This is a genomic window from Tessaracoccus oleiagri, from assembly GCF_900103275.1.
GTDB lineage: Bacteria > Actinomycetota > Actinomycetes > Propionibacteriales > Propionibacteriaceae > Arachnia > Arachnia oleiagri.
In genome coordinates, this window is sequence record NZ_FNGP01000003.1 from 1 (window position 1) to 57671 (window position 57671).

General features: G+C 68.2%; 46 protein-coding genes and 1 pseudogene (1 of these 47 running past the window's edge). 24 read left to right on the plus strand and 23 right to left on the minus strand.

Annotation, left to right across the window (positions count from 1 at the left end):
- Positions 1-189: 189 nt before the first annotated feature.
- From BLR46_RS07970 to BLR46_RS07985, 4 genes are all read right to left on the minus strand, one after another.
- A complete protein-coding gene (locus BLR46_RS07970) occupies positions 190-1368 on the minus strand; it encodes a glycosyltransferase family 4 protein (protein WP_143008247.1) in 1179 nt (392 codons plus the stop codon).
- The gene (locus BLR46_RS07975; RefSeq protein ID WP_093250851.1) at positions 1365-2315 is read right to left on the minus strand and encodes an NAD-dependent epimerase/dehydratase family protein; all 951 of its coding nucleotides are present in this window, start codon (positions 2313-2315) and stop codon (positions 1365-1367) included. The genes BLR46_RS07970 and BLR46_RS07975 overlap by 4 nt, the downstream gene beginning before the upstream one ends.
- A 1-nt stretch (position 2316) precedes the next feature.
- Positions 2317-3084: an MraY family glycosyltransferase gene (locus BLR46_RS07980; protein WP_176761708.1), complete on the minus strand. Its 768-nt coding sequence runs from the start codon at positions 3082-3084 to the stop codon at positions 2317-2319.
- Positions 3085-3311: 227 nt separating this feature from the next.
- Entirely contained in the window at positions 3312-5078 is a 1767-nt protein-coding gene (locus tag BLR46_RS07985) for a polysaccharide biosynthesis protein (RefSeq protein ID WP_218118400.1), read from the minus strand.
- Between the two features lie 404 nt (positions 5079-5482).
- Between BLR46_RS07985 and BLR46_RS07990 the strand changes: the two genes are divergently transcribed.
- From BLR46_RS07990 to BLR46_RS08005, 4 genes are read left to right on the plus strand one after another with little or no spacing between them, the layout of a single operon-like run.
- The gene (locus tag BLR46_RS07990; RefSeq protein ID WP_093250857.1) at positions 5483-6670 is read left to right on the plus strand and encodes a DegT/DnrJ/EryC1/StrS family aminotransferase; all 1188 of its coding nucleotides are present in this window, start codon (positions 5483-5485) and stop codon (positions 6668-6670) included.
- Positions 6667-7290: a sugar transferase gene (locus tag BLR46_RS07995; protein ID WP_218118401.1), complete on the plus strand. Its 624-nt coding sequence runs from the start codon at positions 6667-6669 to the stop codon at positions 7288-7290. Before BLR46_RS07990 ends, BLR46_RS07995 begins: the two co-directional genes overlap by 4 nt.
- Positions 7287-9668, plus strand: a complete 2382-nt coding sequence (locus BLR46_RS08000) for an ATP-grasp domain-containing protein (RefSeq protein WP_093250858.1) — start codon at positions 7287-7289, stop codon at positions 9666-9668. The genes BLR46_RS07995 and BLR46_RS08000 overlap by 4 nt, the downstream gene beginning before the upstream one ends.
- Positions 9669-9673: 5 nt before the next feature.
- Positions 9674-10951: a glycosyltransferase gene (locus tag BLR46_RS08005; protein ID WP_143008248.1), complete on the plus strand. Its 1278-nt coding sequence runs from the start codon at positions 9674-9676 to the stop codon at positions 10949-10951.
- Here BLR46_RS08005 and BLR46_RS08010 read toward each other — a convergent pair.
- Both BLR46_RS08010 and BLR46_RS08015 read right to left on the minus strand, forming a co-directional pair.
- A complete protein-coding gene (locus BLR46_RS08010; protein ID WP_176761709.1) occupies positions 10931-11986 on the minus strand; it encodes a glycosyltransferase in 1056 nt (351 codons plus the stop codon). The genes BLR46_RS08005 and BLR46_RS08010 overlap by 21 nt on opposite strands.
- Positions 11987-12027: 41 nt before the next feature.
- The gene (locus tag BLR46_RS08015; protein WP_176761710.1) at positions 12028-13443 is read right to left on the minus strand and encodes a lipopolysaccharide biosynthesis protein; all 1416 of its coding nucleotides are present in this window, start codon (positions 13441-13443) and stop codon (positions 12028-12030) included.
- A gap of 156 nt (positions 13444-13599) precedes the next feature.
- On the opposite strand from BLR46_RS08015, the gene BLR46_RS08020 reads away from it, so the two are divergent.
- Complete coding sequence (locus tag BLR46_RS08020) at positions 13600-15057, plus strand: O-antigen polysaccharide polymerase Wzy family protein (RefSeq protein ID WP_093250863.1); 1458 nt, start codon at positions 13600-13602, stop codon at positions 15055-15057.
- Here BLR46_RS08020 and BLR46_RS08025 read toward each other — a convergent pair.
- Both BLR46_RS08025 and BLR46_RS08030 read right to left on the minus strand, forming a co-directional pair.
- On the minus strand, positions 15050-16447 hold the full coding sequence (locus BLR46_RS08025) for a hypothetical protein (protein ID WP_093250865.1): 1398 nt from the start codon (positions 16445-16447) through the stop codon (positions 15050-15052). The two genes, BLR46_RS08020 and BLR46_RS08025, sit on opposite strands and share 8 nt — an antisense overlap.
- Before the next feature lie 63 nt (positions 16448-16510).
- Positions 16511-17695 carry a hypothetical protein gene (locus tag BLR46_RS08030; RefSeq protein WP_143008249.1) on the minus strand — a complete coding sequence of 395 codons (1185 nt, stop codon included), beginning with the start codon at positions 17693-17695 and terminating at the stop codon, positions 16511-16513.
- A 320-nt stretch (positions 17696-18015) separates the two neighbouring features.
- Here BLR46_RS08030 and BLR46_RS08035 point away from each other — a divergent pair, with 320 nt between their 5' ends.
- Positions 18016-19125 (plus strand): thermonuclease family protein, encoded by a 1110-nt coding sequence (locus BLR46_RS08035; RefSeq protein ID WP_176761711.1) that lies wholly within the window; start codon positions 18016-18018, stop codon positions 19123-19125.
- A 115-nt stretch (positions 19126-19240) separates the two neighbouring features.
- Positions 19241-20548, plus strand: a complete 1308-nt coding sequence (locus BLR46_RS08040) for a thermonuclease family protein (protein WP_093250871.1) — start codon at positions 19241-19243, stop codon at positions 20546-20548.
- A gap of 114 nt (positions 20549-20662) precedes the next feature.
- Here BLR46_RS08040 and BLR46_RS08045 read toward each other — a convergent pair whose 3' ends face one another.
- A complete protein-coding gene (locus tag BLR46_RS08045; RefSeq protein WP_093250872.1) occupies positions 20663-22633 on the minus strand; it encodes an acyl-CoA dehydrogenase family protein in 1971 nt (656 codons plus the stop codon).
- Complete coding sequence (locus BLR46_RS08050) at positions 22634-23254, minus strand: TetR/AcrR family transcriptional regulator (protein WP_093250875.1); 621 nt, start codon at positions 23252-23254, stop codon at positions 22634-22636.
- A 77-nt stretch (positions 23255-23331) separates the two neighbouring features.
- On the opposite strand from BLR46_RS08050, the gene BLR46_RS08055 reads away from it, so the two are divergent.
- The 4 genes from BLR46_RS08055 to purB all read left to right on the plus strand — a co-directional run bounded on the left by BLR46_RS08055 (position 23332) and on the right by purB (position 28345).
- Positions 23332-24573 (plus strand): acetyl-CoA C-acetyltransferase, encoded by a 1242-nt coding sequence (locus tag BLR46_RS08055; RefSeq protein WP_093250876.1) that lies wholly within the window; start codon positions 23332-23334, stop codon positions 24571-24573.
- Complete coding sequence (locus tag BLR46_RS08060) at positions 24573-25964, plus strand: 3-oxoacyl-ACP reductase (RefSeq protein ID WP_093250877.1); 1392 nt, start codon at positions 24573-24575, stop codon at positions 25962-25964. The genes BLR46_RS08055 and BLR46_RS08060 overlap by 1 nt, the downstream gene beginning before the upstream one ends.
- Entirely contained in the window at positions 25964-26809 is an 846-nt protein-coding gene (locus BLR46_RS08065) for a MaoC/PaaZ C-terminal domain-containing protein (protein ID WP_093250879.1), read from the plus strand. Before BLR46_RS08060 ends, BLR46_RS08065 begins: the two co-directional genes overlap by 1 nt.
- A gap of 105 nt (positions 26810-26914) precedes the next feature.
- Positions 26915-28345, plus strand: a complete 1431-nt coding sequence (purB, locus tag BLR46_RS08070; protein WP_093250882.1) for an adenylosuccinate lyase — start codon at positions 26915-26917, stop codon at positions 28343-28345.
- Between the two features lie 83 nt (positions 28346-28428).
- Here the strand turns inward: purB and BLR46_RS08075 are convergent, their stop codons facing one another.
- The 4 genes from BLR46_RS08075 to BLR46_RS08090 all read right to left on the minus strand — a co-directional run bounded on the left by BLR46_RS08075 (position 28429) and on the right by BLR46_RS08090 (position 32388).
- Positions 28429-29553 carry an ABC transporter permease gene (locus BLR46_RS08075; RefSeq protein WP_245701601.1) on the minus strand — a complete coding sequence of 375 codons (1125 nt, stop codon included), beginning with the start codon at positions 29551-29553 and terminating at the stop codon, positions 28429-28431.
- On the minus strand, positions 29550-30434 hold the full coding sequence (locus BLR46_RS08080) for an ABC transporter ATP-binding protein (protein ID WP_093250884.1): 885 nt from the start codon (positions 30432-30434) through the stop codon (positions 29550-29552). The genes BLR46_RS08075 and BLR46_RS08080 overlap by 4 nt, the downstream gene beginning before the upstream one ends.
- Before the next feature lie 77 nt (positions 30435-30511).
- A complete protein-coding gene (locus tag BLR46_RS08085) occupies positions 30512-31168 on the minus strand; it encodes a response regulator (RefSeq protein WP_093250887.1) in 657 nt (218 codons plus the stop codon).
- On the minus strand, positions 31165-32388 hold the full coding sequence (locus BLR46_RS08090) for a sensor histidine kinase (RefSeq protein WP_143008250.1): 1224 nt from the start codon (positions 32386-32388) through the stop codon (positions 31165-31167). The genes BLR46_RS08085 and BLR46_RS08090 overlap by 4 nt, the downstream gene beginning before the upstream one ends.
- Before the next feature lie 60 nt (positions 32389-32448).
- Between BLR46_RS08090 and BLR46_RS08095 the strand changes: the two genes are divergently transcribed.
- Together BLR46_RS08095 and BLR46_RS08100 are read left to right on the plus strand one after the other, a co-directional pair.
- Positions 32449-33648, plus strand: a complete 1200-nt coding sequence (locus BLR46_RS08095; protein WP_218118402.1) for an MFS transporter — start codon at positions 32449-32451, stop codon at positions 33646-33648.
- A 137-nt stretch (positions 33649-33785) separates the two neighbouring features.
- Complete coding sequence (locus BLR46_RS08100; RefSeq protein ID WP_093250892.1) at positions 33786-34616, plus strand: endonuclease domain-containing protein; 831 nt, start codon at positions 33786-33788, stop codon at positions 34614-34616.
- Here BLR46_RS08100 and BLR46_RS08105 read toward each other — a convergent pair.
- Complete coding sequence (locus tag BLR46_RS08105; protein WP_093250906.1) at positions 34603-35235, minus strand: DUF1707 SHOCT-like domain-containing protein; 633 nt, start codon at positions 35233-35235, stop codon at positions 34603-34605. The genes BLR46_RS08100 and BLR46_RS08105 overlap by 14 nt on opposite strands.
- A gap of 29 nt (positions 35236-35264) precedes the next feature.
- On the opposite strand from BLR46_RS08105, the pseudogene BLR46_RS08110 reads away from it, so the two are divergent.
- Positions 35265-36122 (plus strand): annotated as a pseudogene (locus BLR46_RS08110) (phosphoribosylaminoimidazolesuccinocarboxamide synthase); the annotation flags it as partial.
- A gap of 18 nt (positions 36123-36140) precedes the next feature.
- Here the strand turns inward: BLR46_RS08110 and BLR46_RS08115 are convergent.
- The 5 genes from BLR46_RS08115 to BLR46_RS08135 are packed head-to-tail and all read right to left on the minus strand — an operon-like array spanning position 36141 to position 41689.
- Positions 36141-37433, minus strand: coding sequence for a D-serine ammonia-lyase (locus BLR46_RS08115; RefSeq protein ID WP_093250910.1), 1293 nt, complete (start codon positions 37431-37433; stop codon positions 36141-36143).
- Positions 37434-37448: 15 nt separating this feature from the next.
- Positions 37449-38621 (minus strand): carbohydrate kinase family protein, encoded by a 1173-nt coding sequence (locus BLR46_RS08120; protein WP_093250911.1) that lies wholly within the window; start codon positions 38619-38621, stop codon positions 37449-37451.
- The gene (locus BLR46_RS08125) at positions 38618-39427 is read right to left on the minus strand and encodes a carbohydrate ABC transporter permease (RefSeq protein ID WP_093250913.1); all 810 of its coding nucleotides are present in this window, start codon (positions 39425-39427) and stop codon (positions 38618-38620) included. The genes BLR46_RS08120 and BLR46_RS08125 overlap by 4 nt, the downstream gene beginning before the upstream one ends.
- A complete protein-coding gene (locus BLR46_RS08130) occupies positions 39424-40293 on the minus strand; it encodes a carbohydrate ABC transporter permease (RefSeq protein WP_093250914.1) in 870 nt (289 codons plus the stop codon). Before BLR46_RS08130 ends, BLR46_RS08125 begins: the two co-directional genes overlap by 4 nt.
- A 28-nt stretch (positions 40294-40321) precedes the next feature.
- Positions 40322-41689: an extracellular solute-binding protein gene (locus BLR46_RS08135; RefSeq protein WP_093250916.1), complete on the minus strand. Its 1368-nt coding sequence runs from the start codon at positions 41687-41689 to the stop codon at positions 40322-40324.
- Between the two features lie 124 nt (positions 41690-41813).
- Here BLR46_RS08135 and BLR46_RS08140 point away from each other — a divergent pair, with 124 nt between their 5' ends.
- The 4 genes from BLR46_RS08140 (at position 41814) to purQ (ending at position 44979) form a co-directional block, all read left to right on the plus strand.
- Positions 41814-42581, plus strand: coding sequence for a DeoR/GlpR family DNA-binding transcription regulator (locus BLR46_RS08140; RefSeq protein ID WP_093250917.1), 768 nt, complete (start codon positions 41814-41816; stop codon positions 42579-42581).
- Complete coding sequence (locus BLR46_RS08145) at positions 42578-43927, plus strand: family 4 glycosyl hydrolase (protein WP_093250919.1); 1350 nt, start codon at positions 42578-42580, stop codon at positions 43925-43927. Before BLR46_RS08140 ends, BLR46_RS08145 begins: the two co-directional genes overlap by 4 nt.
- Before the next feature lie 144 nt (positions 43928-44071).
- Positions 44072-44311, plus strand: a complete 240-nt coding sequence (gene purS / locus BLR46_RS08150) for a phosphoribosylformylglycinamidine synthase subunit PurS (protein ID WP_093250920.1) — start codon at positions 44072-44074, stop codon at positions 44309-44311.
- The gene (gene purQ, locus BLR46_RS08155; protein ID WP_093250922.1) at positions 44308-44979 is read left to right on the plus strand and encodes a phosphoribosylformylglycinamidine synthase subunit PurQ; all 672 of its coding nucleotides are present in this window, start codon (positions 44308-44310) and stop codon (positions 44977-44979) included. Before purS ends, purQ begins: the two co-directional genes overlap by 4 nt.
- 69 nt (positions 44980-45048) lie before the next feature.
- Here the strand turns inward: purQ and BLR46_RS15520 are convergent, their stop codons facing one another.
- The gene (locus BLR46_RS15520) at positions 45049-47748 is read right to left on the minus strand and encodes a S8 family serine peptidase (protein ID WP_093250923.1); all 2700 of its coding nucleotides are present in this window, start codon (positions 47746-47748) and stop codon (positions 45049-45051) included.
- A gap of 175 nt (positions 47749-47923) precedes the next feature.
- Here BLR46_RS15520 and BLR46_RS08165 point away from each other — a divergent pair, with 175 nt between their 5' ends.
- Entirely contained in the window at positions 47924-48739 is an 816-nt protein-coding gene (locus tag BLR46_RS08165) for a DUF1206 domain-containing protein (protein WP_093250925.1), read from the plus strand.
- Between the two features lie 73 nt (positions 48740-48812).
- The gene (locus BLR46_RS08170; RefSeq protein ID WP_093250928.1) at positions 48813-49676 is read left to right on the plus strand and encodes a hypothetical protein; all 864 of its coding nucleotides are present in this window, start codon (positions 48813-48815) and stop codon (positions 49674-49676) included.
- 7 nt (positions 49677-49683) lie between these two features.
- Here the strand turns inward: BLR46_RS08170 and BLR46_RS08175 are convergent, their stop codons facing one another.
- The gene (locus BLR46_RS08175; RefSeq protein WP_245701602.1) at positions 49684-50874 is read right to left on the minus strand and encodes a winged helix-turn-helix domain-containing protein; all 1191 of its coding nucleotides are present in this window, start codon (positions 50872-50874) and stop codon (positions 49684-49686) included.
- A gap of 75 nt (positions 50875-50949) precedes the next feature.
- Here BLR46_RS08175 and purL point away from each other — a divergent pair, with 75 nt between their 5' ends.
- Genes purL through BLR46_RS08190 form a run of 3 tightly spaced genes read left to right on the plus strand, consistent with a single transcriptional unit; the run spans position 50950 to position 56083 of the window.
- Positions 50950-53208, plus strand: coding sequence for a phosphoribosylformylglycinamidine synthase subunit PurL (purL, locus tag BLR46_RS08180; RefSeq protein ID WP_093250930.1), 2259 nt, complete (start codon positions 50950-50952; stop codon positions 53206-53208).
- A 50-nt stretch (positions 53209-53258) separates the two neighbouring features.
- On the plus strand, positions 53259-54602 hold the full coding sequence (locus BLR46_RS08185) for a dipeptidase (RefSeq protein WP_425441390.1): 1344 nt from the start codon (positions 53259-53261) through the stop codon (positions 54600-54602).
- Positions 54599-56083: an aspartate ammonia-lyase gene (locus tag BLR46_RS08190; protein ID WP_093250933.1), complete on the plus strand. Its 1485-nt coding sequence runs from the start codon at positions 54599-54601 to the stop codon at positions 56081-56083. Before BLR46_RS08185 ends, BLR46_RS08190 begins: the two co-directional genes overlap by 4 nt.
- Before the next feature lie 3 nt (positions 56084-56086).
- Here the strand turns inward: BLR46_RS08190 and BLR46_RS08195 are convergent, their stop codons facing one another.
- A complete protein-coding gene (locus BLR46_RS08195) occupies positions 56087-56347 on the minus strand; it encodes an HPr family phosphocarrier protein (protein ID WP_093250935.1) in 261 nt (86 codons plus the stop codon).
- 200 nt (positions 56348-56547) lie between these two features.
- Here BLR46_RS08195 and BLR46_RS08200 point away from each other — a divergent pair, with 200 nt between their 5' ends.
- A protein-coding gene (locus BLR46_RS08200) for an MFS transporter (RefSeq protein WP_093250937.1) crosses the window boundary here: on the plus strand, positions 56548-57671 show its 5' portion. The gene runs 121 nt beyond the window's last position; only the first 1124 of its 1245 coding nucleotides appear in the window; the start codon lies at positions 56548-56550; its stop codon lies off the right edge, out of view.

The window sequence follows — 57671 nt, forward strand, 5'->3', positions numbered from 1 at the left end:
CGGGGTCGAGGTGATCGGCGTGGACGAGAGATAGGGTGGATGCTGTCGCTCGCGCTGTGATCCAGTCCAGTTCCGCCGACGATGACGAGCCGGCCACTTCCCGACTGAGGTGGACCGCTTGGATTGATCGCGTGAGGCGCACCCTGTCGGTGAGACATCGGGGCTGCAGCGAGGCCGAGTACAAGAATCCTAGTCGGTCAGCATTCCGTCCAGCATGTAGCGCTCGAGAGCGGTGAAGACCAGGCCTTGGGCGAAATGCGTCTCGACGTGACGACGTGCGGCATGACCCATGGCATGGCGGAGGCCTGCACCATCTGCCAAGTGCATCAGGGCCTCTGCGAGGGCGCGGCTGTCGTCGACCGGCACCACGATTCCCGTTTCTCCATGGACGACTGAGTCGACAGTGCCGGTAGCGTCCGACACCACAGCTGGCACCTGCATGGCGGCTGCTTCAAGCACTACGTTGGGGAAGCCCTCGCGCTTGCTTGCGAGTACCAAGACATCCATTGCCGCGTAATACGGACGAGTGTCCTTGACCTCTCCTGTCCGCCAGACGGGCACCCTCTGCCGCATTTTCTTGAACGTGTCTTCGAAGCCCTCATCGCGTCCAACTAGCAGGACGCGCAAATTCAGGCCGTTGGCGGCGCAAATTTGCGTAGCGGCTGCAAGGGTATCTAGACCCTTATCGGGATGCAGCCGGCCAACGTACCCAACAGTGAACTGGTCGTTTGTGTCTTGAAGGAATGTGCGCGTCTCCGAATCCATAGGAGTACAAGGGGAGGCCCTGTCGAAGCGCTCTAGATCAACTCCGTGAGAGGAGCCCCGCCCAAGTACATCCACAGGCGTTCCTGAAGCGAGCTTCATAAGTCCGTAGACCTCAGCCAGGCTGTGGCTGTTGGCCACGATCCGCGTGGAGCATCGCGAGGTGATTCGCTCCATGGCCGCGAGAACCCCACGGCGAAGACCGTGCACAGTTTGCAGTCGAAGTCCCCATATCTGATAGACGCGTATGGGTACGCGAAGGACAAATGCGCTTATGGCGGCGATAAGGGAAGCTTTAGGTGTTCCATAGGCAACGAGATCCGGTCGAAGCCGCCTCAAGACAATCGTCATTCGCAGGAGCGAGAGAAAGTCTCTGAAAAGTTTCGGCTCTCGAGACATTGCCACTGAAATGAAGTGCAACCGGTCAGTGCCGTGTTCCTGGGTTAAGACGTCGACGCCATCTGCAATCACGTATACTCGGTGACCTCGATTCGCAAGATGCTTGGCGAATCCGAGGCTGAATTGCTCGGCTGAGATGCCTGCAGTCGCTACAAGTACGATTACGGCGGCGGGGGCGGCCTTCAGAGGGTTCACTGCTTTGTTCATCGGCGCGACGCCCGCCAAGCCCGACCCACGGCCTCTAAAGCTGTTTCGCTCGGTTCTAAGCGCGCCGCAATCCCGGGGAATGCTTCGACTGTCGGCTGTACCTCGAAATTCTCCACTAGGCGCTCGATGGCTGCTCGTTGACCGATCGCCGCGGCGACGCCGCGAAGGATTGCGGTCGGGACTACGAATTGAAGGGATGGGCGACCCATACCTGAAGCGAGTTTCTCGACGAGCTTGGTCGTGGAGATGGGCGTCGTATCCGCAGCGAGCAGAGGCGTGGTCGGAACCACGGAGCCCTCTACGGCGGAACGCACCCACTCAACCAAATTCGCCGCTGACAGCATGGATCGTCGATTGTCAAGGCCTCGGAATGGCAGGGGTAAGCCAGTGTCAATGAGGCTGAGCATTCGTCGTATGTTACCCTTGACGCCGCTCCCATAGATGACCGTCGGGCGGATGATTATGGTCTCCATCCCGGTCTGATGCGAGATTTCGGTGAGTGCCTGTTCCGCTTCTAGTTTAGAAATTCCGTACGGGTCCACCGGATTGGGCGTGTCTGCGGCGGTAAGCGCGACATCGCTCGTTTTTTCGCCATGAACCTTAATCGAACTTAGGAATACGAAACGCCGAACCCCTCGGTCTGCAGAAGCTTGGGCAAGCGATTTGGTTCCCCGAAGGTTAACCTCCCTGTATTCCTCGAGCGGATCCAATGAGCGATCCCGCATGACGTGGACCCTGGCAGCGCAATGGACCACCACTTCAACATCATTCAGCATGTCACCCCAATATGAATCGGAGGAGAGATCTGGGCTTCTGCGGATCTCGACACCACTAGGAAACGAATGGCCTAAGTCGCGGGTCAGAGCGAGCACCCGGTGATTCAGCGATAGCCCTGAGACGATGTGCTGGCCGACGAAGCCGTTGGCCCCCGTAACCATGATGCGCATTTCAGTGATCCTTTATTCGGCTGAAGTGGGGAAGACTTAGGTAGGCGAAGGCGATAACTGTCAGAATGGCGATGGCAACGCTTGGGGAATGTATGACCCGGGTAGCGAGCGCTACACCGACTAGGGCAGCTAAGCCCGACAGGAGCGTCACAACCAGAGCGGTTGCGAGATGTGACGCGCCAGCATCGACCAACCGCTGGTAAACATGTTGCCTGTGAGGTTGGAACCACTTCTCGCGCCTAAGCACTCTTTTAATAATGACTGTCGAGGTGTCTGCTAAGTAGATCGTGAGTGGGGCTGCGATCGATAATGGAGGAATGCCAGCGGCGTGGGCGGCCATGGCTGAGGCAGCGATCGCTGCGCCGAGCAGGTAGCTACCCACGTCTCCCATGAAGACACCCGGGGGGGTGAAATTCCAAGGGAGGAAGCAAACGAACGCAATCGCGATGATGGCTCCCACGACCGTCAGCCACTCGACATGAAGGATGCTACCTAGCGCGGCGTAGCTAACGCCAACTACTGCCCCGTGAAGACCAGATATCCCGTTAATGCCATCCATAAAGTTGGTGAAGTTCACATAGGTCGCGAAGCCCAGAGCGGCCGTCGGGACCAACCACCATGATGCTTCGGTTGTTGTCACGAACATCAGGGCCACGACACCACCGATAGCAAGTTGCGTTCCCGCGCGTACGGCGATCCTGACCCCTCGTGCGTCCTCAACGAAACCGAGCACGCCGGTGAGAAGGGCCCCCCCAATGACGATCGCCATAGTCCGCTGTGACTCGAGACTCGGAGCGCAGACAACGGCAATTGTGCCGCTCAACCAAACCGCGGCCAGTTGGGCTACACCGCCTCCTCGAGTTGTGACGCGATGGTGGGAAGAGCGCTCGTTAGGAATGTCGACCACTCCCGCACGAGCGAGGAGAGGGTAAAGGACAAGTGGCGAGGCCAAGGCGACGACAGCGGCGACTATAAGCGGTAGCGCAATAGAAAGAATCATGGGTGCGAAGTGCGCTCGGTGTCCAAGATCTCGAGGACGTGGTCGTGGTCTTCGGGTTCGTCCGGCACGAAGAACGGGTCGAGTTCTGGCACGTGCACTTCGCTGATGAGGGGGTGCGCGCTCGGTGCGCCGGCCTCCATGCCGCTGAACAGGACCTCGTGCATCTTCTCGCCGTGGCGGAGTCCGGTGAAGTGAATCTCAATATCCTTCTTGGATTCCGCGATCATGCGCTTGGCCACGTCGAGGATCTTCACGGGCTCGCCCATATCGAGGACCAGCACGTCGCCGGGCTTTCCGATGGCGCCGGCTTGAAGCACCAGTTCGCACGCCTCGGGGATGGTCATGAAGTAGCGTGTCACGTCGGGGTGGGTCACCGTGACGGGGCCGCCCTTCTCGATCTGGGACCGGAAGGAAATCAGCACGGACCCTCTGGAACCAAGGACGTTGCCGAACCGGACGGAGAGGTAAGGCACGTCGTAAGTCTTGGCGTACCAGGCCGTGAGGCGCTCGGCGAGGCGCTTGGTGCGGCCGAGGACGCTCGTGGCCGCGGCGGCCTTGTCGGTGGAGATGTTGACGAAGCGCTGTACTCCCACGGCGTGCGCGGCCCGCAGGACGTTGCGGGTGCCGAGCACGTTGGTCTTCCAACCCTCGAAGGGGAAGCGCTCCAGCATCGGCAGGTGCTTCAGCGCGGCGGCGTGGAACACCACCTCGGGGCGGTGCTCCTGGAACACGAGATCGAGCGCGTCCTCGTCGCGGATGTCGCACAGCACCATGTCGTCGGTGTCGAGCAGACCGTTGCCGTAGAGGTCCAGCTGGACGCCGTGGAGGGCGGACTCGTCGCGATCGAGCAGGACGAGCTTGGCGGGGCCGAGCTTGTGGACCTGCAGGGCGATCTCGGAGCCGATGGAGCCGCCGGCGCCGGTGACGAGCACCGTCTTGCCGGTGATGTAGTCGGCGATGGCGCTGAGGTCGGTCTTGATAGGCCGACGGCCGAGGAGGTCGGCCACGTTGATCTGTCGGAGGGAGCCGAGGGTGACCTGGCCCCCGACCATCTCGCGCAGCGGGGGAATGATCATGAGCTCCAGCCCGTGCTCGTCGCACTCCTCGCTGAGCCGCTGGATGAGCCTGGGGCGTGCGTTGGAGATGGCAAGAATGACGGCCTGCGCCCCGCGCTCCTTGGCCACCCGGATCAAGTCCTTTCCGCGGCCGAGGACTGGGTGGTTGCGGATCCGGAGCTTGCTCTTGCCGCGCGCGTCGTCGATGAAGCCGATGATCCGGTACGGGGCCTCCTCGGCGAGGTCCATCAGTTGGGCCACCTGGTAGCCCGCGTTGCCAGCGCCGTAGACGAGGGCGGGGACGGCGTCCTGACGCGCGCTGCGTGGGCGTGCGTCGACCATGCTGCGGAACGCCCAGCGGGCGCTGATCATGACCACGAGGGCGATGGGCGGCAGCATGATGGCCACCCCGCGGGGGAAGTCATTCGAGATGGCGCTGAAGATGAGCCCGAGCACCAGCGCGATGACCGCCACGAGGATGCCCATCCAAGAGGCTTCGGCGAAGCTGCCGATGCGGTTGCGGCCCAGGTAGAGCTGGGTGGCGAGTCCGGCGGCCACCTGCAGCGCCACGGCGATGCCGGTGTAGGCCAGCACCCAGTCCCACTGCGCATTCGAGAGGTTGAAGTCGTAGCGGACCAAGAGGAAGGCCAGCATGGCCAGCACCCAGGACAGCCCGTCCCAGGCGACGAGCAGTACGCGGCGAGCCACCACGGGCATTCGATAGACCGTGGTGCTCAGCGCGTTCCCGCCCTTGGGCGCACTTGCTTCGAACTCTGCCGTAACCCCATCCACGGCCATCACCATAGTGCGTATGACGGGCAAAGCTCGAAATTGAAAGCCTCTTCCGTGGCAACGAAAGGCTTTGCTCGGGCGCCTATCGGGCTCTCACGAGGGGCGGAGCCGCTACGGAGACATCCAGATGCGATCCGCGCGTCTGCCGCAGTTGACCCCGTCTAGGTGGTAAAGGCGGTCTAGGGCTATCCTCAGGGAGATCACCAGTTTTCGCGACTACTCACGGACTTCAAGTCTCGACGAAGCAGTCGACGGTCTGAAGGGGAAGAAGTGGAGAGCCCTCTGCCATGCTGCGCGCCCGTAGGTTTGACGCTGCCGTGATGAAGGTACCGTTCTCGCCACCGGACATCCGCCAGGAGGACATCGACGCCGTCGTCGACGTCCTGCGCTCCGGCTGGATCACCACCGGCCCGGTCTCGCGACAGTTCGAGGCCGCCCTCGCCGCCTACATGGGTGTGCACCAGGCCGTCACGGTCAACTCCTGCACGGCCGCCCTCGAACTCGCGCTGCGTGCGCTGGGCGTGGGTCCCGGCGACGAGGTCATCGTCCCCGCCTACACCTACACCGCCTCTGCGGCCGTCGTCGAGCACGTCGGCGCCCAGGTCGTGCTGGTCGACACCGCGCCGGGCGAGTACCGGCCCGACATCCCCACCATCCTCGCCGCGGTGACCGAGCGGACCAAGGCCGTGATCGTCGTCGACATCGCCGGCGTGCCGTTCCCTGCCGACGACCTGCGCACGGCGTTGGAAGGCTCCCGCCCCGCCGGTCGCCTCGGGGTGCTGGACCGCATGGAGAGGCCTGCGGTCATCGTCGACGGCGCCCACTCCCTCGGCGCCACCCGCAAGGGGATGCGCGCCGGCCAGCTCGGCGACTTCACCGCCTTCTCCTTCCACGCCGTCAAGAACCTCACCACCGGCGAAGGGGGCGCCCTCTGCTGGCGACCCGACCTCGAGATCGACGACGACGTCGCCACCCGCCTCGTCCGCCGGCTGTCGCTGCACGGCCAGACGAAGGACGCCCTGGCCAAGACGCAGGCCGGCCAGTGGGAGTACGACATCATCGAGCGCGGCTACAAGTCGAACATGCCCGACATCCTCGCCGCCCTCGGCCTGTCGCAGCTCGGCCGCTACGACGAGATGCTCGCAACCCGCCGGGGGCTCATAGCTGGCTATGCCGACGGGCTCGCCGGGCTCGCCACCGTGTTGCCCCACGCGGGCACCGAGTTCCTCTCCAGCGCGCACCTGGCGATGGTGGACCTCGGGGCGCTCGCCCCGCACCGCCAGCAGATCATCAACCACATGGCCGAGGCCGGCATCTCCACCAACGTGCACTACAAGCCACTGCCGCTCCTGACCGCGTACCGGTCGAACTTCGACATCGTCGACTTTCCGAACGCGCACGCGCAGTACCTCGCCGAGCTCACGCTGCCGCTGCACACGCTCCTCACCGACGAGAGCCTCGAGTACGTCATCGCCTCCTTCCGTGAGGCGGTGGAACGGGCGGCATGAGTCTGTATCGGCGGTACGGAAAGAGGATTCTGGATCTCGCCCTGGGAGTGGTGGCCCTGCCGCTGGTGGGTGCTGCGGCGCTCGTAGTGGTGCCGGCCATCCGACTCGAGGACGGCGGGCCTGCGCTCTACCGCAGCCAGCGACGCGGCTTGCGGGGGCGGCACTTCACGATGCTGAAGTTCCGTTCGATGGGGGTCGGCGCACCCGACCTCCGCAACGCGGACCTCTCCACCCTGAACAGCGACGACGACCCCCGCGTCACCCGTGTGGGACGCATCATCCGGAAGCTGTCCGTCGACGAGCTGCCGCAGGTCCTCAACGTGCTGCGCGGCGACATGAGCTTCGTCGGCCCCCGACCCAACATGACCCGCCAGAGCTGGGACGAGCTGACCGAGCAGGAGCGCAAGCGCGTGCAGGTGCGCCCCGGCATCACCGGTCTCTCGCAGGCCTATCACCGCAATGCGGCGACGACGCAGCAGAAGTACGCGCTCGACTGCGAGTACGTCGACACCGTGTCGCTGCTGCTCGACCTGAAGATCATCGCCAAGACCTTCACCTCGGTCCTCGCGGCGAGGAACATCAACGCGTCCGGCACCGCTGGCGAGGGGGAGCGATCGTGACCCCGATCGACGAAGACCCGCGTCCACGACTGCTCGTCCTCGGGGCCTCACGCCTGCAGAGCCCCGCACTCGTGAAGGGCCGGGAACTGGGCTACCGGGTGGGCGTCGTGGACCGCGACCCCGACGCCGTGGGGATCGCGCTCGCGGATGACTTCTTCGAGATCAGCACCACCGATGTCGACGCCATCGTGGAAGCGGCACGCGGCTACCGACCGGCCGGGGTGCTGACCCTCGGCACCGACATGCCCATGCGCGGCGTCGCCGGCGTGGCCGATGCGCTCGGCCTTGTGGGCCCATCGCCCGAGGCCACCCGAGCGGCCACCGACAAGGGCGAGATGGCCGAAGCGTTCGCACACGGGGGAGTGCCCGCGCCGCGCTTCGCGGTCGTTGCTTCGGCGGATGAGCTCGCAGGGGCGACCTCTGGCTGGGACCTGCCCTACATCCTCAAGCCCGTGGACAACGCCGGCAGCCGGGGCGTGGTGCTGGTCGAGACGAGCCAGGCGGCGGCGGAGGCGTTCCGGTACAGCCATGCGGCGAGCCGCAGCGGTCGGGTGATCGCCCAGGAATACCTGCGGGGCCGCGAGGTCAGCGTCGAGGGCTTCCTCCTCGGTGACGAACTGCACGTCGTCACCATCACGGACAAGCTCACCTCCGCCGCACCGCACTTCGTCGAGATGGGGCACTCCCAGCCCTCCTCGCTCCCGGATTCGGACCAAGCGGCGATCCGCGCGCTGACGGCCGCGGCGGCCCGAGCACTCGGTGTCACCGACTGCGCCGTGCACGCCGAGATCATGCTGACCCTCGCCGGGCCGCGCATGATCGAGTTCGGGGCGCGGCTGGGGGGAGACTTCATCACCACGGACCTCGTCCCGCTCTCCACGGGCGTCGACATGGTCACGGCGCTCATCGACCTCTCCTGCGGACATCGGCCCGACCTCACGCCCACCCGATCCGCCGCGAGCGCCATCCGGTTCCTGACCGCCAGTGACCCGGGGCCCGACGTGGACGCCGCCGTCGAGACGGCACGTCACCTCGAAGGCGTGGCCGACGTGCACGTGCTCCAAGGGGGCTGCGCCTCGGCCGTGCACAGCAGCGCGGACCGCGCGGGCCAGGTCATCGCCGTCGGCGACACGCCCGACGCGGCGATCGCCACCTGTGAGACCGTGCTCGGGCTGATCCGGGGCGAGAAGCCGCGCAGCATCCTCGTCCTCGGGGCGGGCAGGGGCCAGGTCGGCCTCATCCGGGCCGCGAAGCAGATCGGGGCGCGGGTGCTCGTCGCCTCCCTCCCCTCGACGACTGCGCCCGGCATCCCGCTGGCTGATGCCGTGCTGCACGTCGACATCACCGACGTCGAGGGCATCGAACGGATCGCGCGTGAGGAAGGCGTGGACGCCATCGCGACGAGCTGCGCCGACACCGGGTTGCCCGCGCTCGGTCGCGCCTGCGACGCGCTGGGCCTGCCCGGGCTCTCGGAGCAGGCAGCGCTGATCTGCGCGGACAAGAAGCTCATGAAGGAGGCGTTCGCCGAGGGCGGCGTCCGGAGCGCCCAATACGCCACCGTCCGCGACCTCGACGGGCTGAACGCCGCGCTCGAACGGCTCTCGCTGCCGGTGATCATCAAGGCCACCGACCTGCAGGGCAGCAAGGGCATCGTCATCATCCGGGATGCTGACGAACTCGAGAGCGGCTTCCGCCACGTCATGGAGGAGACGACCCGCGACGAGGTGATCGTCGAGGAGTTCATTGAGGGCGTGGAGTTCGGAGCCCAGGCGCTGGTCCACGAGGGCCGGATCCTGTTCACGCTGCTCCACAACGACGACGTGCACCTGGCCAAGACCGCCGTGCCGGTCCTGCACTCGGTGCCGATCGACCGCGACGAGGCATTCCGCCAGCGGGCCGAGGCGGAGATCGCCAGAGCGATCCGCGCCACCGGACTCGACAACTGCGCCGTCAACGTCGACCTCATCGCCCGCGGCGACGAGGTGTTCATCATCGAGCTCACCGGCCGGGTGGGCGCCAACGGACTCCCCGAAATGGTCTCTCGGCACTTCGGGATCGACTACTACGAAACCCTCGCACGGCTCGCGCTGGGGGAGTCGCCCGTCGGCCCGTGGGACGAGCCCGGTCAGCGGCCCGCCGTCGTCGTGCGAATGGTGATCGAGCCTAACCTGCGCGGCGTGGTGCGGGGCATCGACGTCAACCGCGACGCCGTACCCGAGGCGGAGTACCTGTTCTTCCGGCGCCCCGGTGACGAGATCGACGGCTTCGAGCACTCGGGCGACTGCGTCGGACAGATCACCGTCGCGGCCGACACCTTGCCGGCCGCCAACGAACTCGCCCTGCGCGCCCGGCAGGCGATCACCATCGATTTGGAGTGAGTGGCTTGAAGACGTTGCTGCTGTTCGCGAACGCCTTTCCCTTCGGCTCCTGGGAGCCATACCTCGAGACGGAGTTGCCGTACCTCACGGACTTTGACGAGGTGCGAGTCTTCTCCCTCTCTGTGAGGGAGGACCAAGCGCGGACTCGGCGGCCGGTCCGGCATCCTCATGCCACGGTCCACCCGCTCCGGTTTCGCTCGCGGCTCTTCTATCTGGTCGCCGCATTGAGGGTGTTGCTGGACGTCGAGCTGTACCGCGAGGTGCGGGTGCTGTGGAACCAGCGGCGGCTGAGCCCGGGGCGGCTGGTTCAGCTCTTCGTCTTCCTCAGCAGGTGCCATCACGAGGCACGGGCCATCACCTCCATGATCCGCAAGGAGAACCTCGTGGCCGCTGACGCCGACGTCGTGCTGTACTCCTATCGGCTCGCCTACCAGCCCTACCTCAGCGAGCTCGTCGCCCGATCGCTCGCGCCGCGCCGCAGCGTTCGCGTGGCACGGGCGCATCGCGCCGACCTGTACGAGGAACTGGCGCCCAACGGCTACATACCCATGCGAAAGCGCACCCTGGACTCACTGGACGACATCATCCTGATTGCCAAGCACGGGTACGACTACTTGGCTTCGCGCTTTCCGGAAGCCCTGGACCGCATGCGCATCTCTTACCTCGGGAGCATCGATCGCGGGGTCGGACCTTCGCCTGCAGACCGGGAAACGCTGCGAATCCTCACATGCTCCAACGTGGTCCCTGTCAAGCGCCTCGATCGGTTGGTGGACGCACTGGCACTGATCAGTGACATCTCAGTCTCCTGGACGCACTTTGGGGATGGCCCGCTCATGGATGGCTTGCGCGACTCGGTGAAGTCTCTCCCGGGCAACGTGGAGGTACACCTTCCCGGAGCAGTGACCAACGTGGCGCTCCTTGAGCATTACGCCACGACGCCGTACCACGTCCTGGTCAACGTCAGCGAGTCCGAAGGCATCCCGGTGTCAATGATGGAGGCCAACTCGTTCGGCATACCGATCATCGCCACCGATGTCGGGGGCGTTGGTGAGATCGTGGAGACGGGCGTCAACGGGATTCTGTTGGCCAGCGAACCCTCTTTCGACGAGTTGGCGGACGCAATCCGCAAGATCGCAGAGATGGACTACGAAGACTATGCCTCACTGCGCAGTGGCGCGCGTCGCGTCTGGCGAGCGAAATTCGACGCAGCGACGAACTACCCGCGGTTCGGACGCGAACTACTTGAAACATTGAATGCCGCGTCAACCTCGGTGGACAGCTGACACGAGCAGTTGGCTGCTGTGGGCGGAGTCGAAAGCCGTGCCCACCAACGGGTTGACTCCCGCCGGGCGAATGTGGGTCTGGAGAACCGACAGCACTTCGTCGGCCCAAACCTCGGCTCCTGCCTCGAGCGGTAGAAAGCGCACGGTGCCGGCGGCGTCGACCTCATCAGTGACCGCGGTGGAGACAATACTCGGCAGCCCTGCTGCCTGCGCCTCCAGCACCGTGAATGGCAGGCCTTCGAAGAATGAGGGCAGGAGTGACACGTCGGAAGCCTGCAGCTTGACTGCCACATCCGGGATCATGCCCAGGAACCGCGTGTGCTCACGAAGCCCGAGCCGATCGACCTGCTCCTCGATCCCGGCGCGCAGTGAGCCGTCACCGATGTAGATGGCCACCGCTGGCTGGCCCCGCCGGATCAATTCGTTCAGCACCTGGACCGTGAATGCGTGGTTCTTCTCCTCCCCGAACCGTGCGACGTGGACGAGCGCGATCTGGTCGTCATCGATGCCGAGCTCTTCCCGGGCGCTCTCGCGGGTCGCCGGGTCGAAGGTGAACTCGCTCACGTCGAACGCATTGGGGATGAAGGTGTAGGGCCGGTTGCCGAACAGCCACTTCGCCGCCGGACGCGCACAGGCGAATCGTCGGTTGGCGAATAGAGGGACGAGCGGGCGCTGGATCCGGTGCAGCGTGCCTGTGAGGCGTGAGCCCATGTTCCTGCTCGAGTGGCTGTGCAGGATCCGATAAGGGACTCCGGAGAGCTTCGCCAAGATCAGGGGTTCAATCGAATTCACCACGGTCTGGTTGAGCCAGATCGCTTCGAACTCATTGGACCGGAACAGGGCGCGCAGATCCCGCAGGTACCTGATCGGGTTCGTCCCTCGCGGCGTGATGTCGACCACATGTCCGCCGAGGTCACTGATCTCATCGCGGTAGGCGATGGCTTGGTCAGCCAGGAACCAGCAGTCGTACTGGCCCCTGAGCGCTTTGAAGGTGTTCATGATGAACGCCTCCTTGCCGCCCCTGTTCGCGGTCATGCCTCCAAACAACAGCTTGGGCCTCGGCGACCCTGTCGGCGTCATGACGACCTCGCTGTTCGCTGTCGGAAATAGGCGCGCAGGGGATCGCGGAAGCGATGCCACAAGGCTGCGAAGATGACGATGCCGGCGACTGTACCGACGAACACGTTGATCGGGGTGCTTGCCTGGAAGTAAAGGACCGTCGCCCCGACCGGGAGCAGCAGACCCAGGCCGGCCAGGGCGTGATTGAAGCGATAGCCGATCTTCGTCTCGAGGATCCAGTGGAGGGTCAGGGTACCGAAGAGGAAGGCAAGCGCCATGGAGAGGTTGGCCCCCTGCATCCCCAGCCAACCGATCAGCGGATAGACGCCTGCGACGTTGACCACCAGCGCCACCACCGTTCCCCAGATGATCGCCCGGCTGTCCTTGATCGCGTAGAAGATGTTCACGACGAAGTTGAAGTAGCCGCTGAAGACGCCAGCGATCAGTGTCGTGGGCACCACCCACAGCGCCCGTTCGTAAGCATCGTCGACGAGGAAGGGGAAGGCGAGCTTGACCCACGGCAGGACGAGAGCGACCGCTCCGCACAGCGCGACGAAGTAGACCGTCGATGCGCGCCCGAAGAACCGACCATCCGAGGAACTGCGGCCGAAGGCGATGTCCTGCCAGGCGAAGCTCATCGCGTGCAGCACGAGCGCCAGGATGGAACCCCAACGCATCGCCACGGCGAAGAGCCCGTTCTCCTGCAGCGTCAGCACCTGGCTGATCACCACGCGGTTGAACGAGTAGACGAACCAGAAAATGACTGCGTTGATGCCGATCGGGATCGCATAGCGAACCATCGACCAGACCGAACGACGCGAGATCGAGGCGAAGTCCGAGCGCTTCAGGCGACGAATGATGCCGACGCGCGCCTCCAGATAGAGCACCTGGGCCAGGAACCCGGCGATTCCAGCGATGTACATGGCAGAGAAATCCCAGCCGAACCCGACCAGGAGCACGATGTTCACGAGCGCGACCACGACGGCGGCGATGACACCGCCCATCGCGAACTCGAGGTTGCGCCGGTAGCCGCGGCAGACGTAAAGCGCGAAGTAGCTTACGCTCACCATCAGTCCGTATGCGGCGATCAGCCAGAAGTACTGGAAGTCCCCGACGAGCCAGACCACCAGCGCGACCGAGAGATAGCAGACGACCGATCCGCTGAAGACCACAAGCCCGCCGGCGATGGGCCGAGCCTTCTCGTCCTCGCCCTCGTGGTCGTACATGTGCCGCAGGACGACCACCCAGATGTTCATGAAGACGCCCTCGTACACGATGGTTAGGTACGCGAGGCTGAGGTCGTAGTAACCCATGTCGTGAGGCGGGATGTACGCCGTCAGGATGGGGAGCATAAGAAACCCGACAGCCCTGGAAAGGACGCTGCCGAGTACGAAGATTCCCGAGTTCTTCAGGAACGACCAGATTGTCTTCATGCGTATTTCGTGCGAGGGGAGGGCCTTGGCCCGGACCCGATCATGATAGGGCCCGGGCCGACGGACTCCCAACCGCGCAGCATGCATGGCACGTGCGTCGACTGTGACACAATTTGACGGATTGGCTCGTTCGTAGGGGCGGTCGGCGGAGGTGAAATGCTGATCTGGGTGGTCTCCAACGTCGTGTTGGCGACCCTGCTCACCGCCTCCGGTGCCTGGGGACTTTGGGGTGTCGTCGTTCTCCTTTGGGCCAACGGCTTCATCTTTGCGGTGACCCGAGTGAGGGAGCGCACGTTCCTCGCGGCGTTCCTGGTGACGTTCTTCCTCTTCCTCATGACTCGCGACACCTTGGAGCGCGTCTTCCACTACGCCCCGCCCACGGCTACCCCCGAAGCGCATGCGAGTGTCTCAGCGATGCTGATCGCGGCGTTGCTGGGCGTGATGGGTGGCTACTTTGCACTGAGTCTTCGCCGACGCGGTTCGCCCGCGCCCAGACGACTCGCTCCGGCCCGTGTTGATGGGCCTTGGGGTGCGGACCGGATCGGTCGCCTCGCGCTCGTAGCGTTCTACGTGTCACTGCCGGGAGCTTTCTACAACGTCGTCAGCAACATCATGTTCGTCCGCGGTTCCTCGTACGCCGCGACGTACACCGACGACTTCGTACAGGCCCAGAGCGGACTACTGGCGACACTTGGTCAGTACTCGTCCGAGTTCGCATTCGTTGCGTTCGTGATCTACCTGGCGACACTTCCGAGCTTCCGTGCCGCGCGACTTCCGCTCGCACTCTGGGTCGGCTACGTCGGTCTGTTCCTGTTCACAGGGCGCCGTCGCGAGGTGGCCGTGTTCCTGCTCTTCGTGCTCTGCTACGCCATCATTCGGTCTCGCGTGACATCGGACGAGCCTTGGCTGACACGGGCCCGCATCCGGGTCGGTGCCATCGCCGTGCCGGTACTTCTGGTCATCTTCGCGGGCCTTGAGGCATGGCGGGGCGTCGGATCCACCCGCGGCGGATTCTCGCTGGCGGCGATTCCCGAGTTCTTCTACGGGCAGGGCATCAGCGTCAAGGTCTTGGAAAACGTCGCCACGCACAGGTCTCTGCTTCCAGATCAGATCTATCTATTCGAGTTCGCCCAGCGCGGGATAATCCCACGGATACTCGGCAATCCCGTCCTCCAAGGCAATTCTCCAGAACGAGCGCTTGAAGGCGGGTCGCTGTCGCACTCGCTCTCGTACGTCGTACTTGGGCCAGACCAATATCTGGCTGGCATCACGACTGGCACGTCCTTTGTCGGCGAGGCATATGTCGATCTCGGCCTCTTGGGCGTCCTGCTCGTGTCGCTGCTGTATGGGCTGTTGATCGCTTGGATGGACAAATTCGGCAGCGGCGGTGTCTGGATGAACGCGGCGCGGCTGCTTGTCGCCCAGAGCGTGCTTTGGGCTCCTCGCGGGTCGGCCACTCAGTTCATCGGCGTGCTCATCGCGCCGAGCACGATCGCAGTGGTCAGCGGAATCCTGCTTCTGAACGGCGCATTACTGCGATATCAGCGGCGAAAAGACGGCCGAGCGGGAAGCGCGGAGGCCAAACGCGCCATGCCAGAGGATGCGACTAGCTGAGCACCTCAGTGCTGTCCACTGCAACCCTGTACCTGAATCCCAGCGGACTCCGCCAGACCATGACCCCGGGCTCCGGCTGCTCCAGCTGCCAATGGCCGGCCGTCTTGGCCCGATGCACCCGAGTCGTGAGCGGCGCCAAGTTGCCGACGCCGGTCTGGCCCGGCGGCCCCGCTGCTGTGAACGCGACCGTGTGGTCCAGCTCCAGTCTTCGACTGTTGTTGGTGCTGAACGGGAACGGCTCTGTGGGGAAGATCGACGTGATTGCTGCCCTCATCCGGTCGCTGGGCCGATAGCCGTTCTGCGACCTGAGCGTGGGCAGGTCGATCACCGGATGCACCCGGACCGGGCGGTCCATCAGTAGCCAGCGAAGTGTCTCGGTGGTGACCGCGCCGGCCCGCTCGATCCGGGCCACCCCGCCGTCGGGCAGGCCGCTCGCGTCGATGTGCACGTGGAGCTCCACCGGGTGCCGCAGGGTTTCCAGCGGTTCGGTGATTCGGCCACACAGGCGGCCGAGGCAGCTGTCGTGGCCGGCTGGGTCCTCGTCGGGCAGCGGCAGGCGCGGGGCGCCGTGCGTCGCGGTGTGGAACCGCTCGCGGGCGATCTCGTCGGAGGGGTCGAAGTCTGGCGCGGGCACGAGCGGCTGCTGCGCCGCCTTCTGGAGGAGCGCCAGCGCGTAGGCCGGCTGGGCCAGGACGCCGAGGGCCTTCGACTCTCGGACGCTCAACAGGTCCTCGTCGCCCTCTACCGAGGCGAGCACCTCGGCCATCCGGGACACGGCCGCCCTCAACAACTGGGCGTCCAGCACGTCGAGGTTTGCGTGCACGTCGACGGTGCCGTGGACGGCCTGCCGGATGAAGAAGTGGCGCCCGTCGAGGTTTGAGCGCTCCGCCTCGGCGGAGTCCAGCGGTGACTCGTCGATGATTATCTCGTCAAGCTTCTTGAAAGCGCCTGCCCATGAGAACTTGTGCTGAATCCTGAGCCACCGCTTCACGACGCGCTCGGCGACCTCTCGAGAGAGCTGCGAGCACTTGCCCGCCGCGCGGAGAGCACGGTCGACGTCGATCCGCAGCTCGTCGGCCGCGCGCCACAGCGACGGCAGCCCGTGCCGCAGGTGCAGGGACTCGACGATCATCGTCGTGGCCTTGCGTGTGGAGATCCCGAGCAGTGCGCCGACCTCCAGGGACAGGAACTCCGAGATCTTCGGCAACCCGAGGTCGCCGACGCTCACGCCGTGGTCGTGCAGCTCCGGGTGGAGCCCGTCGTCTTCCGGGAGGGTGTACTGCTCCGCCAGACCGACGAGGAAGCGCACCTCGTCCATGGCGGCGTCCCGCTTGCGACGGTTCGCGTCGCGGAGTTGCTCGGCGAGCTCGCGTGCTGGTGTGACTGACATGCCCACACAATAGAACGCACGTACGACAGTTTTCGTCGGCCGTGGAGTGACTCTGAGAATCTCCTACTTCGAGTAGCTGCCGGCTCCGCGCGGGTCGGGTGCCCGACGCAGCCGCAGCGACTCGAGTGCCAGCGCCACGGTCCCGAGGTGCGCGTCGGAGGGTCCGTAGCGACGGCGGTGCAGCTCCACGCTGAGCAGGGCACGGTGCGGGAAGAGCTGCGGATCGATCTGCTGGAGCAGCAACTCCTCGGTCCACTGGTCGACGGTCCGGACGCACTCGTCAAACGACGACGCGACGAGTTCCTCCGCCTCGAAGTTGTGGCGCAACGTCAGCAGGTAGTACAGCTGTCCGGTGTGCATGCCGGCGTCCCGTACGCGCTCGAGGGCGTCGGTGAAGCCGCGGCTGCGGTCGGCCCTGGTGTCGTGCGGCGTGAGGGCGCCCCACACCACCCGGGTCCACGCGTACACGTCGACCTCCAGCTCCGCGTCGAACTCGCGCACGAACATCGGCATCGCGTCGAGGCGGGGGAACTGCGCTGCGAGGATGCGCTGGAGCGCGGTGTCGCGGGCGAGTATGTCGAAGGAGAAGCGACGGAGGTAGCGGGCATTGTGCAGCGCGGTGAACAGGGCCGACTTCGGCCGCTCCGCCTCCGGCCAGGCCTTCGCCCAGATCTTGAACAACTGCAGTTCGGGGACCACCATCGGGGTCCAACGTTGCCGCTCGTCCTGCTGGGCGCTCAGCCGCTGCCACTGGAGGTGGATCAGCGACGGGCAGCCCTTCAGCTCGTCGGAGAAGTTGGCGCCCTCGGGCAGGGTCCTGGCGATCTCCGCCTGTTCGTTGCGGGAGAACCGGATGTGCCGCTCGTCGAGGATGACGACGTCGGCCGGTGCGTCCTCGTCGAAGAGGGGAGTGTCGATACTGGCGACGAGGAACCGCTGCGTCGGGTGGCTGCGGGCGAAGGCGAGCAGCCGGCCCCACAGCGGGTCGGTGGCGGAGGCGAGCACGTCGTCGACGAGGTAGACGGTCTCCTGCCGGACCGTGCCGCGCTCGAGGACCGCGGTCAGCGAGTCGCGGTCGCGGATCCAGCGCCGCTGGAGGTGTGTCGCGTGGGAGGCGAGCCACTCGTCGCACTGCTGCAGGAGTGTGGTCCGGCCCCAGCCGGGGAACGCCGCCAACACGGTCAGCGCCGGCAGGTTGCCCCACAATTCATTGAAGCGAGCGCGCGCCAATAGCGTCGTACGGTACATGTTCCCCAGTCCCCAGGTCTTTCTGAAAAGTTGCGACTCATGATCGGCGGGGTCCGTACGAGGACCACTCACTGAGTCGGGACGAGCTTAGCCTTACCTTTACTGCCGCGAGGAAGCGGGTTGACATAAGAGATGGCGGCATACGGCCTACCCGCTTAACTCCTAGTCACCTACGTCGCACGGCATGCAGTAGCAAACGTCGCCAAGATGAACGACCGTGCAGCGGAGCGGTATCTTGACCGTTCGCGCTAGGAGAGGAAGTCGCCGACGTGGGCGCTACAGCCAGTACATCGATTGCGGGGATATTTGGGTCGCTAGTCGTGGGGTTCACCCTCGCGGCGGCTGCCTCGGCCAGCATTTGGAGTGACAACAGGGGAGTGGTGGAGCGGGTCGTCGACGGGGACACCCTAATCGCAAGCGTTGCCGGGGAGCCGATCACGATCCGGTTGCTCAACATCGACACGCCCGAAACCAAGCACCCCGACTTGCCCGTGCAATGCCTCGGTGACGAGGCCACGGAGTGGCTGGCGATGAGGCTTCCGCAAGGCAGCAAAATCGCCATCGAGTACGACAAGCAGCGGACCGATCACTATGGACGCACGCTAGCGGGCGTCTTCGAGGACGGAGCCCTAGTGAACGCGGAGATCGCAGGCCAAGGATTGGGGGTGCCGGCGTACTACGCTCCGAACGATCGCTTCCTTTCGGACGTTGAGGCTGCTTACGAGGAGGCCAAGAAGGCTGGGGTCGGTCTGTTCGACCCGAGTCTCAAGTGCACACTGTCGGGTCAGGTGAGCCACGCCTCGACCACTGCCGCGTCGGTCGCTACCGCATACGAGGAAGGTATGTCACTTGAAGGAGAAGCCTCGAAGGTCGCGGCCGTCGCCGCCACGGCAGCGCTATTGCGCAATGGAGCCTTGGATCGCCTGGGAAATGCAATCTTGAGCGCGGACGCTGCGTTGATTGCGGCGGCTGAGCGCAGTCTTGACTCGGCACACGAACTGGCGAGGACTTCATACGAGAGGCTGACTCAATCGGAGGCGGAGTATCGGGCCGCCAAGGAGGCTGCCGAACGGGCTGAGGCTGAGCGCATCGAACGTGAACGAATCGCCCGAGAACAACGTGAAGCCGCGGAGAGGGCAGAGAAGGAGCGGATCGAGCGCGAGGCGCGCGAGGCGGCCGAGAGGGCTGAGCAGGAACGACGGGAGGCTCGGGAACGGGAGGCCCGGGCGGAGCGGGAGCGGCTTCAGCAGGCAGAGAGAGAGCGTGCCCGCGCACGGGAGCGCGATGTCCAGGTCACCCCCAAGAAGACTGCGACTAAGTCTCGCAAGTGTGTGCCATACGGGCCCGAGATCCCCTACTCCAAGGCGGGTGGATACACGGGGAAGCGATACGGCATGCCAGGCGGCAAGACGTTCAGAAAGTGTTCGTGACTTGAGCGTCCCATTCCGCAGGGGAGGTGGGGCGAACACCCTTGTCACTTGCCACTAGGAATATTGTGGAACGTCGCGATATATTGTCCCTGCAACTGCTATAGGGGGTCCGTCCATGGGAGCTTCAGCTCAAGGCATCGCCGCCGTGGTGTCGGGTTCCCTGCTGGTCGGGGTCGGGATGGCCGCCTACGGCTACCTGGGTTCGCTGGATCGCGAGGGCGTGGTCGAGCGGGTAGTAGACGGTGACACCATCGTCGTGCGGGTGGCGGGCGAGACCCGGACCATCGGACTGCTCAACGTCGCCGCTCCGGAGATCGTCGAGGCATCTGCCGAGCCGCAGTGCATGGCGACGGAGGCTGCGGTATGGCTGGAGGAACGGCTGCCCGCCGGCACCAGCGTCGAACTCCGATACGCCCGGGAGCTGATCGACACCGACGGCCGCACTCTCGCGGGCGTGTTCGCTGACGGCGCCCTGGTCAATGCGGAGCTCACTGCCGCCGGACTGGGCGTTCCGGTCTACTCGGCCGACGGGAACCGGTACTGGCCGGAGGCGCAGGCCGGATTCGAGAATGCCCAGCTGCGCCAGTCGGGTCTGTTCGACCCCAGCATCGACTGCACGCTGCCTGCCCGACTCTCCGACGCGGTGAGCGCGGCCGAGTCGATCCCCGCGGAGTACGCCACCGGGATCTCGCTCGACGACGCGGCCGCCAAGGTCGCCGACGTCGCCTCCACCGCGACCGCGCTGAAGAATGGCGACCTCGAAAGGCTCGGCGCCGCGGTCTTCAAGGACCAAGCGGACCTCATCGCCGCAGCGACGGAGGCGGCCGACGCGGCCCACATGCTGGCCAGCGCCTCCTACAACTCTCTCCTCGCCTCTGCCGAGGGCACCGACTCCCTGCGGCCATCCGTCGGGCAGGACGAGGCCGAGCGCGGCGAGCGGCGGCAAGCCGAAGAACCGGGCGCTGGTCTGGAGGCCGCTCCGGCGACCCCCCAACGCTTCGCACCTGCCGGGTCGGCGTCGGAATCGTTCGAGGCGGTCGCGGCGCCCGAGGCGGGTGGCGCCGCCGAGCGAAAGCCCGAACCCACGCGCGGCCTCGAGCGCGCCGCCGAGGTGAAGCGGGGGACCGCCGCCCCGTCGAACAAGCCCACCGAGACGACGCCGGCTCCGGCGGCCGCTGAGGAGACCGAGCGGGTCGCTGCTCCAGCGAAGCCGACGACGCCTCCCGGCCTCCAGCGGGCCGCCGAGGTGACGACCGAACCCGTGGTGACCGAGAACCGGAAGCCCGCCACCCCTCCGGGCCTGGAGCGGGCCGCCGAGGTCGCCCTGCGGGGTGCCGACCAGTCGGAGCGCAAGGTCGCGCCCGGCCAGCAGAAGGACAAGTCCGCGGCACCGTCAAAGGGCCCCCGGGCCTCGACTCGCTGACGCTCGCTCGACCACCGTTCTCTGGGCGGGCTCGACCACCTGCGGTACACGGTTTCGTGGTTTCGACCACGCCGCAGGACTTCGTCCGGCGGCGGCTCAACCATCTGGAGAGGGCTAGGCGATGGTGGAGTTCAGCCACTTCCTCGGGACGCCGAGGCCCTCGACCAGCTCCAGGGACTTGTCGGCGAGCTCATGGCAGAGCTTGTCGACCGCCGCGGTGACGGACTTCGAGCGCCGGCCGTCGAAGACGTTGTGCTCCATGTACCAGGCGCGGTGCTCCTCGATCGTCGCGAGCGCGTAGAGGTCGCAGACCCGGACGAGGATGGCGCGGATGTAGTCGTCGGTGCACTCCTCGATGCCCTCGATGAACGCCTCCAGCACCACCCGGTCCATGTGCGCCCGGGCGGCGGCCACCATGTGGGTCTGGGTGGCGTTGATCGCGTCGAACTGCGTCTCCGGCGACTCCTTGCCGGCGGCGCGCATCCGCTGGGCCAGCCCCTCGACGATGTGCTTCTCGCGGAAGTCGAACGTCTGGATGTGCCAGCCGCGGGCGAGCAGCTGCTCCTCCTCCGACTTGCCGCGCGCGGCCTTGATGAGCCGCTCGATGGGCGCCCGGGCGGTCGTGCGCTCCAGGATGGCGCTGCCCACCATGGCGGCGGTCTTCTGGGCCGTGTCGCGCAGGTTGAGGTCGCCCCACGTCGCCTTGTAGTCCAGCAGCAGCGCCTTCGCGACGAGGAGCGCGAGCGCGGTGTTGTCGCCCTCGAACGTGGCGAAGATGTCCACGTCCTGCCTCGTCAGCGTGATGCCGTTCTCGCTCATGTAGCCGGCGCCGCCGCACGCCTCGCGGCACACCTGGACCGTGTCGTTGGCCCAGCGGGTCTGCAGCAGCTTCATGCCGGCCGCGCGCGTCTCGAGCTCCCGGGAGGACGTGGTGTTGCGGTGGTCCTCGTCGGTGACGGCCTGCAGCTTCAGCGCCACCTCGTTCTGCGCGAACCCGTACGCGTAGGCGCGGGCGATGTTCGGCATCAGCTTGCGCTGGTGCAGCTGGTACTCCATCAGCGTGATCTCGTCGCCGAGGTTGGGGCGACGGAACTGCTTGCGTTCCAGCGCGTACCGGGTGGCGATCGACAGCGCCTTGCGCGTCGCCGACGCGGCCCCGCCGCCCACGCAGATGCGGCCGCGCACCAGCGTGCCGAGCATGGTGAAGAACCGGGCGGAGCGCTTCTCGATGGGGGAGTGGTACTGGCCCTCCTCGTCGACCCCGCCGAACTTGTCCAGCAGCATCAGCCGCGGCACGCGGACGTGGTCGAACAGGATGGTGCCGTTGTCGACGCCGTTCAGGCCGCCCTTGTGGCCGTGGTCGCCGGTGGTGACCCCGGGCAGGTCGCGGCCCGCCTCGTCGCGGATGGGGACGAGGATGACGTGCACGCCATGGTTGTCGCCGTCGACGATCAGCTGCCCGAACACCGCGGCCATGCGGCCGTCGCGGGCGGCGTTGCCGATGTAGCACTTCGCGGCGCGCGGGTGGGGGGAGTGGACCTCGAACTCCTGCGTCTCGGGGATCCAGGTGATCGTGGTCTCGAGGTTCTGCACGTCGGAGCCGTGGTCGAGCTCGGTCATGGCGAAGCACCCGGGGGTGTCGACGGTGACCGCGTCGCGGAGGAACGTCTCGTGGTGGTAGCGGGTGCCGAGGTTCATGATCGCTCCGCCGTACAGGCCGTGCTGGACGCCGGACTTGATGGTGAGCGACAGGTCGCCCATCGCGAGCATCTCGAAGTTCGCCACCGACTCCGCGAGCGTCCCCGAGCCGCCGAACTCCTTCGGGAACCCGGCCGTGACGAAGTCCAGCTTCGACAGCTCGATGACCTTCTCCAGCGCCCAGTCGCGCGCCTCCTCGACCGACATCCCGGGGTCGCGGGTCATGTGCTCGGCGCGCACCTCCCGGCGCCAGCGCTGCTTCGTCGCGTGGAAAGGGCCGTCGAGCGCGCGACGGAGCCCCTCGCCCGTGGCGGTGATGGACTCGTCGTCGGCGCGACGGGGGATGGCGTCAGCCGGCTCGGTGGGCCGGGCGATGGTGGTGGTCATCTACTTGCTCCTTTGCGCGTCGAAGGCCGGCGCGAATAGTTGGTCGATGTAGCCCACGACGTCCGCCCTCGGGCGCCGGAGCTTGGTGAGGATCCAACGGTCGGCGGTGGCCCACGTGAAGCCGACGACGCCGTGGCCCCAGATGTTGGCCGGCTCCTCGTCGAGCCCCTGCGCCCGCAGCCAGTGGCGGAACAGGTCGGAGACCTGGTTGCCGATGCGGGTGGTGATGCTGAGCACGGGGTCGTCGACGGGGGTGTCGCCGGGCGGGCGGGTGATCACGAACTGGTAGATCTCCGGGTCCTTCTCCACGAGCGTGAGGTAGGTGTCCGCGAGTTGGCGGACGAGCTCGCGCGGGTCGACGTCGCCCGACCCCTCGAGGCCGAGGGAGTTCCAGATGAAGTCGTTCACCCAGTCGACGACCGCCTGGTACAACCCCGCCCGGTCACGGAAGTGCCGGTAGATCACCGGCTTCGACGTGCCCGCCTCGGCCGCGATGTCATCCATCCCGACCCCCGGCCCGTGCTTCCGGATCGCCCGCAACGCTGAGGCGACCAGCTCACGCCGCCGCTCGGCGTTGTGCGCGTGCCAGCGGGTGGCGCGGCCGTCCGTTGTGGTTTCCATGACCGACAGGGTATCGGATACGCGGAGTATCTGCTACCTTGAGTTTCGATAACTTTTTCTCCCGGGAGGAACCACCAATGACCCACACCGCCGTCGTAGTGGGAGGCAACCGCACCCCCTTCGCCAAGGCCGGCACCAAGTTCGCCGACGCCTCCGCCCAGGACCTCCTCACCGCCGCGATCGACGGGCTCGTCGCCCGCTTCGGGCTCGCGGGCGCGAAGGTCGACGAGGTGGTCGCCGGCGCCGTGCTCAAGCACACCCGCGACTTCAACCTCACCCGCGAGGCCGTGCTCGGCTCCGCGCTTTCCCCGAACTCACCCGCGTGCGACCTCCAGCAGGCCTGCGCCACCGGCCTCGAGGCCGTCATCTACACGAGCAACAAGATCCGGCTCGGGCAGGCGAAGGTCGCCATCGCGGGCGGCACCGACAGCGCGTCCGACGCCCCCGTCGTCGTCACCGAGGGCCTGCGCCGCGCGATGCTCAAGGCCAACCGGGCCCGCAGCCTCCCCGAGCGGCTGAAGGCGTTCGCCGCCGTCCGGCCCGCCGACCTCATGCCCGTCCCGCCTGCCGTCGTCGAACCCCGCACAGGGCTCAGCATGGGGGAGTCGCAGGCACTCACGACCAAGCGCTGGGAGATCAGCCGCGAGGACCAGGACCAGCTGTCCTACGACAGCCACCAGAACCTCGCCCGCGCCTGGGACGAGGGCTTCTTCGACGACCTCGTCACCGGCTACCGCGGCGTCGCCCGCGACACCGTCCTCCGCCCCGACACCACCCTCGAGAAGCTCGCCTCCCTCAAGACCGTGTTCGGCCGCGAGGGCGCGACGATGACCGCCGGCAACTCCACCGCCCTCACCGACGGCGCCGCGGTGGTGCTCGTCGCGGAGGAGTCCGTCGCCCGGGAGCGCAACTGGCCGGTGCTGGCGAAGGTGGTCGACGCGCAGGTCGCCGCCACCGACTACGTCACCGGCAACGAGGACCTCCTCCTCGCGCCCGCCCGCGCCATCCCCGAACTGCTGGAGCGCAACCAGCTCACGCTCGACGACTTCGAGCTGTTCGAGTTCCACGAGGCGTTCGCCAGCACCGTCCTCGCCACGCTCAAGGCGCTCGAGCAGAACGGCACCGGCACCGTCGACCGTTCCAAGCTCAACGTCGACGGCTCCTCCTTGGCCGCCGGCCACCCCTTCGCAGCCACCGGCGGGCGCATCGTCGCCAGCCTCGCCAAGCGACTCGGCCAGCGCGGCCCCGGCAAGAAGGGCCTCATCTCCATCTGCGCCGCCGGTGGGCAGGGCGCCGTCATGATCCTGGAGGCGATGTGATGAACATCCTCGAAAGCATGTACAACTCCCCGGTCGGCAAGACCCTCGCCCGCAAGGCCGGGCTCACCGACCCGCCGAAGCTGCGCCGCGGCCGCGTCATGCCGACGGGTCCGGTGCTGCTGGGCGAGCTGCCCGGCAGCGACGGGGTCGCCCGCGTCACGCTCGGCCTGCTCGGCATCACCCCCGGGGAGCCGATCGTCGACGTCGCCGAGAACCGGACCAAGGACGACAAGGGCCGCGACGTGCCCCGTCCCTACGCGGCCAAGCCCGGCGCGATCGTCGTCGACGCCACGGGCCTGCGCAAGCTCACCGACCTCGAGGGCATCCGCCAGGTGCTGCGTCCCGTCATGCGCGGGCTCGAGGGGTCCGGCCGCGTGATCATCCTCGCGAAGGACGCCAGCGCGGTCGAGGGGCTCGAGGCGCGCGCCGTGGCGCAGGCGATCGACGGCATCAACCGCACCGTCGGCAAGGAGCTCCGTGGGGGCGCGACGTCGAACCTCGTCTTCCTGCGCGAGGGCGTGAGCGCTGAGGACCTCGCGTCAACGCTCAGCTTCCTGCTCGAGGGCCGGTCCGCGTTCGTCAGCGGGCAGACATGGCGGGTGGGGAAGGCGAAGGTCGCCCACGAGCTCAGCGACAAGCCGTTCGAGGGGCGGATCGTCGTCGTCACCGGCGCCGCCCGCGGCATCGGCGCGGCGATCGCCCGCACGTTCGCCCGCGACGGGGCCAAGGTGGTGGCCGTCGACGTGCCGCAGTCGGGCGACTCGCTCGCGAAGGTCGCCAACGAGGTCGGCGGCTCCGCGCTGCAGCTGGACATCACCGTCGCCGACGCGGGGGAGCGGATCGCCGCCCACGTCGCCCACACGCACGGCAACGACGCGCGGATCTGGGCGCTGGTCAACAACGCCGGCATCACGCGCGACAAGATGCTCGCCAACCTCGACGAGGCGAAGTGGGCGCAGGTGATCGAAGTCAACCTCGCCGCCGAGATGCGCATCAACGACTACCTGCTGTCGCATGACGTGCCCGGTGGGTTCGGGGAGGAGGCCCGCATCGTCGGCATCGCCTCCACCTCTGGCTGGGCCGGCAACAAGGGGCAGGCCAACTACGCCGCCTCCAAGGCCGGCGTCATGGGCTACACGTGGGAGCTGAGCCGCCAGCTCGCGGACCGGCCCATCACCGCCAACGCCGTCGCGCCCGGCTTCATCGAGACCGCGCTGACCACCGCCATCCCGTTCGTGCAGCGCGAGATCTTCCGGCGCAGCAACTCGCTCAACCAGGGCGGCGACCCCGTCGACGTGGCTGAGACCCTCGCCTACCTGTGCGGGCCCGCCTCCGGCGGCGTCGACGGGCAGGTCATCCGCGTCTGCGGCCAGAACCTGGTGGGTGCCTGATGGGCCGCGACGTGAAGGTGCTGCAGACGTTGCCCGACGCGCGCCAGCTCATGCTCAAGGGCTTCCGCACGGCGATGAAGCGGCCCGACGTGTCCGCCGGCCTCCCCGACCGCAGCGTCATGGTGATGGACCACCGGCAGGACTTCGCCCGCGCCGCCGAGTACGCGCGCGCGTGCGGCTTCACGGTGCGCGACGACGTCCCCGCCACCTGGCTGCACGTGCAGACCTTCCCGCTCCAGATGTGGCTCATGGGCCAGCCCGACTTCCCGTTCTCGCTCGCCGGCCTCGTGCACGTGTCCAACGACATGACGTTGCACCGGCCCGTCCGCGCCGACGAGCGGCTGCGGCTCACCGTCGTGGCGGAGAACGTCCAACCCCACAAGCGGGGCGTGACGTTCGACCTGCAGGGGACCGTCCATGTCGGCGAGGAACTCGTCTGGGAGGGGACCAGCAACTACCTGTCGACCAAGGCCAAGCTGCCAGGGCAGGCCCCCGAGGCCGAGCGGCTGGAGATGCCGTCCGGGGAGCAGTCGCAGTTGTGGCGGCTCCCGGCGGACCTGGGCCGGCAGTACGCGAAGGTCTCCGGCGACTGGAACCCCATCCACCTCCACCCGCTGACCGCGCGGATCTTCGGCTTCCCCCGGCCGATCATCCACGGCATGTGGACCCACGCCCGGGCGCTCGCCGCCTTCGGCGGGTCGCTGCCGGAGCGCTACCGCGTGCAGGTGCAGTTCACCAAGCCGATCCTGCTGCCCGGGAAGGTGGGCTTCGTCGTCGACGGGGAGAAGTTCGCGGTGGTCGACAAGGAGGGCAAGCCCAAGCTGGTCGGTCGACTGGCTGGTTGAGCCAGCGAGATCTCGAAACATCGGTAGCTTCGCTCTCCCAGTTGGTTGAGCCAGCGAGCGAAGCGAGCGACGGTCGAAACCAGCGGGCGGCGATAACATGACCCCATGAGCGTCCCCAATGTGCTGGCCAACCGTTACGCCTCCGAGCAGATGCGCGCCATCTGGGCGCCGGAGGCGAAGGTGATCGCCGAGCGGAAGCTGTGGCTCACCGTCCTGCGCACCCAGCGCGACCTCGGCGTCGACTTCGGCGGCGCCGACCCCGACGCGGTGATCAGCGACTACGAGGAGTGCCTCCACGACGTCGACCTCGCCTCCATCGCCGACCGCGAGCGCGTCACCCGCCACGACGTGAAGGCGCGGATCGAGGAGTTCAACGCCCTCGCCGGTCACGAGCACGTCCACAAGGGCATGACCTCGCGCGACCTCACGGAGAACATCGAACAGCTCCAGGTGCTCGAGTCACTGGGCGTCATCCGCACCCGCGTGATCGCGACGCTCGCGCAGCTCACCCGGCTCGCCGCCGAGTACCGCTCCACCGCCCTCACGGGCCGCTCGCACAACGTCGCCGCCCAGATCACCACCCTCGGCAAGCGGTTCGCCACCGCCGCGGACGAGTTGCTCATCGCGCTCAGCCGCATCGACGAGCTGATCGCCCGCTACCCGGCGCGCGGCATCAAGGGCCCGGTCGGCACCGCCCAGGACATGCTCGACCTCGTCGGCGGCGACGCCGGCAAGCTCGCCCAGCTGGAGCAGCGCGTCGCCGACGACCTCGGCTTCGCCGCCGTCCTCACCTCCACGGGCCAGGTCTACCCCCGCAGCCTCGACTACGACGTGGTCACCGCGCTGGCGCAGGTCGCGGCCGCGCCGAGCAACGTCGCCACCACCATCCGCCTCATGGCCGGACACGAGCTCGTGACGGAGGGGTTCAAGGAGGGCCAGGTCGGCTCGTCGGCCATGCCCCACAAGATGAACACCCGCTCCTGCGAGCGCGTCAACGGGCTCGCGGTCGTGGTCCGTGGCTACGTGTCGATGGTCGGCGAACTCGCCGGAGACCAGTGGAACGAGGGCGACGTGTCCTGCTCCGTCGTGCGCCGCATCGCGCTGCCCGACGCGTTCTACGCGCTCGACGGGCTGTTCGAGACCTTCCTCACGGTCCTGCAGGACTTCGGCGCCTTCCCGGCCGTCATCGAGGCCGAACTCCAGCGCTACCTCCCGTTCCTCACCACCACCAAGGTGCTGATGGCGGCCGTCCGCAAGGGCGTCGGCCGCGAGACCGCGCACGAGGCGATCAAGGAGCACGCCGTCGCCGTCGCGCTGGAGATGCGCCAGGGGCTGCAGACCAACGACCTGCTCGACCGCCTCGCCGCCGACGAGCGGCTCCAGCTCAGCCGCGACGAGCTGGGCGGCCTGGTGTCGGCGCCGCTCGAGCTGGCGGGGACGGCGGAGGCGCAGGTCGACGCGCTCGTCGCGAAGGTGGGGGAGATCGTCGCGGCCGAGCCGGAGGCTGCCGCCTACCGACCCGGCCACGTGCTGTAGCGATCGATGGTTTCGACCGCGCCCCGGCTCGCTGTCGCTCGCGGGGCTGCTCAACCATCTAGGGGGACGGGCGGCTCAACCATCTAGGTGGTCGAGTTGAGCGCCTCGCGCCACTTCACCGGCTTGCCGGTGCGCAGCAGCGCGTTCTCGTAGACGCGGGCGGCGAACCATATGATCACCAGCGTGGTCGCGAACAGGATCCCGAGCGACAGCACCGGCTCCCACCACGCCTGCTCCCCGGTGAACACCCGCAGCGGCACCGCGACCGGCGCGGAGAACGGGATGTAGCTCATCACCTGCAGCGCGAGCGGGTTGTTGAACGCGAAGATGATCGCGAAGTACGGCAGCATCACCAGCCACATGATCGGCTGCTGCACGTTCGCCAGGTCCTCGGGCCGCGACACCAGCGCCGCGGCCGCCGCGTACAGCGACGCGATCATCACGAAGCCGACCAGGAACAGCGCCACGAACCACAGGATGGGCGCGGTGAGGTTCATGGTCGGGAGCTGGTCGCCGTTGATGGCCATGCCGAGGAACACCGTCGCGACGATCAACCCGATCTGCACCAGCGCCGCGAGCGAGTTGCCGACGATCTTGCCCGTTAGCAGCGACCGCGCCGACACCGTCGCCAACAGGATCTCGACGATGCGGGTCTGCTTCTCCTCGACCACAGAGTTGGCGATGCTCATGCCGAACGTGATCGCCGACATCATCCACACGATCCCGAAGCCCAGCGCGATCACGTAGAGCACGCCCGGGTCGGCGGCCTCGGTGTCGAGGATCTCCAGCGACGGGGCCACCGACAGCTTCTGCAGCCACTCCGTCGGCAGGTCGTCGAGCGTGTAGATCTTGACCCCGACGGGGTTCGTGGCGTCGGGCACGACGGCGACGTCCACCTCCTCGGCGAGCACCGCCTCGCGGGCGGCGGCATCGTCGGGCAGCACGGTGAGTTCCTCGTCGCCCCCGAGCGCGGCGACGACCTGCTCGGCCTCGCCGACGACGGCGACCGTGTCCGGGTTGCCGCCGAACAAGTCCTCCATGCGCGGCATCAGCACCATGACAAGCAGGATCACCAGCAGCGTGATGATGGTGGAGATGAGGAACGACTTCGACAGGATCCGCGCGCGGATCTCGCGCTGCGCGACGATACCGACCGAGCTCGAGAACGACGGGCGCGGGTTGATCTTGGGACGGTTGGCGGTGCTCACTGGGTGACCTCCTTGTAGATCTCGTGCAGCGAGCGCTGCACCGGACCGAAGCTCTTGACGGTGCCGCGGGACAGGGCGCCCGCGAGGATGTCGTTGGCCTCGCGCTCGGTTGGGGAGGCGAAGCGGACGTACCCGCCGTCGAAGTCCCGCACCTGGATGCCGGCCACGCCGCGGACCCAGCCGGCGTCGGCCGAGGAGACGAGCTCCCACTCGCCGGTGTTCCCGGCGGCCAGCAGCGCGTCGCGGGTGCCGTTGGCGCGGATCACGCCGTCGGAGATGATGACGAGCTCGTCGCAGAGCCGCTCGACGAGGTCGAGCTGGTGCGACGAGAACAGCACGGGCGCGCCGGTGGCCGCCACGTCGCGCAGGACGGCGACGGTGGCGTCGACGGCGGTCGGGTCCAGGCCCGAGAACGGCTCGTCGAGGATCAGCGCGGCGGGGCGGTGGACGAGGGCGGCGGCGATCTGCGCGCGCTGCTGGTTGCCGAGCGACAGCGACTCCAGCGTGTCCGTCGGCTTCCCGACGAGCCCCAACCGCTCCAGCAGCTCGAGGCTGCGCTGCCGCGCGTCGGCCGCGGTCATGCCGTGCAACTGCCCGAGGTAGACGAGCTGGTCGATGACCTTCATCTTCGGATAGAGGCCGCGCTCCTCGGGCATGTAGCCGATGTTGGCGCGGTAGTCCTTCGAGATCGGGTGACCGTCGACGAGCACCTTGCCCTCGTTGGCCGCGAGCACCCCGAGGATGATGCGCATCGTGGTGGTCTTGCCGGCGCCGTTGCCGCCGACGAAGCCCGTCATGAGGCCTGGTCTGATGTCGAAGCTGACGTCCTTCAGGACGTGTTTGTCACCGAAGAATCGGTGGACATTGCGCACGCTGATCATGGCACGAGCCTACGAACCGGACACCGGTCGGCGCCTCCCGCCGGAGGGGGATTTCCGCGCCTCCCCCGTGCGGGGGATCAGTGCCCGCCGGGGGAGACCAGCCCCTGCTCGTAGGCCCAGATCACCGCGTTGATGCGGTCCCGCAGCCCGAGCTTCATGAGGATGCTGGAGACGTGCGACTTCACCGTCTCCGCGCTCACGTACATCTCCACCGCGATCTCCGCGTTGCTCAGCCCCCGCGCCAGCCACAGCAGGGTTTCGCGCTCGCGCTCGGTGAGCGGGTCGGCCTGGGCGGTCGGGGCCGGCTCGGGCCGCGCGGCGGCGAAGCGGGAGATGACCCGTCGCGTCACCTGCGGGGCGAGCAGCGCGTCGCCGCGGCCGAGCACCTGGACCGCCTCGATGAGCTCCTCCGCCTCCGCGGTCTTCAGCAGGAACCCCGACGCGCCCGCGCGCAGCGTCTCGAAGAGGAAGTCGTCGCGGTCGAACGTCGTCAGGATCAGCACCGACGCCGCGCTCCCGGCCGCGGTGAGCCGACGCGTCGCCTCGATCCCGTCCATGACGGGCATCTGCACGTCCATGCACACGACGTCCGGCTCCAGCTCCAGCGCGAGCCGCACACCTTCGTCGCCGTTGGCCGCCTGTCCCACGACCTCGATGCCCGGCTCCGTCTCCAGGATCGTGGAGAACCCGGTGCGGATGAGGGCCTGGTCGTCCACCAGCAGCACCCGAGTCATGCCGCCTCCCCGGCGGGGACTGAGGCCCGCACCATGAACCCGCCCCGCGGCTTGGGTCCCGCTTCGAGCCGGCCGCCCACCGCGGTCACCCGCTCCCGCATGCCCTTCAAGCCGGTGCCCGTGCCGGGGACGAGGCTGGTGGTCGCGCGGCCGTCGTCGGACACCTCCAGCTCGACCGCCCCCTCCGCCGCCCGCAGCCGGAGGGCGACGCGCGCCGTCGGCCCCGCGTGCTTGCTGGCGTTGGTGAGCCCTTCCTGGGCCACCCGGTAGAGGGTGAGTTCGGCGGCGGGGGTGAGGTCGGGCAGGTCGCCGATGCGCTCGTAGGTGACGTTCTGGCCGTTGCGTTCGGCGGCGGCCACGAGGTCGTCCAGGTCCGCGAGGGTGGGGAGCGATTCGCTGTCGGAGTCGGTGGCGCGGAGCGTCAGGACCATCGTGCGGAGGTCCTGCACGGCCGACCGGGCGCTCGCCTCCACCTGCCTCAGCGACTCCTCCGCGCGGTCTTGGTCGCGCCCGAGGAGCCGACGCGCGGCCGCTGCCTGCACCGACATCGCCGTGACATGGTGCGCGACGACGTCGTGCAACTCCCGCGCGATCCGCATCCGCTCGCCCTCCACCGCCGACTCCACGAGCTCCTGCTGGAGGACCGCGATGTCGGCCTGCGCCCGCTCAAGCTCGGTGCGCTCGACCCACTGCTGCCACGCGCGGTCGCCGAACACCCAGGCGCCCGCGAAGTAGGCGACGTTGATGCTGCCGCTGATCGCGAACAGGGCGAGCAACTGGGTGGCGGACATCGACGGCGGCGTGTAGCCGGGGATGTTCAGCCCGCCGAACATGCTCGCCACCAGCCACACGGCCATGACGACCGCGATCGTGGTGCGCACGATCAGGGCCCGGCCGCGGCGCGCCGACCATGCACCGATGCTGTAGAAGCCCAGGAAGAGCATCACCTGCGACGTGTAAAGGTCCATCCCGAGCGTGTACGGCACGACGATGTAGACCGCGGCCTGGACCGTCGCGGCGACCAGCGGGAAGCGACGGCGGACCGCCAAGGGCGCGGCGACGAGGAACGTGCCGAGCACCTGCAAGCCGGGGTGCGTCTCGTAGAACGGCACCCCAGCGGCCGCGGCCAGCAGCACCATCGCAGAACCCACCGCAGCCAAGGCGAGCGCCACCAGGGAATCGGTGCGGAGCCAGCGCGGGGGCAACGGACGTTCGGGCATGTGGTCGATGCTATCGACCACTTGATGAGTTCCCGCGGGGTTGGTGCCACAATGGGCCGAGTGACTGACAAGCTGCCGCCAACCGTATGGGTACTCATCTCGGCGGCCTTCGTCATCGCCATGGGCTACGGCCTGATCGCGCCCGTGCTGCCGCTGTTCGCGCAGGACATGGCCGCGGACGTGTTCCCCGATGCCGAGATCACCGCGACCACCGTGGTGGTGAGCGCCTTCGCCGTCTTCCGGCTGCTGTGGGCGACCCCGGCGGGGTCCCTCGTCTCCCGGCTGGGGGAGAAGAACATCTACATCACCGGCGTGCTCGTCGTGGGCGCCTCCACCGCGCTCACCGCCTTCGCCGAGAACTACTGGCAGCTGCTGGTCTTCCGCTCGCTGGGCGGGGTCGGCTCCGTGATGTTCACGGTGGCGGCGATGGGGCTGCTGATCAAGATCTCCCCGCGCCACATGCGGGGGCGGATCTCGGCGCTCTACGGGGCGATGTTCCTGATCGGCAACATGGTCGGCCCGGTGCTCGGCGGCGTACTCGCCGGCTTCGGCTACCGGGTGCCGTTCCTCTTCTACGCGTTCTCGCTCCTGGTCGCGGCCGTCGTGATGGCGGTGTGGATGCCGTCGTTCAGCCCGGGCAAGGGCGGCAAACACAGCGCCATCGCTCCGATGGGTCTGCGCGAGGCGTTCCGGGACCGCGCCTACGTCGCAAACCTGCCTGGGCTCCTCGCCCACGGCTGGACCAACTTCGGGGTCCGCGTTTCGCTCGTGCCGCTGTTCGTCGCGTTCGCGGTGTCGCGCGAGGCGTGGGTCGCGGGCGCGGCGATGGCGGTGTTCGCGGTGGGCAACGCGCTGGCGCTGCCGTTCAGCTCCCGGTTCGCCGACCGCGGCGGCCGCAAGCCCATGATCGTGCTCGGCGCGATCGTGGCGGGCGTGTTCACGGCTGTGCTCGGCTTCGCCACCGGGTACGTCGCGGTCTTCCTCCTCTGCCTCCTCGCGGGCATCGGCACGGGCATGTTCAACCCCGCCGCGCAGGCGGTGGTCGCGGACGTGGTCGGGCACGAGCGCCCGGCCGGCAAGGTCATCGCCTCCACACAGATGATCACCGACATCGGCTCCATCGTCGGCCCCATGGCCATGGGCCTGGTCGTGGACCTCACCAACTACGGCATCGCCTTCCTGATCAGCGGCCTGATCCTCATCTTCGGCGCCGTGGCCTGGATCGGTACCCCCGACACCATCGATCGCACCCGGGACTGAGCCGGGGTTTACAGAAAACTCATTTGCTAGGCGATCTCGACGCTTGGGCTGAGCGTCGAGATCGCCTAGCAAATGAGTTTTCTGTAATCGGGCTGTGGATTGCGGACGCGGAGCGCCGTTCGTGACCTGAGTGGGGCATGGATCCCTTCGCTGATTCCCCGCTCGTCGCCGTCCGCGACTTTCCTCATCAGGCCGCCTCGCTCTACTACCGCCGACGACGCGGTGAACTCTGGTCACCCCTGCCCGGCGTCCTGGCCCTTGCGGAAGCGGAGGACTGTTGGGATCTTCGGCTGGCGAGCGCCCGGCTGTGGGCGCCCAATCTCGTGATCTGCGGCGCGGCGGCCGCGAAGCTGTTGTGGTGGCCGGAACTGGAACCCGAGCAGATCGACCTCTGCGGCGGTCAGCGGAAGGCACCGGTGCCGTGGCTCAACGTCTCCCAAGCCCCGGTGCCCAAGGACCTGATGCACGTCATGGAGGAGGCCAAAGTCGCCGTACCCGCGCTGTCAGCCATCCAGACCGCCCGCGTCCTTGGCGGAATCGCGATCGACGAGGCCCTCCGGCGCCGAGCGGCGACTCTGCAGCAGATGAACGAAGCGCTGGACGCCACCCCTCGTCAGCCCGGCAACAAGTCCATCCGACGCCTGCTGCGGGAGTCGAGGAACGAGCCCTGGTCGCCGCTCGAGCGCGAGGCCCATGTGCGCCTGAACAAGGCGCGCATCGCTGGGTGGGTGACGAACCACAAGCTCCGGATCGGAGAACGCATCATGTATGTGGATGTCGCCCTTCCGCACTTCAAGCTCGCGATCGAACTGGACGGCTTCGAGATCCACTCCCGCAAGCAGACGTTCCACGACGATCGTGCGCGCCAGAACCTGCTCGTGCTGGCAGGCTGGACGGTCCTCCGCTACACGTGGGAGACGATCGACGACCTGGTGCCGCAGGTGCGTCGGTTCCTCAGCCCGCGGTGATGGCGCGCCGGTCCCACTTGCTGGGGTTGCGCACCTTCACCGTCATAGTGGTGCTGCCGCGCAGGATGATGCGGGGGTTGGGGCCGATCGGCCGGGTGGGGACCATCGAGTTGATCGAGCCCGAGGCGCCGGAGATGTTGAGCTGCTGCACGTCGACGCCCCAGCCGTCGGGTACGACGATCGTCACCGACGGGTTTCCGGTGATCACCACGTCGATCACCTTCGCGAGCGGGCGGGCATGGGTGCAGTCGAGCTTGACCGTGCCCCAGCCCGTGCCGAGCACCTCGAGGAACGGCGGCAGCTCCCACGCGCCCTCGAGCTTGTGGCCCGCCCAGCTCGACCGGATGAGCAGGGGGTTCTCCCAGCTCATTCCCGGCCCGTCGCCGAGGGCCACCTGCTCGGCCACCACGGCGGGGAGTTCCGCGGCCGGGACGAGGTCGTCGAGGATGCGGTAGAGGTCCTCGCGGGTGAAGGCATTGAGCGCGGTGGGGAGGCGGGCGTTCAGCTCCTCGACGGTGAGGCGCCCGTCTACGACCGCCTCGCGGAGGATGGCTGCGGCATGGTCGCGTTGCTGGGCGGTGACGCGTAGGCGTCCGTCGGGCAGGTCACGGAAGTCCACGACCGCAGGTTACCGCTTACGATGGCGGGGTGAGCCAGTACCAAGACCTCGGACTTCCCCTCCGCCACGCAGGCAAGGTGCGGGAGCTGTACGACATCGAGTTCGACGACGAGCCGCGCATCCTGATGGTGGCCACGGACAACATCTCGGCCTTCGACTACGTGCTCCCCACCCTGATCCCCGACAAGGGGGCGATCCTCACCCAGCTGAGCTCGTGGTGGTTCGAGCAGTTCGACGACGTGCCGAACCACATCGTCTCCACCGACGTGCCCGAACTCGTGCGGGGGAGGGCCGTCGTCGTCGAGGCGCTGGAGATGATCGAGGTCGAGTGCGTGGCACGCGGCTACCTCACCGGTTCCGGCTGGGCCGAGTACCAGACCTCGGGCACCGTCTGCGGCATCCCGCTCCCGGACGGCCTCCGCGACGGCGACCAGCTGCCCGAGCCGATCTTCACCCCCGCCATCAAGGCGAAGCTGGGCGAGCATGACGAGAACGTGGACTTCGCGACCATCGTCGCCCTCCACGGCGCCGACCTCGCCGAGCAGCTCCGCGACGCCACCCTCGACATCTACACGCGCGCCGCCACCATGGCCGCGCAGCGCGGCATCATCCTCGCCGACACGAAGTTCGAGTTCGGCCGCCGCCCTGGCCAGTCCGAGCTCGTCCTCGCCGACGAGGTCCTCACCCCGGACTCGTCGCGCTTCTGGGACGCCAAGCTGTGGCAGCCGGGGGAGTCGCTCCCGAGCTTCGACAAGCAGTTCGTCCGCGACTGGCTCGCCAAGGAGTCCGGCTGGGACAAGAATTCCGACGTGCCGCCCCCGCCCCTGCCGCCGGAGATCGTGAAAGCGACCCGCGCCCGCTACCTCGAGGCCTTCGAACGGCTCACCCTGCGCGCGCCGGTCACCTCACAGTAGGGCGCGACCCTTCTCGACGTACTCCGCCACCTCGTCGGCCGGCACCATGCTGCCGCCGGTGAGCCAGACGAGGTGGGTCGCGCCGGGGGCGAGTTGCTCGTCGGCGATCGGCCGCCACGGCCCCGGCAGCCCCGCCACCGCGGCGGGCTCCAGTGGGAGCCCCTCGGCGTCGTGCATGGTGGCGACGAGCCGGTACAGCTCCTCGTCGGCGACGGTGATGAACCCGTCGATCAGGTGCTGCATCGCCTTCCCGACGAATCCGGACGGCCGGCCCACGGCGAGTCCGTCGGCGGCGGTGACGTTGTCGAGCCCGAAGTCCTGCACGCTGACCTGGTCGTGCCGCCCGGTGTACACGCCGAGCAGCATCGACGGGGCGTGCGTCGGCTCCGCGAAGACCGCGTGCACGTCGTCGCCGAAGATGGTCTTCAGCCCGAACGTGACCCCGCCCGGCCCGCCCCCGACGCCGCACGGCAGGTACACGTACAGGGGGTGGTCGGCGTCGACCGTGATGTCGAGGTTCTGGAACTGGCCGGCCAGTCGCCTCGCCGCCACGGCGTAGCCGAGAAACAGGTGGCGGGAGGACTCGTCGTCGACGAAGTACGCGTTCGGCTCGGACTCCGTCCGCTCGCGCCCCTCCGCGACCGCCGTCGAGAAGTCGGAGTCGTACTCCACCACCTCGACCCCGTGCTCGCGCAGCTTCGCCTTCTTCCACTCCCGCGCGTCGGATGACATGTGCACCGTCGCCCGGAACCCCAGGCGCGCGCTCATGATGCCGATCGAAAGCGCGAGATTGCCGGTGGAACCCACCGCCACCTTGTGACGCCCGAACAGCTCGCGCGCCTCGGGGGAGTCGAGCCGCCGGTAGTCGTCGCCGACGCGCAGCAGGCCCGCCTCGAGTGCGATCGCCTCCGCGTGCTGCAGCACCTCGTAGATGCCGCCGCGGGCCTTGACGGAGCCGGCGATGGGCAGCTGGTTGTCGAGCTTCGCCCACAGCTGGCCGGGCAGTTCGCGCCCGTAGCGACGAGCCAGCGCGGCCCGCGCGTCGGGGATCGCCACCAGCGGCGACTCCAGGATCCCGGCGCTGCGACGGGTCTCGGGGAACACCTCGGCGAGGTACGGCGCGAAGCGCTTCAGTCGTGCCGCGGCCTCGTCGATGTCGGTGACGGTGAGCCCCACCTCCGGCAGGGCGTCAGCCGCGGGGCGCGTCGTCGGGTTGCGCCACGACGTCTCCCGCAGGGCCCGCAGCTCACTGATCAGTGGGTCGTCGGCCCATTCGTCGCGCATCGCAGCCTCCCGGGGTCAGAGGCTCCAGTCTTCCTCAGCGAGGCGGTGGCTGTCAGCCCCGAGGTCGGAATGCCCGGCGAACGTGCCCTGCGCCCGGCGCACGCCGTGCACCTGGTGCTTCGGCACGATGTGGTCCAGGAAGCTGTAGTCCTTGCGGATGAACTCGGCGCGCAGGTCGCCGCCCTCGGCGCGAGTCCGGGTGTCGCGCCACCAGTCGGAGATGTCGCCCCAGCCGGGTGCGGCGAGGGAGCCGCCGAACTGCTGCACCGCGAGCGACGAGCTCAGCGACGCGAATCGGAGCCGGTGCTCCAGCGGCCAGCCAGCGAGGGTGCCGAGCAGCACGGCGGAGGCGAACACGTCGCCGGCGCCGGTGGCGTCCACCGCCTCCACCGCGACGGACGGGCAGTAGGCCTCCTCGCCGGTGGTCTGGTCGATGGCGTACGAGCCGCCGATGCCGTCGGTGACGATCGCGAACGGCACGAGGTCGGCGAGCTTCCGCACGGCTCGGGCCGGCGACTCCGTGCGCGTGTAGCTCATGGCCTCCACCGAGTTGGGGGTGAAGGCGTGGCAGTACTGCAGCGGCACGAGATCGGCGGGGTCCCACTTGCCGGTCTCGTCGAAGCCGATGTCGGCGAACAGGATCGTGCCCCGTTCGCGGATGGTCCGCCACCACGACGTGTCGCTCGCCAGGTCGACGACGGCGGCCCGCGCCGCCGGCGCATTGAGGATGTAGCGGTCCAACTGCTCGGGCAGCGGGTGCCCGTGGGTGACCATGGCGCGGTCGCCCTCCACCGTCATCGCGACGGTGATGGCGGAGTGGAAGTTGCTGTAGCGGGGCGAGGAGCTGAGGTCGATGCGCTCCTGGTCCTTCAGCGTCTCCCACATCCAGTCGGCGTACGCGTCGTCGCCGAAGCCCGCGACCAGGCCGGTGCGCAGCCCGAGCCGGGCGAGCGCCGTCGCGAGGTTGGCGATGCCGCCCGGGCAGGAGCCCATGCCCTTGGCCCAGAGCTCCTCGCCCGGCTGCGCGAGCCGGGAGAGGCCGGTGAAGATGATGTCGAAGAACACCGGGCCGGTGGTGAGCACGTCGAGCGGCGGGTCGTCGGGCTTGCGCTGGTCGGCGAGGGGGTCCCAACTCCAACAGCGCTCGCAGCGGACGTCGTCGCCCTCGTCGTGGTCGTGCTCCTTCATTCCTTCGCTGCTCCTTCCAGCATGCCGCTGATGAAGTACCGCTGCATCAGCAGGAAGACCGCGACGATCGGCGCCGCGACGATGAGGCCCGCGGCGGCGATGAGCGCGCCGTCGGCGGTGTACTGGCCCTTGAAGACGGACAGCCCGAGGGGCGCGGTGCGCCAGGTGGCTCCCGGCGACATGACGAGCGGGATCAGGAACTCGTTCCACGTCCACATGAACATGAGCACCGTCACCGTCGCGATCGACGGGATCGCCGGGGGCACCATGATCCTCCACAGGGTGGTGAGGCCGCTGGTGCCGTCGATGGCGGCCGCCTCGACGAGGTTCGGGGGCATCGCGCGGAACTGCGCCCGCATCCAGAACGTGCCGAACGCGATCGACTGCGCGATCTGCGGCAACGCGATGGCCCAGATGGTGTCGGTCAGGCCCAGCGCGCGCATGTCGTAGAACAGCGGGATGATGATCGCCTCCGCCGGCACCATCATGCCGAACAGGAACACGTAGAACAGGAACGTGGAGCCGCGGAACCGCATCGTGCCGAACGCGTAGCCGGCGAGGATCGACAGCACCAGCGCCACCGGCACCACCAGCAGCGCCACCAGCAGCGAGCGCAGCAACGCGGGCCCGAAGGAACCCTGGTTCCAGGCGTCCACGATGTTGCCCCAGTGCGGGCCCGACTCGGCGACACCGAGCTGCGGGCCGAGCGCGGTCACCACGATCGTGATCACGGGGAAGAGCGCGAAGAGGGAGAACAGCGTCAGGACGACGTAGTTGAGCGCCTTCTCGCCTGCAGAGACCCTCATCGGGTCACCTTCCTTTCCTCACCGATCCGGGTCACGAAGATGTTGATCACGAAGACCAGCACCGTAAGCACGATCGCGACGGCCGACGCGGAGCCGACCTCCTTGAGCTGGAAGGCGCGGTTGTAGACCTCGTAGCTGGGGACCGTGGTCGCGGTGCCCGGGCCGCCGGAGGTGGTCATGTAGACCAGGTCGAACGTCTTGAGTGCGGCGATGATCGTCAACACCATGGAGGTCACTATCTCGCCCCTGACCGAGGGCAGCGTCACCGCGAAGAACTCGCTGATCGGGCCCGCCCCGTCGAGACGTGTGGCCTCGTAGAGGTCGTTGGGGATGCGGTTCATGCCGGCGAGCAGCAGCAGCATCACGAGGCCGGTCTCGAGCCAGAAGCCGATGATGCCGACGGCGGACAGCGCCAGTTCGGGCACACCCAGCCAGCCGGTGTCCGTCTCGATCCCGACCAGGCCGAGCAGTTGGTTCAGCGTGCCGTTGGGCGTGTAGATCTGTCGCCACGCCACGGCGACGACGACCAGCGCGATCACCTGCGGCAGGAAGATCAGGACCCGGTAGATGCCCATGCCCCGCACCTGGCCGCGACGGAGGGTCGCAGCGAGGACCAGCCCCACCAGCAGCGGCAGCACGGAGTAGAACAGGATCAGGTACAGCGCGTTCCCGATGGCCGTGATGAATCTGCCGTCCTCGAGCAGATCCGCATAGTTCTCGAACCCGACGAATGTCGACGGCCCGAACCCCGGCCAGTCGAACAGCGAGAACTGCGCCGTCCGAGCGACCGGGTACAGGAGGAACAAGCCGTAAACGAGGAACGCCGGGAGGAGGTAGAGGTACGGGGTGGTGCGATTCCGCACCACCGCCGATGGCCTCTCCTTGGCGTTCCTCCTAGCCACCGATGAACGCCTGGTAGTCGTCCTCGAAGGCCTGCGCCACGTCGGCCGCAGACTTCTGGCCGCCCAGCAGCTCCTGGAAGCCCTGGCCCGCGGTGTCCGCGAACGAGGGGGTCGCCCAGTCGAGGTAGGGCAGCAGGGTGCCCTCGGTGGAGACCGCGTCGAAGGCCTCGAAGACGTCCTTCTGGAGGCCCGCCTCGGGGGCGTTGTCCGCGGTGTTGTTGACCGGCATGCCGCCGTTCTCCGCGATCATGGCCATCGCCTCGTCGGTGGTGATGAAGTCGATGTACGCGGCAGCCGCGTCGACGTTCTCCGAGGCGGCGGGGATACCGAACGGGATGCCCGTGGCGCCGGTGGTGGCAAGGGTGCCGTCAGTGCCCGGAGGTGGCGCCATGAAGCCGACGTCCTCGCCCATCAGCGACTCGAGGTCACCCGCGAGCCAGTTGCCGGCGGGCAGGAACACGCCCGTGCCCTTGGCGAAGTCCGCCCAGGCGAGGTCGTAGTCGGTGCCGTTGGGGGAGGAGCCGAAGTAGCCCTCGGTGCCCCATGTGCCGAACTGCTCGAGCGCCTGCACGTTGCCGTCGGAGGTCCAGCTGGCGCCCTCGTTGCCGAGGCCGAGCGCGGCGATCTCGTCCACGGGGACGTAGTTCGCCTGGAGCGGTCCGAACACGTGGAAGGCCGGCCACTGGTCGATGTTGCCGAGGACCATCGGCTGCTCGCCGGCAGCCTTCGCAGCGTCGAGGGCGGCGAAGTAGTCGTCCCAGGTCTGCGGGACCTCGAGCCCGAGCTCCTCCAACTTGGCCTTGTTGTAGAAGATGCCGACGACCTCACCGGTCTGCGGCAGGCCGTACAGGTTGCCCTCGCCGAACGTCTTGCCGTCCTCGGAGTAGCGCGAGTAGCTGAGCACGGACTCGCTGTAGCGGTCCGCCCAGCCGTACGCCTCGGCGTAGGGCTCGAGGTTGACCAGCTGGCCGGCCGTCACGTACGCCCCCATGTCGGCGCGAGCGTTGTTGACCTGGATGACATCCGGGACGTCGTTGCCCGACAGTGCGAGGGCGATCTGGGACTGCAGGTCATCGTTGGACTGGCTGACGCGTTCGATCGTGACGTTCGGGTACTTCTCCATGAACGCCTCGTTGAGTGCCTGGAGGGCTGGATCCTGGGAGCTGCGCACCTCCTGGTCCCAGACGGTGAGGGTGATGTCGCCGAGGCCGGCGATGTCGGTGTTGACCTCGGCGGGCTCGGAGCCGCCGCCCGTCTCGCTGCCGGCGGGCTCGTCGGGATCGGACCCCGGCGCGCAGGCGGCCAGGGCGAGGATGGTGGTGGCGGCAAGTGCCGGGATGACTAGTCTGCGACGTCGCATGGCGGGGACCCTCTCAAGTTCTCGACTCTGAAACTTGGCAACATCATGTCACCAAATGCGCGTCTATGCCACCTTTTTCATGATGTTGACTGCTTTTGAAGGATTTTCTTGATAGTTTGACGCCATGCTTTCGGAAGACCGCCAACTCAGGATCCTCGCGCTCGTACGCCAGCGCGGATTCGTGACGGTCGCCGAACTCTGCGGGCTCTACGACGTGTCCGAGGCGACGATCCGTCGCGACCTCGACGCGCTCGCGCAGCAGGGCCAGATCCGCCGGCTCCGCGGAGGGGCCGGCGACGTGAAGGGCACCGTCCGCCCCGAGCCGGACCTCAAGAGCTTCGCCGAGGTGGCGGCGGACTCGTCGTCGGCGGCGAAGCGCGCCATCGCCAAGCGGGCCGCGGCGTTCGTCGAGGACGGCGACGTGATCGCGCTGGACAGCGGCACGACGGTCTCGCTCATGTGCCCGTTCCTGGTGGACCGGACGCTCACCGTCGTCACCGCCTCGCTGCCGGTCATCGAGGCGCTGCAGTCGTCGCCGAGCATCGACCTCATCGTCGTCGGCGGCATCCTGCGCCCCAGCTACCGGTCGATGGTGGGGCACATGGCCGAGCTGATGCTGCGGCAGATGCGCTTCGACAAGGCATTCCTCGGCACCGCCGGCGTGACGGGGGAGGGGATGGTCATGGACACCACCCCCAGCGAGGTGCCGGTCAAGCGCCAGATCCTGGCGTCGGCGAAACGCGCCTACCTGTTGGCGGACTCGAAGAAGTTCCCCGGCGAGGGCTTCCTGCGCGTGAGCGACCTCAACGACTTCAACGCCCTGATCACGGATCAGGCGCCTACGAACTTGCAACTCCCCGAAGGGGCGGAAGTGGAGGTATTGGTGGCATGAGGCTGGCGATTCTGGGCGGCGGTGGTTTCCGTACCCCGCTCGTGTACGAGGCGGTGGCGAAGTCCGTGACGGGGCTGCGGGTCGACGAGGTGATCCTCTACGACCTCGACAGCCAGCGGCTGGACTCCATGCGCCGGGTCATGGCGGAGATGGCAGAGCAGCTGGGTCCGGACGCTACGAAAGTCACCGCGACGACCGACCTCACGGAAGCGGTGACGGGCGTCGACTTCGTGTTCTCCGCGATCCGTGTGGGCGGCGCGGAGTCGCGCACCATCGACGAGCGGGTCGCCCTCGACCTCGGCGTGCTCGGGCAGGAGACCATCGGCCCCGGCGGCCTCGCGTACGCGCTGCGCACCATCCCCGTGATGCAGGAGATCGCCCGCACCATCGCGCAGGCCTCGCCCGACGCCTGGGTCATCAACTTCACCAACCCCGCCGGCATCGTCACCGAGGGCATGCGCCAAGTGCTCGGCCCACGTGTCATCGGTATCTGCGACACCCCCATCGGACTGGTCCGACGGGTCGGCCGCACCCTCGGCGTCGACCTCGACCGGCTCGACTACGACTACCTCGGCCTCAACCACATGGGCTGGCTGCGTGCCGCCCGCGTCGACGGGGTGGACCGGCTCCCCGAGCTGCTGGCCTCCGACGAGATGCTCGGCGAGATCGAGGAGGCGCGGCTCATCGGCTTCGACTACGTCCGCCAGGCCGGGGCGCTGCCCAACGAGTACCTCTACTACTACCTGCACACCGACTCGGCGATCGGTCGGATCCTCGAGGCGGGCCGCACCCGCGGCGAGTTCCTCGTCGAGCAGCAGGGCAAGTTCTACCGCGACGTGGCCGACGAGTGCTGCACCTCCCCGCTGAAGACGTGGCAGGACGCGCTGCACATGCGCGAGGCGACGTACATGGCCGAGTCGCGTGACGACGAGCGCCGCGAGGCCGACGTGGCCGGCGGCGGCTACCAAGAGGTCGCGCTCCGCCTGATGACCGCGATCGCGGGCGACACGTCGGAGCGGATGATCCTCAACGTCGGCAACAGCCGCGACGGAGGCCGCATCGTCGACGAGCTGCCGGACGACCTCGTGCTCGAGGTGGGCTGCGTCGTCGACGGAAACGGGGTCCACCCGCAGGAGGTCGCGCCGCCGACGCTCGACCAGCTCGGCCGCATGGCACGCCTGCGCGCCGCCGAGCGCTGCATCCTCGAGGCGGCCATCACCCGCGACAAGGGCAAGGCCTGGGAGGGTTTCGCGACCCACCCGCTGGTGGACTCCCCGGTCCTCGGCCACAAGCTGCTCGACGGCTACATCGCCCGCCAGCCCCTGGTGGCGGCGCTCTTCGACTGACCCGTGGCCTCCGGTGGGAGGCATTGCACCAAGGTTGGTGCAGAACCTCCCACCGGAGTGGCCGGGCCACGCGCGTGGCAACTGGCCGCCCACGAGCACCCTGCGGGGCGGCCGAAAGGCGACATTCGCGGTAGGGTTTGCGCTATGTCACGCGTCGTTGTCAACGTCATGCCGAAGCCCGAGATCCTCGATCCCCAGGGCAAGGCGGTCACCGGTGCCCTGCAGCGTCTCGGGTTCCACGGCCTGTCCGTGCGGCAGGGCAAGCGATTCGAGATCGAGGTCGACGGCGAGGTCACCGACGAGGTGCTCGCCGAGATCCGCGACGCCGCGGAGAAGCTCCTCGCCAACACCGTGATCGAGTCCTTCGAGGTGGTGGCCGAATGAAGATCGGCGTCGTCACGTTCCCGGGGTCGCTCGACGACCACGACGCGCTGCGCGCCGTCCGCCTGAGCGGGGCGGAGGCGGTGCCGCTGTGGCACGGCTCCGACTCCATCGACGACGTCGACGCGATCATCCTGCCCGGCGGCTTCTCCTACGGCGACTACCTCCGCTGCGGCGCCATCGCCCGCTTCAGCCCCGTGATGGGGACCGTCATCGACGCGGCCAACAAGGGCATGCCCGTCCTCGGCATCTGCAACGGATTCCAGCTCCTCTGCGAGGCGCACCTGCTCGACGGGGCCATGATCCGCAACGCCGGCCAGCAGTTCGTCTGCGTCGACCAGCGGCTGCGCGTCGAGACCAAGGACACCGTCTGGACCTGCGAGTTCGAGCGCGGCCAGGAGATCACCATCGCCCTGAAGAACGGCGAGGGCAACTTCCAGGCCAGCCCCGAGACGCTGAAGCGGCTCGAGGACAACGACCAGGTCGTCTTCCGCTACATCGGCAACCCCAACGGGTCCGCCAACGACATCGCCGGCATCACCAACGAGCGCGGCAACGTCGTTGGTCTCATGCCGCACCCCGAGCACAACGTCGAGGAGTACACCAGCAGCTCGCTCGACGGTCGGCGCTTCTTCGAGTCGGTCATCAGCTTCGTCTCGGCCCGCGTCTAGGGTCTCGCGAACCAAACGAAAGTGCCCCCGACCGCTCCGGTCGGGGGCACTCGTCATTTGATCAGCCGGTCAGGGGCGCTTGCTGCCACCCCCTCGGCCGGGCTGGGGGCCGTTGCCCGCGGAGGTGTCCGCACCCTCGCCGTAGGCGATGGTGATCGGCGTTGAATCCCAGCTCTCCCAGTGGTCGGGGTTGTTGGGATCGCCCAGCGCCTTCAGGATCCGCACCTCGAGGATGTAGTCCCCGTTCTCGACGCGGCGGACCTTGCCGTTGCGGCCCGCGTTGCCCTGGTACGTGCCGTCCCAGGCCAGCGTCGCGGCGGCGGCGAAGCGACCCTGGTCGAGGTAGGTGACGTAGTTGATGAAGTTCTCGTGCACCTTCTCGCCCTTCGTCCCGTCCTCGTTCGCCCGGTAGATGTCGAAGTACAGGCCCGAGACCGGGTACGCGAGGTTGAAGTAGATGTACGGGTAGTCCCCATCCACCATCGAGTACTCGTGGAACGGCTCGGCGATCTGCAGCACGCCGTCTTCATCGACGTAGGTCGTGTAGGCCATCGTGAGGGTCTCTAGCGCCTGGTAATCGCCCGAGAGACCGGCGAAGGGCACCACGAAATCCTCGGTCTCTGAGGTCAGCGTGATCCAGCCGCCGTAGATGATGCCGTCCATCCCGAAGTCCTCACCGATCGTCACGGTGACAGTTGCCGTGCTGCGTGCAGGCACCGTGACCGTGTCGCCGGAGAACACCACGTCCGCATTGGCGATGGCGAACTGCATGACCGGGGTACCGGCGCTGTTGATCTTGTTGTAGGTGGCGATGCCGTGCTCTGCACCGAGGGTGAAGGTCTTCTCCTCGTCGCTGTCGTTGGTGACGGTCAGCGTGGTGCTGATCGGCCCGGCCTCTCCCTCACCGAGAGAGATCTTCGAGTCCTCGACCGTGACCGCGGTCGTGATCGCCTGCGGGATGTCGATCATGCCGCCGCCCTGACGGTGGACCGGCTCGATGTAGCCAGCCCCGGCCGCGAGGCCCCACTCGAACGGGTCCGCGGTGTTGGTGAGCGCGGTTCGCACCTCGAACGGATCGAGATCCGGCTTCGCCTCGAGCAGCAGGGCCGCAGCGCCGGCGACGTGCGGGGCCGCCATCGACGTGCCGCCGAGGCTGGCGTAGCCACCCTCCTCGAGCGGGTAGGTGGAGTAGATCGAACCGCCGGGAGCGGACACGTCGGGCTTCAGCGTCAGGTCCGCGGCGAGGCCGTAGGAGCTGAAGTCGGACTGGTAGCCGCCGGTGGGGTTGTCGAAGCGCTTCTGGTCCTCCGAGAAGGTGATCGTCGTCGAGCCGTTCGCGTTGATCTCGGCGAGCAGCGCGTCGCCGTCGGTCTTGAGCGTCGTGGCCACCGGGATGGTGATCGGCGTGGCGCCCTCGACCGTGGCGTTGATGACGCCCGTCGTGTTGTTGGCGATCAGGAGCGCGTCGTAGCCGGCCGCCTGCGCGTTGACCGCCTTCTCGTGGAAGCTGCAGGTGCCGCGTGAGACGAGGAGCGCCAAGCCCTCCTCCGCAGCCGGGGCGGGCGGAGCCGTGGAGCAGCCGAGGATCGGGTTGGCAGCCATGATCTCGAAGCTCGCGCCCGGCTCGAAGTCGGGGGCGCCCGTCGCCCCGAAGTACGGCAGTTCGAGGCCGCCCGCGGTGGCGATGTAGTGGGCCATGAACTGGCTGTTGTCCACGGAGCCGACGGAGATCACGTTGTGCGCCACCGACGGCGCGCCGCCGGAGAATATGCCGCCCGTGCCCGAGTTGCCCTGCGAAACGACGACCACCACGCCGTCCTCGACGAGGTTGTCGGCCGCGACCGCGGTCGGGTAGCTCGGCCAGGTGGCGTACGAGGCGCCGAGGCTCATGTTGACGATGTCCATGCCGTCGGCCTTGGCACGGTCCATTGCGGCGACGATGATGTCCGAGCTCGAGCTGCCGTCGCAGCCGAAGACCCGGTAGGACCCGAACTGCACGTCGGGCGCGACGCCCTGGATCTCGCCGTTGGCGCCGACGATGCCGGCGACGTGGGTGCCGTGGCCGCCGCAGTCGTCCGGCCACTGGTCCGGCTTCGGGGTGGCGACGGCGGCGTCGTCGGAGCTGGCGTCATAGGCGTCGCCGACGAAGTCGTAGCCCCAGACGACGCGGTCACCGGGGAAGTCCTTGGTCTGGTCGTTCGTGCCGGATCCGCCGAAGTCGGGGTGGTTGTAGTCGATGCCGGAGTCGATGATGCCGACCTTGATGCCCTCGCCCGTGAAGCCCAGTTCGTTGTTGGCGTACTCGGCACCGGTGAGCTGCTTCGCGTATTCGACGGCGGGCGTGGTCTCCTCGTCGAGGACCGGCTGCGTCACCTCCAGCACGGGGTAGACGCCGGTGACGCCGGCGAGGCGGGAGACGGTGTGGATCTGGGAGTCGTCGACGGCGACGCTCGCACCGTTCCAGGCCTTGTCGAAGCTGGCGACGACACGCACGTCGACGCCCTCGGCCTTGGCGGCGCTGACCAGCTTGCCCGGGGAGATCGAGAGGCCGACGAGCCAGCGGCCCGGCACGACGGCGTCCTTGTAGTGCGCCAGCTGCTCTTCGATCGACGGGACCTCGACGGCCTGTCCGTAGTCGGCGGCGCTGCCCAGGTCCTTGATGTCCGGGTCATCCGCTACCGCGGCCAGACCCGTCGTGGCGACCAGCGCGGCCGCCGCCAGGCCTGCGCCCATGGCCCGTAGGCGCAGGCGCGTTGTGGGGGAGTGCATAGAGGGGGCTCCTACTCGCTTGCGTGGGTGTCCGGCCGTCCTTGGCCGGAGTTGGGGGCTATTTAAGTCCCAAGGGGGGTCATTCTTATTGAAGATTTCTCAGAATGGAAGACCCTTCTCCGACGAATCCGCAGGAGTCCTGTCGGCGGTACCCGCGAGTCACTAGGCTCAGCGCATGAATTCACCGGTGGATGATGCGAAGGATGCGGCCGATTCGGTCCAGGACTCGGGGGCGTACCGCTTCCTCGTCCGTGGCGGCCTCGTGGCCTTCGGGGTGGTGCACTTCCTGGTGGGCGTGCTGGCCATCCGCGTCGCGATGGGCAGCGGCGGCGGTGAAGAGGCGTCGCAGGGCGGCGCCCTCCGCACGCTCGCACAGAATCCGCTCGGCCCGTGGATCCTGGGTGCCGTGGCCGTGGGCCTCTTCGTGATCGCGCTCTGGCAGGCGATCACCGCGTTCATCGGGCACCGCGAGTTCGACGGCGCCAAGCGCGTCGGCAAGCGGATCAGCTCGGGCCTGCGCACGATCCTCTACGGCTTCCTCGGTTACCAGGCGCTCCGCATCGCCCTGGGCTCCGGGCAGCAGCAGGGCGGCGGCGAGGAGTCGATGACCGCTCGGCTGCTGGCGCTGCCCTTCGGCGGCGCCATCGTCGCGCTGGTGGGGCTCGGCATCGTCGGCTACGGGATCTACCAGATCGTCAAGGGCGTCCGGGACAAGTACAACGACGACCTCTCCCGCCCGCTGCACGGCCGCAAGAAGTGGGTGGCCCGGATCGGACTGAGCGCCAAGGGCGTCGCGGTGGGAATCGTCGGCTCCCTCTTCATCGCCGCCGGGCTCGCCCTCGATCCCGAGGAGGCCGGCGGGCTAGACCAAGCCCTCCAGAAGCTGAAGGAGATGCCGTTCGGGCCGTGGCTCCTCGCCGCCGTCGCGATCGGCCTCGCCGCGTACGGCGTCTACTGCTTCTTCTGGTCCCGCCGGCCCAAGTTCACCTGACCCGCGCGGTCACTTCTTCCCAGCCGGGCGGGGGCGTGCCAGACTGGAACCACGCTCGACGAGGAGTTGAACCATGCGATCGCGTGACCTGGTCCGCGGCGGTGTCGCCGCACTCTTGGCGGTGCTGGCCGTCGCAGCGCTCGTCGGTTCCATGACCCTGATCCGGCCACGCGAGACGGTGCCCGCGGGCCCGACCGGCGGTCAGGAACTCGCCGCCCAGGTCATGCTGTTCGAGGACCCGCCCGGCCACGTGGAGTTCTGCCTCGCCTGGGGAGAGTCCCTGCCGCCCTCCTGCGGAGGCCCCTCGGTGGTCGGCGACATCGACTGGCCCGCGCTCGACCCGCAGACCAGCGGCGACGTGCGCTGGGCCGAGGGCGTGTGGATCGTCGGCCGCTTCGACGAGGCACGCGCGGCCTTCACCCTCACGCGGCCCCCCAGCCTCGACCGACCCGACGGGCTGGCCGAGCCCGAGGAGGTGCCCACCGTCGAGTTCCCCGCGCTCTGCGAGGACCCGACCCGCGGCGCGTCGGGTAGGGGCACCAACGACGAGCTCCAGCTGCACGAGGTGATGCTGTCGTTGCCCGGCTACGTCAACTCCTACGTCTCCGACGGCCGGGACTTCTACAACGTCATCGTGAACGAGGACCCAGAGGGCGCGCACGCGAAGCTGCGCGAGGTCTGGCAGGGCGACCTCTGCGTCGCCGAGCAGGAACTCCCCACCTTCGCCGCGCGCGAGGCCGCGACCGACGCCGTGTTCACCGACGAGTCGCTGCGCGGCGAGCTGGTCTCCGGCGGCGGGGGAGGCATCGACGGCTTCTTCGACGTCCAGGTGATGGTCGCCTCCGAGGAGGTGGTGGACCGCATCCACGAACTCACCCGCCCCCACATCGACGACCGGTTCGTCCGCATCTCCGGGGCCTTCCAGCCCGTCGACTGACCCCGCCTCAGAGGAGCTCCGCGAGCGCCGGCACGAGGTCGCCGCGGGCGTCGTCGTCCGGGCGGACGGTCCCCAGCCCGAGCCACGCGGCCATCGTCGCGAGCTCCTCCGCGAGCTCCGTCACGGTCTCGGCGGGAGCGTCCGGCTCGGCGAACGCCGTCCGCACCTGCAGCACGCCGCCGATGCGGTCCGCCTTGAGGTCGACCCGCGCCGCCATCCTCTCGCCGAGCAGGAAGGGCAGCACGTAGTAGCCGTGCTGCCGCTGCGCAGCGGGAGTGTAGATGCCGATCCGGTAGCGCATGCCGAACAGCCCCTCGAGGCGGGTGCGCTCGAAGACCATGGGGTCGAACGGGGCGAGCAACGCCCGGGCCCGCACCTTCCTCGGACGGGCAGCGGCCGTGTGGAGGTAGGCCACGTCGGCGAAGCCGTCGACGGACACCTCCTCGAGTTCGCCGGCCGCGACGAGCGCGTCGATCGCCATCTTCGTGGAGGCCGTGGGCATGCGGAAGTAGTCGCGCAGGCAACGGGGGCTCGCGACACCGAGCGCGCGGGCGGCGATCCGCACCAGCTCCACCGCCGCCTCCTCCTTCGACGGCGCAGGGCCGAGCGGCCCGAGGACCCGCTCCGGGAGGTCGTAGCGGCGTTCGAACTGCGCGTTGCGCTCGGCGACGACGAGCCCGCCCGTCGCGAACGACGTCTCGAGCGCGCGCTTGGCCACCGTCCAGTTCCAGCCCCAGTTCTGGCGGGGCCCCCGCTCGTGACCGAGGATCTCGTGCATCTCGCGAGCCGTGGTCGGCCCGCGCTCGGCGATGAGGTCGCGCACGTGCCGCACGACGTCGTCGTGCTCGTGCAGGAACACGGACCAGTGTCCGCCGGTGCGGTAGCGCTCCATCCGCGGCCGCAGCCAGTGCCAGGTCGACGGGGTGACGTACGCCGCCTCGTGGGCCCAGTACTCGATCAGCCGCGGGGGAGTGCCGTGCGCGGCCCTGCGGTAGAGATCGACGTCGTAGTCGCCGAGGCGGGAGAACGCCGGCAGCAGGTGCGCCCGGGCGAGCACGTTGACCGAGTCGATCTGCGTGAGCCCGATGCGCTCGTACATCCCCATCAGGTGGCGCATCGTCACGCGCGTCGGCCTGGAGCGGTCCAAGCCCTGCGCCGCGATGGCGATGCGGCGGGCGGCGGCGATGGAAAGTTTCACGCGACGAACGCTACCGACATCCCAGCCCACGCGGGCGGGGCGCGCAGCATGCGCGGACGGGATAGATTAGGGCCCGTGGTAGACACGGTTTCGAACGCTTTCCGCACGCCCGACGTCGAGCAGCCCTACGCTGCCCTCGGCGTGAAGGACGACGAGTACGCCCAGATCCGGGAGATCCTCGGCCGCCGACCCACCTCCGCGGAACTGGCGATGTACTCCGTCATGTGGTCCGAGCACTGCTCCTACAAGTCCTCCAAGGTGCACCTGCGGAAGTTCGGCGAGTTGAGCCAGGACACGCCCCGGGGCCCGCTGCTGGCGGGCATCGGTGAGCAGGCCGGCGTCGTCGACATCGGCCAGGGCTACGCCGTCACCTTCAAGGCCGAGTCCCACAACCACCCCAGCTACGTCGAGCCCTACCAGGGCGCGGCCACGGGCGTCGGCGGCATCGTCCGCGACATCCTCGCGATGGGCGCCCGCCCGATCGCGGTCATGGACTCGCTGCGCTTCGGCCCGCTGGACGCCGACGACACCCACCGCGTGCTGCCCGGGGTCGTCTCCGGCGTGGGCGGCTACGGCAACTGCCTCGGCCTGCCGAACATCGGCGGCGAGGTGCAGTTCCACGACACCTACCTCGACAACCCCCTGGTCAACGCGCTCTCGATCGGCGTCCTCCGCCACGAGGACCTCCACCTTGCGTTCGCGTCCGGCGTCGGCAACCAGGTGATCCTCTTCGGCGCGGCCACCGGCGGCGACGGCATCGGCGGCGCCTCGATCCTCGCCTCGGAGTCGTTCGACGAGGACGGCCCGGCCAAGCGACCCAGCGTCCAGGTGGGCGACCCGTTCATGGAGAAGCTCCTCATCGAGTGCACGCTCGAGCTGTTCGCCGCGGGGATCATCTCGGGCATCCAGGACCTCGGCGCCGCCGGCATCTCCTGCGGCACCTCCGAGCTCGCCTCCGCCGGCGACGGCGGCATGCACGTCGACCTCGACGTCGTCCCGCTGCGCGACCCTTCGCTGCAGCCGGAGGAGATCCTGATGAGCGAGTCGCAGGAACGCATGATGGCCGTCGTCGAGCCCGCCAACGTCGAACGGTTCATGGAGATCTGCGCCAAGTGGGACGTCCAGGCCACCGTCATCGGCGAGGTCATCGAGGGCGACCGCCTGATCATCGACTGGCACGGCGAGACCATCGTCGACGTCGACCCCAAGACCGTCGCCCACGAGGGCCCCGTCTACGAGCGGCCCTACCACCGCCCCGGGTGGCTCGACGCCGTCAACGCCAACCGCGCCGAGGACCTCCCGCGCGACAACTCCGCAGACGGGCTCAAGCAGTCGTTCGTCCGCGTGCTCGGCAACGGCAACGTCGCCGACAAGACGTGGGTCACGCAGCAGTACGACCGCTACGTGCGCGGCAACACGATCCTCTCCCAGCCGGACAACTCCGGCATGATCCGCATCGACGAGGAGACTAACCTCGGCGTGGCGCTGTCGATGGACGCGAACTCGCGCTTCACGTTCCTCAACCCGTACCTCGGCGCCCAGCAGTCGCTGGCGGAGGCGTACCGCAACGTCGCCGTGACCGGCGCGGAACCCGTCGCCATCACCGACTGCCTCAACTACGGCTCGCCCGAGGACCCCGAGGTCATGTGGCAGTTCGCGGAGTCCGTCCTGGGCCTCGTGGACGCCTGCCGCGAGCTCGGCACCCCGGTGACCGGCGGCAACGTCTCGCTCTACAACCAGACCGGCGCCACCCCGATCCTGCCCACGCCCACCATCGGCGTGCTCGGCGTGATCGACGACGTCACCACCCGCATCAAGTCCGCGTTCCAGCACCCCGGCGACGCTATCCTCCTGCTCGGGGAGACCGACGAGGAGCTCTCAGGCTCGATCTGGGAGGCCGAACTCCACGACGGCCACCTCGGCGGCATGCCGCCCAAGGTCCGCCTCGACGCGGAGAAGGCGCTCGCCCGCGTCTTCGCCACCGCGGCGAAGGAGCGGCTGCTCAGCTCCGCGCACGACCTGTCCGAGGGCGGCCTGGCGGTCGCGCTGGCCGAGTCCGCGTTCCGGGGCGACGTCGGCTTCGCGGTCACGCTGCCGGGCGACGACCCCACCGTCGCGCTCTTCAGCGAGTCCGCCGCCCGCGCGATCGTGTCGCTCTCCGGCGCCGACGTGGCCCGATTCGAGGCGCTGTGCGCCGAGCACGGCGTGCCGGTGACCCGCCTCGGCGAGGTGACCGACGACCAGCTCGAGTTCGTCGGCCGCTTCAGCATCGCCCTCGACGAGGCCCGCGACGCATGGACGAGCCCCATCCCGGCGGCACTGGGCCGCGCCTGAGGAAAGCCCCGTAGCATGTCCGGCTGCGGCGCGCAGGCGCCGCGGCTAGGCTGCGATTCGTGACTATTCGTGCGCAAGTTGAAGGAGTCCTGCCCGGCGTCATCGCCGATCTCGAGCGACTCGTGGCCATCCCGTCCATCTCCTCCATGCCCGAGCACCACGACGACGTGCTCGCCGCCGCCGCGGAGGTGTCCCGGCTCCTGACCGACGCCGGCTGCCCCGAGGTGCGGCTGCTGGAGGCGGGCGGCAAGCCGGCCGTCTACGGCCACTACCCGGCACCCGCAGGCCGCCCGACCGTGCTGCTCTACGCCCACTACGACGTGCAGCCCACCGGCGACCCCGCCAAGTGGACCAGCGCACCGTTCAGCGCCACCGAGCGCGACGGCCGGCTCTGGGGCCGCGGAGCCGCCGACGACAAGGGCGGCATCGCCGTCCACCTCGCCGCGCTGCGCGCCTTCGAGGGCAAGCCGCCAGTCGGCGTGAAGCTCTTCATCGAGGGCGAGGAGGAGCAGGGGTCGCCCACGATCACGCAGCTCATGGACCAGCACCCCGACGAGCTGAAGGCCGACGTGTACATCGTCGCCGACGCCATCAACTGGGAGATCGGCACCCCGTCGCTCACGACGATGCTGCGCGGCCTCGTCGACGCGAAGGTCACCGTCTCCACCCTCGAGGCGCCGCTGCACTCCGGCGCCTACGGCGGCGTGGTCCCCGACGCGCTCACCGCGCTGTCCCGGCTGCTCGCCACCCTCCACGACGAGCGCGGCAACGTCGCCATCGAGGGCCTCGTGAGCTCCGACGACGTCGACGTCGACTACTCCGAGAAGCGGCTCCGCGATGAGGTGGGGCTGCTGGATGGTGTCGAGTTCATCGGCGACGGGCCCGCCGCGGCCCGGCTGTGGACCAAGCCCACGGCCTCCGTCCTCGCCATCGACGCCACCCCGGTGAAGGACGTGGCCAACGTGCTCGTCGCCAGCGCCCGCGCCGTCGTCAGCGTCCGGATCGCGCCGACGCAGGACCCCGACGCCGCCGGCGAGGCGCTGAAGCGGCACCTCCTGGAGCACGCGCCGTGGGGCGCGAAGGTCGAGGTGGAGCTCGGCCGCGGGTCGGCCGGCAGCCGCATCGAGCTGAGCGACGCCCGGGCGCAGGCAAGCGTCGCCGCCTTCCGGGAGGCGTTCGGCAAGGATCCGGTGGAGGTCGGCATCGGCGGGTCCATCCCGATCGTCGCCGAGTTCGCCGCCCGCAACCCCGAGGCGCTGGTGCTGGTCACGGCCGTCGTCGACCCCTACTCGCGGATGCACGGCTTCGACGAGTCGCTCGGCCTCGACGACTTCGCCAAGGCGGCCCACGCCGAGGCGCAACTGCTGGCGAACCTCGCGGAGGCCACCGAATGACCTTCCGCACCGAGCACGACTCGCTCGGCTCGATGGAGGTCCCCGAGGAGGCCTACTGGGGCATCCACACCGCCCGGGCGCTGGAGAACTTCGCCATCTCGAAGCGGCAGATCAACGTCTACCCGGACTTCATCGTCGCCTATGCGCAGGTGAAGCAGGCCGCCGCCCGCGCGAACCACGAGCTCGGCGACCTCGACGACGAGCGGTTCGCCCTGATCGACAAGGCGTGCCAGGAGATCATCGACGGGCACCTGCACGACCAGTTCGTCGTCGGGGTCATCCAGGGCGGCGCGGGCACGAGCACCAACATGAACGTCAACGAGGTGATCGCCAACCGGGCGCTCGAGCTCGCCGGCCGGCCGAAGGGCGACTACGACTACCTGTCGCCCCTCGACCACGTCAACCGGTCGCAGTCCACCAACGACACCTACCCGTCGGCGGTGAAGCTCGCCGTCGTCTACGGCTTCAAGAAGCTCATCGCCGAGGTGCAGCTGCTGCAGTACTCCTTCCGGCAGAAGGGCCGCGAGTTCCGCGACGTCCTCAAGGTGGGCCGCACCCAGCTGCAGGACGCGGTGCCGATGACGCTCGGCCAGGAGTTCCGCGGCTTCGCGTCGACGCTGGGGGAGGACATCGCCCGGCTCCGGGACGTGCTGCCGCTCATGCTCGAGATGAACCTCGGCGCCACGGCCATCGGCACCGGCATCACCGCGCGCGAGGGGTACGCCGACGCGGTGGTCCGCCACCTGCGCGAGATCACCGACGAGCCCCACGTGCGCACCGCGACCGACCTCATCGAGGCCACGAGCGACACGGGCGTCTTCATGTCGGCGTCCTCGGTGCTCAAGCGCAACGCGATGAAGCTCAGCAAGATTTGCAACGACCTGCGGCTGCTGTCGTCCGGCCCGCAGGCGGGTCTGGGGGAGATTCACCTGCCCGCGAAGCAGGCGGGCTCGTCGATCATGCCCGGCAAGGTCAACCCCGTGATCCCCGAGGCGGTCTCGCAGGTGGCGTTCGTCATCGCCGGCTCCGACGTGACCGTCACCATGGCGAGCGAGGCCGGCCAGCTGCAGCTCAACGCCTTCGAGCCCGTCATGGCGCACGTCCTGCTGCAGAACGTCACCTGGCTGAGGCGCGCCGTGCGGACCCTGCGGATCAACTGCGTCGACGGCATCACCGCCGACCGCGACCGACTGGCCCAGATGGTGGGCAGTTCGGTGGGTGTCGTCACCGCACTCACGCCCGCGATCGGCTACCTCCGGGCGGCGGAGCTGGCTAAGGCCGCGCTGCGCGGTGAGGGGACGGTGCGCGACCTCGTCGTGGACAAGGGCCTGCTCACCGGCGACGAGGTGGACGCGCTGCTCAACCCAGAGCAGTTGTCCAACCAGGGGCCGGACACCGAGTCGTTGCCCGCGATGACGCCCGAGGTGATCGCCTCGATCGAGCGGGAACTGGACCGTGCCGACAGCAAGAACCTCAGCTAGGGGCTAGTCCTCGTCGTCGAGGTCCTGGGCGAGCAGGGCCGCGATCGTCTCGGTCGCGGTCTCGTTCTCGCTGGACACGGTGACCTCGGCGCCGTGCTCGGCACCCAGCGACATGATCAGCAGCGGCGAGCCCGCGACGACGGACTGGCCGTTGAACGTGAGGAGGACCGAATCGGTGAACTTCTGGGCCGCCTCCGCGATGATGCGCGCAGGACGGGCGTGCAGACCGATGGTCGATCCGACGGCTACCTTTTTCCTGGCCAACGCTGGCTCCCTTCTTCTTGCGGAGTGCAATCCACAGAGCGACACTGCACTGACTTCTACTCCGTCACAGCAATATGTACATCATTCCTCAGTACAACGCTGCACCATTGCCATAAGTTCCCACGCGGCCCCCGCCAGGGGCAATTGGTGCTAAGCGCGGGTGAGCGCTTCGGGCGTTGTCGCCCCGCTAACGTGGCAGGGTGATCGTCTCCACCCGTTCGCGCAACAAACTGAAACTCGTCGCGGCCAGCGCGCTGCAGTCGTCGGGCGACCAGACCGTCGGCGCCTCGACGGTGCTGCCCTGGCTGTTCCACGCGCTCGGCGTCCCCGCCGCGCTCATCGGCCTCCTGGTGCCGATCCGGGAGTCGGGGTCGATGCTGCCGCAGGCGTTCCTCACGCCGCTGGTGGTGCGGGTGCGGCAGCGCAAGTGGGTGTTCGTCGCCGGGGCGCTCGTCCAGGCGGCGGCGGTGGCGACGATGGCCCTCACCGCCGCGCTCGGGCGCGGACTGGCGGCCGGTGTGGTCCTGATCGCGGCGCTCGCGGTGTTCGCGTTCGGCCGCTGCCTGTGCTCGATCTCCTCCAAGGACGTGCAGGGCCGGACCGTGCCGAAGGGGGAGCGGGGCCGGATCAACGGCATGGCCACCACTGCGGCCGGACTCGTCGCGATCACGCTCGGGCTCGCGATCCGGTGGCTGGGAGGCGACCTCGGCGGCCCGCAGCTCGCCTGGTTGCTCGCCCTCGGCGCGGCGCTGTGGGTACTGGCCGCGTCGGTCTACGCGGTCATCGACGAGCCCGTCGACGAGGAGGCCGGCGACGCTGCCGCGTCGGGCGCCTACTGGCTCCGCAGGACGGGCGCCCTGCTGCGCGACGACCGCGACTTCCGCCACTTCGTCGGCGTGCGCAGCTTCCTGCTCGTCTCGGCACTCAGCCCGCCCTTCGTCGTGACGCTCTCGGTGCAGTCCGGCTCGTCCGGGCTGGCGGGCCTCGGCGGATTCGTGATCGCGTCCGGCGTCGCGGCGCTGCTCGGCGGTCGGCTGTTCGGCAGGTGGGCCGATCGCTCCAGTCGGCGGCTCATGTCCGTCGGCGCTGGTGGGGCGTCGGCGGTCGTCGTCGCGGTGGTCATCATCACCGCGCTCCCGGGATTCCGCGGGGACGAGCCGCTCGGCACCGCGCTGTTCATCGGCAGCTACTTCCTGCTCACGCTGTTGCACACCGGGGTGCGGGTGGGCAGGAAGACCTACGTCGTCGACATGGCCGAGGGCGACCTGCGGACCACCTACGTGGCCGTGTCGAACTCGGCCATGGGCATCATCCTGCTGGTCGT

Coding starts and splice junctions, on each gene's coding strand:
- BLR46_RS07970 (WP_143008247.1), bottom strand. CDS start 1,368: ATGAACAAAGCAGTGAACCCTCTGAAGGCCGCCCCCGCCGCCGTAATC.
- BLR46_RS07975 (WP_093250851.1), bottom strand. CDS start 2,315: ATGCGCATCATGGTTACGGGGGCCAACGGCTTCGTCGGCCAGCACATC.
- BLR46_RS07980 (WP_176761708.1), bottom strand. CDS start 3,084: ATGGCGATCGTCATTGGGGGGGCCCTTCTCACCGGCGTGCTCGGTTTC.
- BLR46_RS07990 (WP_093250857.1), top strand. CDS start 5,483: ATGAAGGTACCGTTCTCGCCACCGGACATCCGCCAGGAGGACATCGAC.
- BLR46_RS07995 (WP_218118401.1), top strand. CDS start 6,667: ATGAGTCTGTATCGGCGGTACGGAAAGAGGATTCTGGATCTCGCCCTG.
- BLR46_RS08010 (WP_176761709.1), bottom strand. CDS start 11,986: ATGACCGCGAACAGGGGCGGCAAGGAGGCGTTCATCATGAACACCTTC.
- BLR46_RS08015 (WP_176761710.1), bottom strand. CDS start 13,443: ATGAAGACAATCTGGTCGTTCCTGAAGAACTCGGGAATCTTCGTACTC.
- BLR46_RS08020 (WP_093250863.1), top strand. CDS start 13,600: ATGCTGATCTGGGTGGTCTCCAACGTCGTGTTGGCGACCCTGCTCACC.
- BLR46_RS08025 (WP_093250865.1), bottom strand. CDS start 16,447: ATGTCAGTCACACCAGCACGCGAGCTCGCCGAGCAACTCCGCGACGCG.
- BLR46_RS08030 (WP_143008249.1), bottom strand. CDS start 17,695: ATGTACCGTACGACGCTATTGGCGCGCGCTCGCTTCAATGAATTGTGG.
- BLR46_RS08040 (WP_093250871.1), top strand. CDS start 19,241: ATGGGAGCTTCAGCTCAAGGCATCGCCGCCGTGGTGTCGGGTTCCCTG.
- BLR46_RS08045 (WP_093250872.1), bottom strand. CDS start 22,633: ATGACCACCACCATCGCCCGGCCCACCGAGCCGGCTGACGCCATCCCC.
- BLR46_RS08050 (WP_093250875.1), bottom strand. CDS start 23,254: ATGGAAACCACAACGGACGGCCGCGCCACCCGCTGGCACGCGCACAAC.
- BLR46_RS08055 (WP_093250876.1), top strand. CDS start 23,332: ATGACCCACACCGCCGTCGTAGTGGGAGGCAACCGCACCCCCTTCGCC.
- BLR46_RS08060 (WP_093250877.1), top strand. CDS start 24,573: ATGAACATCCTCGAAAGCATGTACAACTCCCCGGTCGGCAAGACCCTC.
- BLR46_RS08065 (WP_093250879.1), top strand. CDS start 25,964: ATGGGCCGCGACGTGAAGGTGCTGCAGACGTTGCCCGACGCGCGCCAG.
- purB (WP_093250882.1), top strand. CDS start 26,915: ATGAGCGTCCCCAATGTGCTGGCCAACCGTTACGCCTCCGAGCAGATG.
- BLR46_RS08080 (WP_093250884.1), bottom strand. CDS start 30,434: ATGATCAGCGTGCGCAATGTCCACCGATTCTTCGGTGACAAACACGTC.
- BLR46_RS08085 (WP_093250887.1), bottom strand. CDS start 31,168: ATGACTCGGGTGCTGCTGGTGGACGACCAGGCCCTCATCCGCACCGGG.
- BLR46_RS08090 (WP_143008250.1), bottom strand. CDS start 32,388: ATGCCCGAACGTCCGTTGCCCCCGCGCTGGCTCCGCACCGATTCCCTG.
- BLR46_RS08100 (WP_093250892.1), top strand. CDS start 33,786: ATGGATCCCTTCGCTGATTCCCCGCTCGTCGCCGTCCGCGACTTTCCT.
- BLR46_RS08115 (WP_093250910.1), bottom strand. CDS start 37,433: ATGCGCGACGAATGGGCCGACGACCCACTGATCAGTGAGCTGCGGGCC.
- BLR46_RS08120 (WP_093250911.1), bottom strand. CDS start 38,621: ATGAAGGAGCACGACCACGACGAGGGCGACGACGTCCGCTGCGAGCGC.
- BLR46_RS08125 (WP_093250913.1), bottom strand. CDS start 39,427: ATGAGGGTCTCTGCAGGCGAGAAGGCGCTCAACTACGTCGTCCTGACG.
- BLR46_RS08135 (WP_093250916.1), bottom strand. CDS start 41,689: ATGCGACGTCGCAGACTAGTCATCCCGGCACTTGCCGCCACCACCATC.
- BLR46_RS08140 (WP_093250917.1), top strand. CDS start 41,814: ATGCTTTCGGAAGACCGCCAACTCAGGATCCTCGCGCTCGTACGCCAG.
- BLR46_RS08145 (WP_093250919.1), top strand. CDS start 42,578: ATGAGGCTGGCGATTCTGGGCGGCGGTGGTTTCCGTACCCCGCTCGTG.
- purS (WP_093250920.1), top strand. CDS start 44,072: ATGTCACGCGTCGTTGTCAACGTCATGCCGAAGCCCGAGATCCTCGAT.
- purQ (WP_093250922.1), top strand. CDS start 44,308: ATGAAGATCGGCGTCGTCACGTTCCCGGGGTCGCTCGACGACCACGAC.
- BLR46_RS15520 (WP_093250923.1), bottom strand. CDS start 47,748: ATGCACTCCCCCACAACGCGCCTGCGCCTACGGGCCATGGGCGCAGGC.
- BLR46_RS08165 (WP_093250925.1), top strand. CDS start 47,924: ATGAATTCACCGGTGGATGATGCGAAGGATGCGGCCGATTCGGTCCAG.
- BLR46_RS08170 (WP_093250928.1), top strand. CDS start 48,813: ATGCGATCGCGTGACCTGGTCCGCGGCGGTGTCGCCGCACTCTTGGCG.
- BLR46_RS08190 (WP_093250933.1), top strand. CDS start 54,599: ATGACCTTCCGCACCGAGCACGACTCGCTCGGCTCGATGGAGGTCCCC.